General features: G+C 68.1%; 62 protein-coding genes and 1 tRNA gene (1 of these 63 cut by a window edge). 21 read left to right on the top strand and 42 right to left on the bottom strand.

Annotated features, from left to right (window positions below):
* Window positions 1-1,250: the 3' portion of a class I adenylate-forming enzyme family protein gene (locus tag AWC19_RS05420; RefSeq protein ID WP_085077048.1), read on the top strand. 283 nt of this gene lie to the left of the window's left edge; 1,250 of the gene's 1,533 nt are visible here — the last part of the coding sequence; its start codon lies off the left edge, out of view; its stop codon occupies window positions 1,248-1,250.
* 148 nt (window positions 1,251-1,398) lie between these two features.
* Here the strand turns inward: AWC19_RS05420 and AWC19_RS05415 are convergent, their stop codons facing one another.
* From AWC19_RS05415 to fabG, 6 genes are all read right to left on the bottom strand, one after another.
* On the bottom strand, window positions 1,399-1,752 hold the full coding sequence (locus AWC19_RS05415; RefSeq protein WP_085077047.1) for an Rv1352/Rv1906c domain-containing protein: 354 nt from the start codon (window positions 1,750-1,752) through the stop codon (window positions 1,399-1,401).
* 81 nt (window positions 1,753-1,833) lie between these two features.
* Window positions 1,834-2,535, bottom strand: a complete 702-nt coding sequence (locus AWC19_RS05410; protein WP_085077046.1) for a GntR family transcriptional regulator — start codon at window positions 2,533-2,535, stop codon at window positions 1,834-1,836.
* A 3-nt stretch (window positions 2,536-2,538) separates the two neighbouring features.
* Window positions 2,539-3,732 (bottom strand): acyl-CoA dehydrogenase family protein, encoded by a 1,194-nt coding sequence (locus tag AWC19_RS05405; protein ID WP_085077045.1) that lies wholly within the window; start codon window positions 3,730-3,732, stop codon window positions 2,539-2,541.
* Window positions 3,729-4,931: a CoA transferase gene (locus AWC19_RS05400; RefSeq protein WP_085077044.1), complete on the bottom strand. Its 1,203-nt coding sequence runs from the start codon at window positions 4,929-4,931 to the stop codon at window positions 3,729-3,731. Before AWC19_RS05400 ends, AWC19_RS05405 begins: the two co-directional genes overlap by 4 nt.
* The gene (locus AWC19_RS05395; protein ID WP_085077071.1) at window positions 4,928-6,154 is read right to left on the bottom strand and encodes an acetyl-CoA C-acetyltransferase; all 1,227 of its coding nucleotides are present in this window, start codon (window positions 6,152-6,154) and stop codon (window positions 4,928-4,930) included. The genes AWC19_RS05400 and AWC19_RS05395 overlap by 4 nt, the downstream gene beginning before the upstream one ends.
* Before the next feature lie 15 nt (window positions 6,155-6,169).
* Window positions 6,170-6,910, bottom strand: coding sequence for a 3-oxoacyl-ACP reductase FabG (gene fabG, locus AWC19_RS05390; RefSeq protein WP_211284854.1), 741 nt, complete (start codon window positions 6,908-6,910; stop codon window positions 6,170-6,172).
* 111 nt (window positions 6,911-7,021) lie between these two features.
* Between fabG and AWC19_RS05385 the strand changes: the two genes are divergently transcribed.
* The 3 genes from AWC19_RS05385 to AWC19_RS05375 all read left to right on the top strand — a co-directional run bounded on the left by AWC19_RS05385 (window position 7,022) and on the right by AWC19_RS05375 (window position 10,657).
* On the top strand, window positions 7,022-8,194 hold the full coding sequence (locus AWC19_RS05385) for an acyl-CoA dehydrogenase family protein (protein WP_085077070.1): 1,173 nt from the start codon (window positions 7,022-7,024) through the stop codon (window positions 8,192-8,194).
* A gap of 38 nt (window positions 8,195-8,232) precedes the next feature.
* Window positions 8,233-8,661 carry a pyridoxamine 5'-phosphate oxidase family protein gene (locus AWC19_RS05380; protein WP_085077042.1) on the top strand — a complete coding sequence of 143 codons (429 nt, stop codon included), beginning with the start codon at window positions 8,233-8,235 and terminating at the stop codon, window positions 8,659-8,661.
* A 136-nt stretch (window positions 8,662-8,797) separates the two neighbouring features.
* Window positions 8,798-10,657, top strand: a complete 1,860-nt coding sequence (locus AWC19_RS05375; RefSeq protein ID WP_085077041.1) for a fatty acyl-AMP ligase — start codon at window positions 8,798-8,800, stop codon at window positions 10,655-10,657.
* Here AWC19_RS05375 and AWC19_RS05370 read toward each other — a convergent pair.
* The 5 genes from AWC19_RS05370 to AWC19_RS31115 all read right to left on the bottom strand — a co-directional run bounded on the left by AWC19_RS05370 (window position 10,647) and on the right by AWC19_RS31115 (window position 17,069).
* Window positions 10,647-11,741: a phosphotransferase family protein gene (locus AWC19_RS05370; protein WP_085077040.1), complete on the bottom strand. Its 1,095-nt coding sequence runs from the start codon at window positions 11,739-11,741 to the stop codon at window positions 10,647-10,649. The two genes, AWC19_RS05375 and AWC19_RS05370, sit on opposite strands and share 11 nt — an antisense overlap.
* Before the next feature lie 84 nt (window positions 11,742-11,825).
* Window positions 11,826-13,565, bottom strand: coding sequence for an ABC transporter ATP-binding protein (locus AWC19_RS05365; RefSeq protein WP_085077039.1), 1,740 nt, complete (start codon window positions 13,563-13,565; stop codon window positions 11,826-11,828).
* On the bottom strand, window positions 13,562-16,132 hold the full coding sequence (locus tag AWC19_RS05360) for an ABC transporter ATP-binding protein/permease (protein ID WP_085077038.1): 2,571 nt from the start codon (window positions 16,130-16,132) through the stop codon (window positions 13,562-13,564). The genes AWC19_RS05365 and AWC19_RS05360 overlap by 4 nt, the downstream gene beginning before the upstream one ends.
* Entirely contained in the window at window positions 16,132-16,845 is a 714-nt protein-coding gene (locus AWC19_RS05355) for a TetR family transcriptional regulator (protein ID WP_085077037.1), read from the bottom strand. The genes AWC19_RS05360 and AWC19_RS05355 overlap by 1 nt, the downstream gene beginning before the upstream one ends.
* Window positions 16,846-16,940: 95 nt before the next feature.
* Window positions 16,941-17,069, bottom strand: coding sequence for a hypothetical protein (locus AWC19_RS31115; protein WP_264072567.1), 129 nt, complete (start codon window positions 17,067-17,069; stop codon window positions 16,941-16,943).
* 347 nt (window positions 17,070-17,416) lie between these two features.
* Between AWC19_RS31115 and AWC19_RS05350 the strand changes: the two genes are divergently transcribed.
* The 7 genes from AWC19_RS05350 to AWC19_RS05310 all read left to right on the top strand — a co-directional run bounded on the left by AWC19_RS05350 (window position 17,417) and on the right by AWC19_RS05310 (window position 21,928).
* A complete protein-coding gene (locus AWC19_RS05350; RefSeq protein WP_085077036.1) occupies window positions 17,417-17,743 on the top strand; it encodes a hypothetical protein in 327 nt (108 codons plus the stop codon).
* Window positions 17,740-18,315, top strand: coding sequence for a hypothetical protein (locus tag AWC19_RS05345; RefSeq protein ID WP_085077035.1), 576 nt, complete (start codon window positions 17,740-17,742; stop codon window positions 18,313-18,315). Before AWC19_RS05350 ends, AWC19_RS05345 begins: the two co-directional genes overlap by 4 nt.
* A 699-nt stretch (window positions 18,316-19,014) precedes the next feature.
* Complete coding sequence (locus tag AWC19_RS05335; protein ID WP_308207187.1) at window positions 19,015-19,908, top strand: tyrosine-type recombinase/integrase; 894 nt, start codon at window positions 19,015-19,017, stop codon at window positions 19,906-19,908.
* 19 nt (window positions 19,909-19,927) lie between these two features.
* A complete protein-coding gene (locus AWC19_RS05330) occupies window positions 19,928-20,347 on the top strand; it encodes a hypothetical protein (RefSeq protein WP_142281009.1) in 420 nt (139 codons plus the stop codon).
* Window positions 20,344-20,622 carry a hypothetical protein gene (locus tag AWC19_RS05325; RefSeq protein ID WP_085077032.1) on the top strand — a complete coding sequence of 93 codons (279 nt, stop codon included), beginning with the start codon at window positions 20,344-20,346 and terminating at the stop codon, window positions 20,620-20,622. The genes AWC19_RS05330 and AWC19_RS05325 overlap by 4 nt, the downstream gene beginning before the upstream one ends.
* A 115-nt stretch (window positions 20,623-20,737) precedes the next feature.
* Window positions 20,738-21,034 (top strand): hypothetical protein, encoded by a 297-nt coding sequence (locus AWC19_RS05320; protein WP_085077031.1) that lies wholly within the window; start codon window positions 20,738-20,740, stop codon window positions 21,032-21,034.
* A gap of 558 nt (window positions 21,035-21,592) precedes the next feature.
* A complete protein-coding gene (locus AWC19_RS05310; protein WP_158090838.1) occupies window positions 21,593-21,928 on the top strand; it encodes a DUF732 domain-containing protein in 336 nt (111 codons plus the stop codon).
* A 17-nt stretch (window positions 21,929-21,945) separates the two neighbouring features.
* Here AWC19_RS05310 and AWC19_RS05305 read toward each other — a convergent pair whose 3' ends face one another.
* A complete protein-coding gene (locus tag AWC19_RS05305) occupies window positions 21,946-25,284 on the bottom strand; it encodes a hypothetical protein (RefSeq protein WP_085077028.1) in 3,339 nt (1,112 codons plus the stop codon).
* Between the two features lie 68 nt (window positions 25,285-25,352).
* On the opposite strand from AWC19_RS05305, the gene AWC19_RS05300 reads away from it, so the two are divergent.
* Window positions 25,353-25,646 (top strand): hypothetical protein, encoded by a 294-nt coding sequence (locus AWC19_RS05300; protein ID WP_085077027.1) that lies wholly within the window; start codon window positions 25,353-25,355, stop codon window positions 25,644-25,646.
* A gap of 21 nt (window positions 25,647-25,667) precedes the next feature.
* On the opposite strand, the gene AWC19_RS05295 is transcribed toward AWC19_RS05300, so the two are convergent.
* From AWC19_RS05295 to AWC19_RS05240, 17 genes are all read right to left on the bottom strand, one after another.
* Window positions 25,668-25,967: a hypothetical protein gene (locus AWC19_RS05295; protein ID WP_085077026.1), complete on the bottom strand. Its 300-nt coding sequence runs from the start codon at window positions 25,965-25,967 to the stop codon at window positions 25,668-25,670.
* Entirely contained in the window at window positions 25,967-26,344 is a 378-nt protein-coding gene (locus AWC19_RS05290; protein WP_085077025.1) for a hypothetical protein, read from the bottom strand. The genes AWC19_RS05295 and AWC19_RS05290 overlap by 1 nt, the downstream gene beginning before the upstream one ends.
* 272 nt (window positions 26,345-26,616) lie before the next feature.
* Entirely contained in the window at window positions 26,617-27,276 is a 660-nt protein-coding gene (locus AWC19_RS05285; RefSeq protein ID WP_085077024.1) for a hypothetical protein, read from the bottom strand.
* On the bottom strand, window positions 27,273-27,611 hold the full coding sequence (locus AWC19_RS05280; RefSeq protein WP_085077023.1) for a hypothetical protein: 339 nt from the start codon (window positions 27,609-27,611) through the stop codon (window positions 27,273-27,275). Before AWC19_RS05280 ends, AWC19_RS05285 begins: the two co-directional genes overlap by 4 nt.
* A complete protein-coding gene (locus AWC19_RS05275) occupies window positions 27,608-28,057 on the bottom strand; it encodes a hypothetical protein (protein WP_142281008.1) in 450 nt (149 codons plus the stop codon). The genes AWC19_RS05280 and AWC19_RS05275 overlap by 4 nt, the downstream gene beginning before the upstream one ends.
* A 1-nt stretch (window position 28,058) precedes the next feature.
* Window positions 28,059-28,253 (bottom strand): hypothetical protein, encoded by a 195-nt coding sequence (locus AWC19_RS05270; protein ID WP_142281007.1) that lies wholly within the window; start codon window positions 28,251-28,253, stop codon window positions 28,059-28,061.
* A gap of 11 nt (window positions 28,254-28,264) precedes the next feature.
* Complete coding sequence (locus AWC19_RS05265) at window positions 28,265-28,675, bottom strand: hypothetical protein (protein ID WP_085077020.1); 411 nt, start codon at window positions 28,673-28,675, stop codon at window positions 28,265-28,267.
* 33 nt (window positions 28,676-28,708) lie between these two features.
* Entirely contained in the window at window positions 28,709-29,263 is a 555-nt protein-coding gene (locus tag AWC19_RS05260) for a hypothetical protein (RefSeq protein WP_085077019.1), read from the bottom strand.
* On the bottom strand, window positions 29,227-29,625 hold the full coding sequence (locus tag AWC19_RS28885; RefSeq protein ID WP_142281006.1) for a helix-turn-helix domain-containing protein: 399 nt from the start codon (window positions 29,623-29,625) through the stop codon (window positions 29,227-29,229). Before AWC19_RS28885 ends, AWC19_RS05260 begins: the two co-directional genes overlap by 37 nt.
* A gap of 128 nt (window positions 29,626-29,753) precedes the next feature.
* A complete protein-coding gene (locus AWC19_RS28880; RefSeq protein WP_142281005.1) occupies window positions 29,754-30,110 on the bottom strand; it encodes a hypothetical protein in 357 nt (118 codons plus the stop codon).
* Window positions 30,103-30,276, bottom strand: coding sequence for a hypothetical protein (locus AWC19_RS29575; RefSeq protein ID WP_158090836.1), 174 nt, complete (start codon window positions 30,274-30,276; stop codon window positions 30,103-30,105). The genes AWC19_RS28880 and AWC19_RS29575 overlap by 8 nt, the downstream gene beginning before the upstream one ends.
* On the bottom strand, window positions 30,273-30,563 hold the full coding sequence (locus AWC19_RS05255) for a WhiB family transcriptional regulator (protein ID WP_142281004.1): 291 nt from the start codon (window positions 30,561-30,563) through the stop codon (window positions 30,273-30,275). Before AWC19_RS05255 ends, AWC19_RS29575 begins: the two co-directional genes overlap by 4 nt.
* Window positions 30,560-30,754: a hypothetical protein gene (locus AWC19_RS28875; protein WP_142281003.1), complete on the bottom strand. Its 195-nt coding sequence runs from the start codon at window positions 30,752-30,754 to the stop codon at window positions 30,560-30,562. Before AWC19_RS28875 ends, AWC19_RS05255 begins: the two co-directional genes overlap by 4 nt.
* Window positions 30,751-31,011 (bottom strand): hypothetical protein, encoded by a 261-nt coding sequence (locus AWC19_RS28870; RefSeq protein ID WP_142281002.1) that lies wholly within the window; start codon window positions 31,009-31,011, stop codon window positions 30,751-30,753. Before AWC19_RS28870 ends, AWC19_RS28875 begins: the two co-directional genes overlap by 4 nt.
* The gene (locus AWC19_RS05250; RefSeq protein WP_085077017.1) at window positions 31,008-32,396 is read right to left on the bottom strand and encodes an AAA family ATPase; all 1,389 of its coding nucleotides are present in this window, start codon (window positions 32,394-32,396) and stop codon (window positions 31,008-31,010) included. Before AWC19_RS05250 ends, AWC19_RS28870 begins: the two co-directional genes overlap by 4 nt.
* Window positions 32,396-32,884: a hypothetical protein gene (locus tag AWC19_RS30380; protein WP_245848754.1), complete on the bottom strand. Its 489-nt coding sequence runs from the start codon at window positions 32,882-32,884 to the stop codon at window positions 32,396-32,398. Before AWC19_RS30380 ends, AWC19_RS05250 begins: the two co-directional genes overlap by 1 nt.
* Entirely contained in the window at window positions 32,884-33,102 is a 219-nt protein-coding gene (locus tag AWC19_RS05240; protein ID WP_085077068.1) for a helix-turn-helix domain-containing protein, read from the bottom strand. The genes AWC19_RS30380 and AWC19_RS05240 overlap by 1 nt, the downstream gene beginning before the upstream one ends.
* A gap of 147 nt (window positions 33,103-33,249) precedes the next feature.
* On the opposite strand from AWC19_RS05240, the gene AWC19_RS05235 reads away from it, so the two are divergent.
* Together AWC19_RS05235 and AWC19_RS05230 are read left to right on the top strand one after the other, a co-directional pair.
* Complete coding sequence (locus tag AWC19_RS05235; RefSeq protein WP_211284853.1) at window positions 33,250-33,753, top strand: helix-turn-helix domain-containing protein; 504 nt, start codon at window positions 33,250-33,252, stop codon at window positions 33,751-33,753.
* Between the two features lie 24 nt (window positions 33,754-33,777).
* Window positions 33,778-34,932 (top strand): tyrosine-type recombinase/integrase, encoded by a 1,155-nt coding sequence (locus AWC19_RS05230; RefSeq protein WP_085077015.1) that lies wholly within the window; start codon window positions 33,778-33,780, stop codon window positions 34,930-34,932.
* A 53-nt stretch (window positions 34,933-34,985) separates the two neighbouring features.
* Here the strand turns inward: AWC19_RS05230 and AWC19_RS05225 are convergent.
* A tRNA-Leu gene (locus AWC19_RS05225) sits at window positions 34,986-35,069 on the bottom strand.
* A gap of 97 nt (window positions 35,070-35,166) precedes the next feature.
* Here AWC19_RS05225 and AWC19_RS05220 point away from each other — a divergent pair.
* Together AWC19_RS05220 and AWC19_RS05215 are read left to right on the top strand one after the other, a co-directional pair.
* On the top strand, window positions 35,167-35,547 hold the full coding sequence (locus AWC19_RS05220) for a hypothetical protein (protein WP_085077066.1): 381 nt from the start codon (window positions 35,167-35,169) through the stop codon (window positions 35,545-35,547).
* Window positions 35,544-35,894 carry a DUF3817 domain-containing protein gene (locus tag AWC19_RS05215; protein WP_085077014.1) on the top strand — a complete coding sequence of 117 codons (351 nt, stop codon included), beginning with the start codon at window positions 35,544-35,546 and terminating at the stop codon, window positions 35,892-35,894. Before AWC19_RS05220 ends, AWC19_RS05215 begins: the two co-directional genes overlap by 4 nt.
* Window positions 35,895-35,931: 37 nt before the next feature.
* On the opposite strand, the gene rdgB is transcribed toward AWC19_RS05215, so the two are convergent.
* The 11 genes from rdgB to clpS form a co-directional block, all read right to left on the bottom strand.
* Entirely contained in the window at window positions 35,932-36,549 is a 618-nt protein-coding gene (gene rdgB, locus AWC19_RS05210) for an RdgB/HAM1 family non-canonical purine NTP pyrophosphatase (RefSeq protein ID WP_085077013.1), read from the bottom strand.
* A 65-nt stretch (window positions 36,550-36,614) separates the two neighbouring features.
* The gene (gene rph, locus AWC19_RS05205) at window positions 36,615-37,394 is read right to left on the bottom strand and encodes a ribonuclease PH (protein ID WP_085077012.1); all 780 of its coding nucleotides are present in this window, start codon (window positions 37,392-37,394) and stop codon (window positions 36,615-36,617) included.
* Between the two features lie 34 nt (window positions 37,395-37,428).
* A complete protein-coding gene (locus AWC19_RS05200; protein ID WP_085077065.1) occupies window positions 37,429-38,199 on the bottom strand; it encodes a cyclic nucleotide-degrading phosphodiesterase in 771 nt (256 codons plus the stop codon).
* Between the two features lie 67 nt (window positions 38,200-38,266).
* Window positions 38,267-39,082: a glutamate racemase gene (gene murI, locus AWC19_RS05195; RefSeq protein ID WP_085077011.1), complete on the bottom strand. Its 816-nt coding sequence runs from the start codon at window positions 39,080-39,082 to the stop codon at window positions 38,267-38,269.
* Window positions 39,079-39,750: a rhomboid family intramembrane serine protease gene (locus tag AWC19_RS05190; protein ID WP_372508608.1), complete on the bottom strand. Its 672-nt coding sequence runs from the start codon at window positions 39,748-39,750 to the stop codon at window positions 39,079-39,081. Before AWC19_RS05190 ends, murI begins: the two co-directional genes overlap by 4 nt.
* Window positions 39,741-40,703, bottom strand: a complete 963-nt coding sequence (locus AWC19_RS05185) for a cysteine synthase (RefSeq protein WP_085077010.1) — start codon at window positions 40,701-40,703, stop codon at window positions 39,741-39,743. Before AWC19_RS05185 ends, AWC19_RS05190 begins: the two co-directional genes overlap by 10 nt.
* A 9-nt stretch (window positions 40,704-40,712) precedes the next feature.
* Window positions 40,713-40,985 carry a MoaD/ThiS family protein gene (locus tag AWC19_RS05180; RefSeq protein ID WP_085077009.1) on the bottom strand — a complete coding sequence of 91 codons (273 nt, stop codon included), beginning with the start codon at window positions 40,983-40,985 and terminating at the stop codon, window positions 40,713-40,715.
* Between the two features lie 10 nt (window positions 40,986-40,995).
* Complete coding sequence (locus AWC19_RS05175) at window positions 40,996-41,409, bottom strand: M67 family metallopeptidase (protein WP_085077008.1); 414 nt, start codon at window positions 41,407-41,409, stop codon at window positions 40,996-40,998.
* A gap of 12 nt (window positions 41,410-41,421) precedes the next feature.
* Complete coding sequence (locus AWC19_RS05170; protein ID WP_085077007.1) at window positions 41,422-42,453, bottom strand: P1 family peptidase; 1,032 nt, start codon at window positions 42,451-42,453, stop codon at window positions 41,422-41,424.
* A gap of 19 nt (window positions 42,454-42,472) precedes the next feature.
* Window positions 42,473-43,054, bottom strand: a complete 582-nt coding sequence (gene aosR / locus AWC19_RS05165; protein WP_085077006.1) for an oxidative stress transcriptional regulator AosR — start codon at window positions 43,052-43,054, stop codon at window positions 42,473-42,475.
* Between the two features lie 25 nt (window positions 43,055-43,079).
* On the bottom strand, window positions 43,080-43,385 hold the full coding sequence (gene clpS, locus AWC19_RS05160; RefSeq protein WP_085077005.1) for an ATP-dependent Clp protease adapter ClpS: 306 nt from the start codon (window positions 43,383-43,385) through the stop codon (window positions 43,080-43,082).
* A gap of 54 nt (window positions 43,386-43,439) precedes the next feature.
* On the opposite strand from clpS, the gene AWC19_RS05155 reads away from it, so the two are divergent.
* Window positions 43,440-44,747, top strand: coding sequence for a nicotinate phosphoribosyltransferase (locus AWC19_RS05155; protein ID WP_085077004.1), 1,308 nt, complete (start codon window positions 43,440-43,442; stop codon window positions 44,745-44,747).
* A 12-nt stretch (window positions 44,748-44,759) separates the two neighbouring features.
* Window positions 44,760-46,763 carry an ATP-dependent DNA helicase gene (locus AWC19_RS05150; RefSeq protein ID WP_245848752.1) on the top strand — a complete coding sequence of 668 codons (2,004 nt, stop codon included), beginning with the start codon at window positions 44,760-44,762 and terminating at the stop codon, window positions 46,761-46,763.
* Here the strand turns inward: AWC19_RS05150 and glgP are convergent.
* Window positions 46,747-49,365 (bottom strand): alpha-glucan family phosphorylase, encoded by a 2,619-nt coding sequence (glgP, locus tag AWC19_RS05145; RefSeq protein ID WP_085077002.1) that lies wholly within the window; start codon window positions 49,363-49,365, stop codon window positions 46,747-46,749. The genes AWC19_RS05150 and glgP overlap by 17 nt on opposite strands.
* 321 nt (window positions 49,366-49,686) lie before the next feature.
* On the opposite strand from glgP, the gene AWC19_RS05140 reads away from it, so the two are divergent.
* From AWC19_RS05140 to AWC19_RS05130, 3 genes are all read left to right on the top strand, one after another.
* Entirely contained in the window at window positions 49,687-51,780 is a 2,094-nt protein-coding gene (locus tag AWC19_RS05140) for an alpha-1,4-glucan--maltose-1-phosphate maltosyltransferase (RefSeq protein ID WP_211284852.1), read from the top strand.
* Between the two features lie 5 nt (window positions 51,781-51,785).
* Window positions 51,786-53,981 (top strand): 1,4-alpha-glucan branching protein GlgB, encoded by a 2,196-nt coding sequence (gene glgB / locus AWC19_RS05135; RefSeq protein ID WP_085077000.1) that lies wholly within the window; start codon window positions 51,786-51,788, stop codon window positions 53,979-53,981.
* A gap of 144 nt (window positions 53,982-54,125) precedes the next feature.
* A partial coding sequence (locus AWC19_RS05130; RefSeq protein ID WP_142281001.1) for a PE family protein occupies window positions 54,126-54,715 on the top strand: 590 nt, incomplete at its 3' end.

Here is a 54,715-nt window from a genome sequence, read left to right as displayed (position 1 = left end):
AGCTGCGCACGGCGTCGGTCCAATTCGTGGTCGGCGTCGAGGAATTCCGCGGCCACCGCTACCTGGACGACATCGCCGCCGTGGCACCGAACGAGTTGCCCGCGCTACGCCAGGTTTTCAGCGCCGACCGCTTCGCCCGGGGCGGCGACGGGCGGATCGGCCCCATCGTCGACGCCATGGCCGAGACCGTCACCGCGGCCGACCCGCTCATCATCATCTTCACCTCGGGCAGCAGCGGGGCGCCCAAAGGGGTTGTGCACTCGCACGGCAGCGCGCTAGGTGCCGTGCGATCGGGCCTGGCGGCCCGCTGCATCGACTCCGACACCCGCCTGTACCTGCCGATGCCGTTCTTCTGGGTGGGCGGCTTCGGCAGCGGGATCCTGTCCGCGCTGCTGGCCGGCGCCACCTTGGTGACCGAGGAGACCCCGCGTCCCGAAACCACTTTGCGGCTGCTGGAGGCCGAGCGGGTCACGCTGTTTCGCGGCTGGCCCGATCAGGCCGAAGCGCTGGCGCGACACGCGGACCGAGTCGGCGCCGATCTTTCCTCGTTGCGGCCCGGCAGCCTGGACGCCCTGCTGCCCGCGGAACAACGCGCCCGGCCCGGCGCGCGGGCGACGCTCTTCGGCATGACGGAGGCGTTCGGACCGTACTGCGGCTACCCGGCCGACACCGACATGCCCCGAACGGCGTGGGGCAGCTGCGGAAAGCCCTTCGCAGGGACGGAGGTCCGCATCGTCGGCGCCGACGACACTCCGGTGCCCGCGGGCACGGTCGGGGCCATCCAGATCCGCGGGCCGCACATCCTGCGCGGCATCTGCCGGCGCAGCCGCGAGGAGCTGTTCACCCCCGACGGCTTCTACCCGACCGGCGACCTCGGCCACCTCGACGACGACGGATTCCTGTTCTACCACGGCCGATCCGACGACATGTTCAAGGTCAGCGGCGCGACCGTCTATCCCAGCGAGGTGCAGCGGGCGCTGCGCGCCATACCCGGCGTCGAGAACGCCTTCGTCACCAGCGTGCCCGGCGCCGAGGGCGAGCGGGTGGGCGCGGTGGTGGTGTGCGCCGACCCCACGCTGACGCCGGACCGGCTGCGCGAGTCGGCACGAAACCTGTTGAGCGCGTTCAAGGTCCCGACCGTGTGGCTACTGCTGGAGTCCGACGACGACGTGCCGCGCGGTGCCACCGGCAAGGCCGACGTCCGTCGGTTGCGCGACCTACTGGCGACGGACGGTCGGGTGATTGGATAGGCGCCTAGCCCGCGGCTTTGAGTGTGAACCCGCGGCTTTCAGTGTGAGCGCACGGTCGCGACACGCCGTGGAACCACGCCCTGTGTACACACCGAAAGCCGTCAGCGCACACGCGCCGTCCCGGAGACGGCCGTGCGCCGTGGCGCCCCTAGGGCACCCGCGTCCAGGGTTGACAGTTCTGCGACTCGAAGGCCTTCACCGAGGAGTTGATGTTCGCGAACATCGGACCGATTGAGGTATTCGTCTGAAGCACATGGTCCTTGCTGGCGTCCGGTGTGCTGTAGGTGAACCACGAGCACATCGAGTCCTGAGTCGGCACGTTGTTGATCCAAACGCCGAAGGCCGATCCCGAGCCGCCCGTGTGGTAGAGCCCCGGCGCGATATCGGGCCCGACGACAAAGACGCCGTTGCCCGGAATGGGGTCGAGCGGGTCGGCGATCGCCGGCGGCGCGACCGCGATCGCGACGGCAGCCGCAACGAAGACGGTGGATGCGCGAAGCATTCAAGGCACCTCTCTCCCGTTGTCACCCACCCCCATCGCAGCGTAAGCCCGAACGGCCTGGGCAACAACAGCTAAGCGCGCTCAGCGACGGGTCGGACGGCCCTCGTCGACCACCACCCCACGCGCGGTGAGGTGGTCGATCAACGGCCCCGCGCCGGCCGCGAGGTGCTCCGACATGGCCGCGCGGGCGAGCTCGGCGTCGTGCTTCTTGAGCGCGGACAAGATTCGCCGATGGTCCTTCATCGACTGGTCCGGCCAGCCCGCGATGTTGGGGAACACCGATTCCGGTGCGTAGCGGGTGATCTGCGACATCAGCTGGGCCAGCTTGGGTGAATCGGCGGCCACGTTGATGGCCCGATGGAACTCGTGGTTCAGCCGGACCGTCCGCTCGTCGTCGCCGGCCCTCCTCGAGCCATAGGCCTCTTCCAGCTGCGCCTGGATCTCCTTGAGCTCGCGCAACTGGTCGTCGGTGATATTGAGGGCGGCCCGGGCCGCCAGCTCGCCCCCGACGTAGCCCTGCACGTTCGCGACGTCGGTGACGTCGCGCCCGGTGACCGGCAGCACCATGAAACCGCGCCGCGGCCGCTGGTCGATCAAGCCCTCGGCGCGCAGGGCGAACAGCGCCTCGCGCACCGGTGTGACGCTGATGCCCAACTCCGCGGCCAGCTGGTCCAGGCGAACGTAGGAACCCGCGGCGTAGGTGCCGTCGAAAATCCGCCTGCGGATGAAGCGCGCGACGTCGTCGGAAAGCTGTGGGCGCGCGGCGAAACCGGGGACTGTCATCGGCTACACCTGGTACTCCGCGAGCAGCCGCTTGCTGATGATGGACTTCTGGATCTCGCTGGTGCCCTCCCCGATGAGCAGGAACGGGGCGTCGCGCATCAGCCGCTCGATCTCGTATTCCTTTGAGTACCCGTAGCCGCCGTGAATCCGGAAGCTTTGCTGGGTGACCTCCGAACAGAATTCGCTGGCAAGGTATTTGGCCATGCCGGCTGCGACGTCGTTGCGCTCACCGGAGTCTTTGAGCCGTGCGGCGTTGACCATCATCAGGTGCGCCGCTTCCACTTTGGTGGCCATCTCGGCCAGCTGGAACGCGATGGCCTGGTGCTCGGCGATGGGCTTGCCGAAGGTGTGGCGCTGCTGGGCGTAGCGCGCCGCGAGCTCGAAGGCGCGGATCCCGACGCCACAGGCACGCGCCGCCACGTTGACCCGGCCGACCTCGATGCCGTCCATCATCTGGAAGAAGCCCCACCCCGGGGCGCCGCCGAGAATGTCGTCGGCGCCGGCGTGGTAGCCGTCGAAGATCAGCTCGGTGGTGTCGACGCCCTTGTAGCCGAGCTTGTCGATCTTGCCGGGTATCACCAGCCCCGGCACGACTTCGCCGAAGCCCGTTGGCTTTTCGACCAGAAACGCGGTCAGGTTGCGGTGCGGCTTGTCGGCACCCTCGTCGGTGCGCACCAGGACCGCGATCAGCGTGGAACTGGCGCCGTTGGTCAGCCACATCTTCTGCCCGGTGATGGTGTAATCGCCGTCCGAATTCCGTTGGGCCCGGGTGCGGATCGCGGCGACGTCCGAACCCAGCTCCGGCTCCGACATGGAAAACGCACCACGCGACTCGCCCGTGGCCATCCGCGGCAGAAAGCGGCTCTTCTGCTCCTCGGTGCCGTGCTGGCGAAGCATGTAGGCCACGATGAAGTGGGTGTTGAGGACACCCGACACGCTCATCCAGCCCCGCGCGAGTTCCTCGACGCACAGGGCGTAGGTCAGCAGCGACTCCCCCAGCCCGCCGTACTCCTGCGGGATCATCAACCCGAACAGCCCCATCTCGCGCATCTGGTCGACGATGTGCTGCGGATAGGTGTCGCCGCGCTCGAGCTCGGGTGCGTTGGGGATGACCTCCTTGTCGACGAATCGCTTTACCGTGGCCAGGATTTCGGTCTGGAACTCGGTCAGCCCGAGGGTTTGGGCGAGTTTGGTCATGCGCTGGCCTCTCCTATCGTCTTGGCGCTCGACAGCCGCGCGATGTCGGCCGCCGAAAGCCCCAGGCACTCGGCGAGCACGGCGGCGGTGTCCTGCCCCAGCGCCGGCGCCGGCGCTGGGGCAGGATGGGTGCCGTCGAAGGCGGCCGGCAGGCCGGGGGCGAAATAATCTCCGACACCTGGCTGGTGCAGCCGCGAAAACAGCGGATTGGCCCGCACTTTGGGGCCCGCCGCGACGTCGGCGAAGCTGCGGTACCGCTCGAACAACACGGTGGTGTCCGACAGCGCGGCGGCGATCTCGTCGGCGGTGTGCTCGCTGAACCACGTGGCGAACAACCCGGACAGGGCGTCGCGGTAGCGGTAGCGGTCGCCCTCGGAGCCGAAGTCCACACCGAGCGCCTCGGCGAGCGCCGACACCGCCGCGCCGGTGCCGGTCACCTCGACGAGGTCGCGGAAGTGGCGTCGCGTCAAGGTGACAACCATGAATGCGGCCCCGTCGCGGCTGGTGAAATCCTGGCCGTACTGGCCGTAGATGGCGTTGCCCAACCGCTCGCGCTGGGTGCCGTTGACCTGGGGTTCGGTCAGCAGCCCGAGGTTTCCCGCGGTGGCCAGCGCGACGTCCTCCAGCGCCAGGCTGATCCGCGCACCCACCCCCGTCTGGTCGCGCCGGCGCACGGCGCTCACGACGGCCAGCGCGGCGTACAGGCCGCAGCACACGTCCCAGGCCGGCAGCACGTGGTTGATCGGGCCGCCGTGGTCGGCCGGGCCGGTGACGAGCGGGTACCCGACGCCGGCGTTGACGGTGTAATCGACGCCGGTGGAACCGTCGCCGCGGCCCAGCAGCTGGACGTGGATCACGTCGGAGCGCCGCGCGCGCAACGCATCAAAGCTCAGCCAGGACAACCCGGCGGCATTCGTGACGACGACGCCGTCGCCCTCGACGATGAGCCGCCGCACCAGTTCCTGACCCTCGGGTGACCGCAAGTCCACTGTGGCCGAGCGCTTTCCCTTGTTCAGGCCGGTCCAGTAGATCGACGCGCCGCTCGCGGCCAGCGGCCAGCGCTGCACGTCGGAGGCACCGCCGATCGGATCGACGCGGATGACCTGCGCGCCGAGCTGCGCGAGCGTCATGCCGCACAGCGGCGCGGCGACGAAACTGGACACCTCGACCACCGTCAGGCCGCTCAGGGGAGCGTTCATGTCGAGGCAACCCGCTCGAAGATCGCGGCAAGCCCCTGGCCGCCGCCGATGCACATGGTCTCTAACCCGTAGCGCGCCTCGCGGCGCGTCAGCTCGCGCGCCAGGGTGGCCAGCATCCTGCCGCCCGTCGCGCCGACCGGATGGCCCAGCGAGATTCCCGACCCGTGCACGTTGGTGCGGTCGTGGTCGGCTTCGCCGAAATTCCATTCGCGCATCACCGCAAGCGCCTGCGCGGCAAAGGCTTCGTTGAGCTCGATGAGGTCGATGTCGCTCAGCCGCAGGCCGGCCCTGGCGAGCGCGGCCTCGGTGGCGGGCACCGGGCCGATGCCCATGACGTTCGGCGCCACCCCCGCCAACCCCCACGACACCAGGCGGACCAGCGGGGTCAGGCCGTATTCCGCCGCCTTCTCCGGCGTGGTGACCACGCACATCGACGCCGCGTCGTTCTGCCCGCTGGCGTTGCCCGCCGTGACCGTTGCCCCCGGATCATCTTCTAACAGAACGGGTTTCAGCTTGCTCAGCGACTCCACGGACGTGTCGGCGCGGGGATGCTCGTCGGTGTCGACCAGCTCCTCGCCCTGGCGGGTCCGCACCGCCACGGGGATGATCTCCTCTGCGAACACGCCGTCCTTCTGCGCGGCCACCGCGCGCTGGTGTGAGCGGACCGCGAGCTCGTCCTGCTCGAGACGCGAAATGCCATACTGGCGGCGCAAATTCTCGGCGGTCTCCAGCATCCCGCCGGGCACCGGGTAGTGCTTGCCGCCGGCGGTGGTGCGGCCCCGCGCCAGCCCGTCGTGCACCCGGATGCCGCTCCGCGCGCCGCCCCATCGCATGTCGGTGGAGTAGAAGGCCACGTTGCTCATGCTTTCGCAGCCGCCGGCGACGACGAGGTCATGGCCGCCCGGTTCGCCGAACCCGACCTGCAGGCACGCCTGGATTACCGCCTGCAGGCCCGAGCCGCAGCGCCGGTCCACCTGCATGCCCGGAACCGTCACGGGCAGGCCGGAATCCAGCGCCACCACGCGCCCGATCGCCGGCGCCTCACTGCTCGGGTAGCAGTGGCCGAGGATGACGTCCTGCACCGCCTCGGGCGGGATTCCGGTTCGCTCGAGCAGCCCCTTGAGCGCGGTGACACCGAGGTCGACGGCGGTCAACGATTTGAACATCCCACCGTAGCGGCCGATCGGCGTGCGTACGGGCTCGCAGATGACGGTTGGGCGCATCTTCACCGCCTTCGCTCAGATGTGGCGGCCGCCGGTGACCTCCATCACCGTGCCCGTCATGTAGGAGGACAGGTCGGAGGCCAAGAACAACGCGACGCTGGCGACCTCGCTGGGCTCGCCGACTCGGCCCATCGGAATCTCGGCGACCTTCTGATCCCAAATGCGTTGCGGCATGGCCTCGGTCATGGCCGAGCGAATCAATCCCGGGGCGATGGCGTTGACGCGGACCCCGAGGTAGGCAAGCTCCTTGGCCGCGGCCTTGGTCATCCCCACGATCCCGGCCTTGGCCGCCGAATAGTTGGTCTGTCCGACCATGCCGACCTTGCCCGACACCGACGACATGTTCACGATGGCGCCGCGCTTGTTCTCCCGCATGATGGCCGCCGCCAGCCGCGTGCCGTTCCAGGTGCCCTTCAGATGCACCTCGATGACCTCATCGAACTGCTCCTCGGTCATCTTGCGCATCGTCGCGTCGCGGGTGATGCCGGCGTTATTCACCATGATGTCCAGGCCGCCGAAACGGTCGACGGCGGTGGCGATCAAGGCCTCGACGTCGGCGGCCCGCGTCACGTCGCACTGCACCGCCACCGCGACGTCGCCGCCGCCCAGCTCCTTCGCGGCGGCTTCGGTCGCGTCCAGGTTGAGGTCACCGAGGACCACGCGGGCACCCTCGGCGACGAACCGTTGGGCGATGGCAAAGCCCAAACCCTGCGCACCGCCGGTGACGACCGCCGTCTGTTTGTCCAGCAACGACACCTGAATCCCGCCTCCCTCTCGTCCGCTTCCCGGTCCGGCCCAATATCGTATTTCCTATAGGATCCGTGACGATCGCCGGGTGACCGACCGCCAGTAAGGAGCGTGCGCGTGATGTCCACCGCCGAAGCCCAGGAGGTTTCCGACGACGACTTCCGGGAGATCCTGGCCCAGACGCGGCAGTTCGTGCGCAGCGCCGTGGTCCCCCGCGAGCAGGAGATCCTGGCCGACGACCGGGTGCCCGACGACCTTCGCGAGCAGGCCAAGCAGATGGGCCTGTTCGGGTACGCGATCCCCCAGCGGTGGGGCGGCCTCGGCCTGAACCTCGTCCAAGACGTCGAGCTGGCGATGGAATTGGGCTACACCTCGCTGGCGCTGCGGTCGATGTTCGGCACCAACAACGGCATCGCCGGGCAGGTTCTGGTCGGCTTCGGTACCGACGAGCAAAAGGGCCGCTGGTTGGAGTCGATGGCGTCGGGCGACGTCGTCGCCTCCTTCGCACTGACCGAACCCGGCGCCGGGTCCAATCCGGCGGGCCTGCGCACCAAGGCCGTTCGTGACGGTGACGCTTGGGTGATCGCGGGCGAGAAGCGCTTCATCACCAACGCCCCGGTGGCGAACCTTTTCGTGGTGTTCGCGCGCAGCCGCCCGGCCGACGAAAAGGGCCCGGGCATCGCCGTCTTCCTGGTTCCCGCGGACGCGCCCGGCGTTCAGGTGAGCGCCAAGGACGCCAAGATGGGTCAAGAAGGCGCGTGGACCGCCGACGTCAACTTCGACGACGTGCGGGTCGGCGCCGACGCGCTGGTCGGCGGCAGCGAAGACATCGGCTATCGGGCCGCGCTGACGTCGCTGGCGCGCGGCCGCATCCACATCGCCGCCATCGCGGTGGGCGCCGCCCAGCGCGCGCTCGACGAATCGGTGTCGTATGCCGCCACCGCCACACAGGGCGGCACGCCGATCGGAAGCTTCCAGTTGGTGCAGGCCATGATCGCCGACCAGCAGGCCGGCGTGATGGCCGGCCGCGCTCTCGTCCGCGATGCGGCGCGGCTCTGGGTGACCAACGAGGACCGCCGGACCGCCCCGTCGGCGGCCAAGCTTTTCTGCACCGAAATGGCCGGCAAGGTGGCCGATCTCGCGGTGCAGGTCCATGGCGGCAGCGGCTACATGCGCGGCGTTCCCGTCGAACGCATCTACCGCGATGTTCGCCTGCTGCGCCTCTACGAGGGCACCAGCGAGATCCAGCGCCTGATCATCGGGTCGAATCTGGTGAAGACGGCGCAGCGCTAGCCGGGAATAGCGCACCGGCGCCGACGTTTTTAAGCGCCATGAGAAGCCTCAGCGAAACCGAACGCCAGGAATTCCTCGCCGACAAGCACGTCGCCGTGCTGTCCGTCGCCGCCACCGACGGGCGCCCACCCGCCAGCGTCCCGATCTGGTACGACTACACCCCGGGCGGCGACATCCGGATCGCGACGGGAACGTCCACCCGAAAGGCCCGGCTCATCGAGCGCGCCGGTGCCGTCACGCTCGTGGTCCAGCGTGAGGAGCCGCCTTACCAGTACGTGATTGTCGAGGGCACGCTCGTCGACAGGACCCACCCCGTTCCGCCCGGTGTGATGGAGGCCGTCGCCATTCGTTACCTCGGCGAGGAAGGTGGGCGCGCATTCGCCCAAAGCATGGAAGGCGTCGACGAGGTCCTCTACACCATCCGCCCGGACCGCTGGCTGAGCGCCGACTTCTCCGACGAGCTCTAGGCGGCCCGCAGACAGCTGCGCGCGGCCGCTGCGGTACCAACCGTGTGAGACGTGCGTCACAGCCGTTTCTTTGCGGTGACGGCCGACACGCAGCCCGGTAGCGCATGGAAGTTAGCTTTACTTCTATCCTCTGTGCATGGGTCGGGACCCCGTGATGAACAGTGCTGCTCAGCCTGCCTTGCCAGACATCAACGATTTTGTCACCGCCGACGGCAAAATCGTCGTGCCTGACGACGCGACGCTGACCTCGTATTTCGACCAAAACCGCGCGGCATATGGCGATTCACCGTCGTACCGGTTCATCGACTACACCAAGGACCTGGAGGGTCGCATAGTCGAACTGAGCTGGAATGGGCTGTGGTCGCGGGTCCGCGCGATCGGGGCCCGCCTCCAGCAAGTCACCGAGCCGGGCGATCGAGTGGCCATCCTCGCGCCCCAGGGTCTGGATTACGTCGCCGCGTTCTTCGGCACCGTGCACGCGGGTCGCATCGCCGTCCCGCTGTTTGCGCCGACGCTGGCCGGGCACGCCGAGCGGTTGACGGCGGTATTGGCCGACGCCCGGCCCACGGTGGTGCTGACCACCACGGCGGCCGCCGAGTCGGTCCGGGAATCGCTGGGCAGACACTCGGTGGGCGGCAGGGCGCGGCTGATCGCGGTCGACGCCGTCCCCGATACGCTCGCTGCGATGTTCGCCGATCCGGCGATCCGCGCCGACGACGTGGCCTATCTGCAGTACACGTCGGGTTCGACGCGTGTCCCGGCCGGCGTGGAGATCACCCATCGCGCCGCCTGCACCAACGTTTTGCAGATGATCCTGGCCGGCAACCTGGACCGGGGCATCCGCAGCGTCAGCTGGTTGCCGCTGTATCACGACATGGGCCTGATCATGATCTTGTTCCCGGCCTTGGGCGGCGGCGGGTACCTCACGCTGCTCGACCCGATGGCCTTCGTTCGTCGCCCCTTCCGATGGATCAAGGAGTTGAGCGCCGAGGCGGCCATGGGCCGCACCTTCGCGGCCGCCCCGAACTTCGCGTTCGACTTGACCGCCGAACGCGGTCTGCCCCCGGAGGGCTACACCATCGACCTGACCAACGTCGTCGGCCTGCTGAACGGGTCGGAACCGGTGACGATGTCGGCGATTGAGAAATTCATCAGCGCGTTCGCCGCCTACGGGCTGCCCGCGACGGCGGTCAAGCCGTCCTACGGCATGGCGGAGGCCACGCTGGCGGTCGCCACCATCGCCTTCGACGAGGCGGCCAGCGCCCTGTTCCTCGACCGCGCCCAACTGGGCGCCGGCCGCGCGGTGGTCGTCGCTCCGGACACCGAGGGCGCGGTCGCCTACGTCTCGTGCGGCCGGCCCATCCGCGACCTCTGGGCGGTGATCACCAGCCCCGACGGGGCCGAGGTGTCCGACGGGACCGTCGGGGAGATCTGGCTGCACGGCAACAACGTGGGTCGGGGTTACTTCGGCCGCGAGGAAGAAACGCAGCGCACGTTCGGCAACAAGCTGCAGTCCCGGCTCGACGAGGGCAGCCACGCCGAGGGCGCCCCGGACAACTGCTGCTGGCTGGCCACCGGCGACCTCGGCGTGTACATCAACGGCGAGCTGTACCTGACGGGCCGGATCAAAGACGTCATCATCATCGACGGTCGCAATCACTACCCGCACGACATCGAGACCACCGTCAGCCTGTCTTCGCCCGCCATCCGGAGCGGCTATGTGGCCGCCTTCTCGGTTCCGGCCGGCACCGTCGAGACACCGGGAGGCCATTCCGGCGAGCAACTCGTCGTCGTCGCCGAACGCGCCGCCGGCGTCGGCCGCGCGGACCCGGAGCCGATCGTGGCGACGGTGCGGGCGGCGGTATCCCGCGACCATCAGATCCGGGTCGCCGACGTCAAGCTCGTTGCCGCCGGGGCCATTCCCCGCACCACCAGCGGCAAGCTGGCCCGCAGTGCGTGCCGGGCCGATTACCTGGCGGGGCGCTTCAACCGATAGCCGATCCTCGGCCGAGCAGGTCCAGCGTCCCCAGGTCGCGGACGGCCCTGCACCCGCGGCGCAGCATGGTCAGCACCATGTCGTCACCGCGCTCGGTGGCGGTGGCGAACGCGAAGCCGAGCGCCGAGATCAGCAGCGCCTGGATCACTCCGAGGCGGTAGTCGCCCCAACACGTTTCGCGGTCATAGCCGGTGACGCCGTGGTTTAGGAGCGCGCGGTGATAGTCGTCAACCAGGGCGTTCTCGATGTTCAAGCGCAGCTCGGAGTCCAGGCTGGTCGCGGTGAAATACGCGAGATCTCTTGCGGGAAGGCCAACCCCGAGCGTCTGCCAGTCGACCACGCTCACCCAACGCTGGTCCGGATCGAACAGCAGGTTGTCAAGCCGATAGTCGCCGTGCAGCAGGGCGAACCGGTCGCGTTCGGCGAACAGCCACGGCGCCACCAAACCCATTGCGGCGACCAATGTCTCGCGGTCCTCGGGGCTCATCCGGTCACCCAGCTTGTCCAGGGTGATTTCGGCGCTCATCTTCGCCACCTCGCCCAGGCCCTGCGCGGCGGCCTCGTCGGGCCGCGGAAACGCCAGGCCCGGCAAGTCCAGCCAGTGGGGGTCGCACCAGCTGGGTCCGTGCAGTCCGGCCAACGCCACCACCGCGAGCCGCGCCTGCCGCTCGCCGCAGCCGGCGATCTGGTCGCCCTGCACCGCGGGCGCCTGGTCGGCGAGCAACAAAGCGTAATCCGCGGCGTCCTCGGTGATTTCGCAATAGAAGCACCGCGGAGTGGGCACCCGGACCCGGTCGGCGACCGTGGCGTAGAACGCGCACTCGCTGCGATAGCCGATGGTGACCCGGTCGCGCACGGTGTCGTCCTGCGCGGGCAGTTTGATCACGAAGGTCGCCGGCAGATCCCCGGGGTCGGTCGCGTACCGGGCGGTCACGCGGAACGTCGCCCCGGTCTGGCCGGTGCCGATGGCCGCGACGTCGACGTCGGAGACCTCGACCGGCGCGCGGCGGTCGCTGAGCGCGGCCGACAACCATGCGGCGGTCACGTCGGCGGGATACCGCGGAATCGACACCACAGCGCTCATGCGCGGCACGCCTCCAGCACATCGACGGGTGACTGACCGCTCAACTGTAAGGCATACCGCAAGGGCCGCGGGCCGGTCGCCGGTTCACTCGGCAAGGATCCGCCATTCGGCGGCCTCGCGCTGCTGGCGCCAGAATTCCTCGAAACGCCCTCCGGCGGCGAGCAGTTGGTCGACGGTGCCGTCCTCGACGATTCGGCCCCCGTCGACAAACAGGACGCGGTCGGCGTGGCGGATGCTGGCCAGCCGGTGGGCGACGATCACCCGGGTGCGCGGGCGCGGATCGGCGGTGAGCGCGTCGACCACCGCCGCCTCGTTCTCGGTGTCCAAGGCGCTGGTCGCCTCGTCGACGAGCAGGATCGGCGCCGCCTTGAGCAATGCGCGCGCGATGCTGACCCGTTGCCGTTCGCCGCCCGATAAAGTGGCGCCCGCCTCGCCGACGACCGTGTCGGCGCCCTCGGGCAGCCGGCCGGTGAGTTCGTCGACGCGCGCCAGCTCGACCGCCCGGGCGTAATGCGCCTCGCCGGCGGATGGGTCTGCGGCCAAGACGTTTTCGCGGATGGTCCCGTGGAACAGGTAGGGGTGCTGGAACACGACGCTGCTGGCCGCGCGGCGGGCGTCGGCGTCCAGCGTCGCGGCGTCGACGCCCTCGATGAGCACCCGCCCCCGGTTCGGTTGGTGCAGGCCGGCGATCAGCGCCAGGATGGTGCTCTTGCCGGAGCCCGAGGGGCCGACGATCGCGGTGGTGCTCCCCGGCCGCAACGAGAAGCTGACGCCGTCGAGCACCGGCGCGCTCGCGCCTGCGTAGCCGAAGGTGACGTCGTCGAAGTCGATGCGGGGGGCCGTGATGCCGCCGGGCAGCGCGGCCGCCCCGGCGTTCATGACCGGCGCGGTGAGCACCGCGCGGATGCGGTCCAGCGTGGCGCGGGTGCTTTCCAGCGCCGGCGCCAGCTCGCTGATGGTGGTGAACGGCTCGAGATACCGGGCGATCACGACGATCAACGCGATAGCCTGCGGCACGGTCAGCGTGCCGTGCACCGTCAGCGCCGCGGTGGCCCCCGCCAACAGAATCAGGGCCAGCTGGCTGGCGAGGCTGAACAGCAGCTGTCCGGGCACCTGCATGGACAGCAGCCGCATCGTCGCGCCCCGCTGCGCGGCCAGCGCGTCGCCGACCAGGCTGCGGGCCGGCTCCACCCGCCGCGCGGCCCGCAACGCCTGCTGGGTCCGGGCGAACTCGATGATCCGTTCGGTGAGCGCGGTGTTGGCCTCGGCGGCCGCGGCGTCGGCACGGCGCGCCAGCCGCGCCGAGGCCCACAGCGCGCCCAGCAACGGCGGCACGCCGCAGAGCGCGGCCACTGCGAGCTGCCAGGAGACGGGCAGCAGGGCCACTGCGATGGCCGCCGGCAGCAGGATCGCGCTGAGCAGCGGGGTCAACAGGTTGACCACGAGACCGACGAGTTCCGGTCCGGTTGAGGCGATCGCCTGGCGCGCCGTCGCGGTGTTTTCGGCGGTGAACCACTCCAGCCGGACGTCGGGGAGCCGGTCCGCCACGTCGTGTTGGGCGTGGTCGAGCACGGCGAAGCCCAGGTCGAAGCCGATCCGCGCGGTCGCGGTGTCGATGATCCACCCGGCGACGGTCGCGGCGGTGAGCCAGCCCAGCCACACCAGCGCCCGGCGCGGGGAGTCGCCGAACAACGCACCCACCAGGGGCACCAGCAACACGGTGCCCACCGCCCGCACCACCACGGAGGCCAGCGCCAGCGCGGCGTATGCGACGACCTTGGCGCGCCGGTCTCGTGGAACGAGCCCGAGCCAGGTGCGAATCATCGCGCTCCCTCCCGGGCCGCGGCCACCGTGTGGCCGGTGTCCCACAGCCGGCGGTAGCGGCCGTCCGCGGCGAGCAGCTCCTCGTGGGTGCCGCGCTCGACGACGCGGCCGTGATCGAGCACGACGATCTGGTCGGCGCGGGTGATGGTGTGCAGCCGATGCGCGATCACCAACACGGTGCGCTCCCGGGTCAGCCGGTTGAGCGCTTGCTGCACAAGGTATTCCGATTCGGGGTCGGCGAACGCCGTGGCCTCGTCAAGGATCAGCACCGGGGTGTCGGCGAGGATGGCGCGGGCGATGGTGAGCCGTTGGCGCTCCCCGCCCGAGAGCCCGGAGCCGGCGCCCAGCACGGTGTCGTAACCGTCGGGCAATCGCATGATGCGGTCGTGGATCTGGGCTTCACGGGCCGCGGCCTGGATCTGTGCGGCGGTGGCGTCCGGCACGGCCAGCGCGATGTTCTGGGCGACGGTGCCGTGCACCAGCTGCGTTTCCTGCAGCACGAAGCCGACGCGGGCGTACAGCTCGTCGGCCGTGAGTGACCGGATGTCTTGTCCACCAAGCCGTATCGCGCCCCCGTCGACGTCGTGGAAGCGGGCCAGCAGCGCGGCCAGCGTCGACTTGCCGGAGCCCGACGGCCCGACCAGCGCGGTGACGGTGCCCGGCCGCAGCGTCAGCGACACGTCCCGGATCACCGGCACGCCGGGGCGATAGCCGAAGGTGACGCGGTCGAACTGCACCGTCGCCGGCGCGTCGCCTCGGGGCGCGTCCGCGTCTCGCACGGCCAGTTCGGGTTCGTCGAGGGCGTTCTGCAGCCGGCGCGCGGCCAGCGTCCCGGCGCGGATGCCGCCGAGCCCGTAGGCGATGCCGAGCAGGCGGGCGCCGAACGTGGTGCCCAGCAACAGGAACGGCAGCAGGTCGACCGGAGCCATCCGGTGGGTGACCGCCAACAGGGTGCCGGTGACCGCGATGAGCCACAAAAACGTCGAGGGGCGCGTGGCCAGATCCATCGCCGTCTTCTTGCCGGCCAGCGGCCGCTGCCAGGCCACCAAAAAGCCGATGTACTCGTCGAGGCGGCGCCGAAAGCTGGACGCCGCGGCGCCGCCGAAGACGCGGATCACCGGCTGGCCCTCGAGGTAGGCGCCGGCTTCGGTGCTCATCTTCTCGGCCCAGCGCTGCGATTGCGGGATCCGCGGGCCGGACTGAATGGTGATCGACGACGTCAGCACCAAGTAGACCAAAACGGGCAGGAACAAGACGAGCGCCACCCGCCAGTCGACGACGAACAGGTAGACCAGCACCGCCACCGGCGCCACCACCGCGGCGACGGCGTCGGGGATGGCGTGGGTGACCAGGTAGTGCAGCGACAGCGTGTCGTCCTGGACCAACTGCTTGATCGACCCCGAGCCGCGGGCGGTGAACCAGCCCAACGGCAATCGAGCCAGCTTGGTCAGCAGCCGAGAGCGCAGGTCGGCGGCGAATCGCGCGTCGACCACGTGCAGCCACAGCGTCAGGGCGGCGCCGAGCAGGGTGCCGACGCCCAGCAGCGTGACGGCCGCGATGCCCACGGTCCACAGCCGGGGCGCCTCGGCGCCTGAGGCCAGCCGCCGGGCCAGCTCGACGAGCAGCACGAACGGCGCCAGCTGCACCAGCGTGATCAGGGCCTGCAGTGCCGCGGATGCGATCAGCGCCGACCGCAGCGGCGCGAGCAACCGGCCGGCGGCCTGGGCGCGCCAACTGCCTCTCGGCGGCGGCACCTGACCGGACGCCGTCGGATCCTGTTGAGCCACCGTGCTTTCGGCGGCAGCGTCGGGATGCTCGTCACCGCGCCGGGTGCCCATCGCACGGCCGGCGCTCCAGTAGGCCTGGGCGTGGATCTCCGACTTGGGAAACCCGAACTCGTCGCGCAGCCGCGCGCGGACGTGTTTGAGCGCCGTGGCCTCGGGCGTCGCCCACGCGTACCAGTCCGACCAATCCCGGCTCTCGAGGGCCGCGGACAGCGACCTCTCGTCGCGACGCGCGACCCAATGCACTTGGAGCCGAGGATGATTCGCAATCGGGATCAGCGCGTCGTTGTCGTCGTGCTGCTCGAGGTACATCTCGATCGGGACGTCGTCGGGAACCGTGCCGATGATCCCGTTCATCCCGGGGATCGACGCGGAGTCGCCGATCAGCAGGTAGCCGGCGGGCTGCTCGTCGGGGACGTCGAACCGCGACGAACCCATCAGCGACATGACCGCGATCGTCGCGCCGGGTTCGACCGAGCGCGCCCACGACGAGGCCGGACCGGCCGGGTCGTGCAGCACGACGTCCACGGCGAAGCGGCCGGTTTCGACGTCGGCCTCCGAGATCGTGTAGGCGCGTTGGAATTCGGTGCTGGAGCCCTCGGGATCGGGGAACCAGAACCGCAGCCACGCGGCGGGTTCGGCGTCCACGTCCTCGAACAGCGTCGGCGACACCATCCGGACCCGTACGAAATGCGGTGCGATGCGGACGGTTTCGATGACCGTGGCTATGTGGTCGCGGGCGCCGAAGCTTCGCAGCATCACGCCCTGAAGCCCGCGCGCCATCAGAGGCCCCCCGCCCCGACGCCGAGCCGCGCCACGGCCTCGCCGATCGGGCGACCCGGTGGGATGACCGCGACCAGGCCGCGAATGGATGCGGCCAAAAGCAGCCGCATGAAATCCGAATCCGACACCTGGGGCAACGCGACGTGGGCGGCGCCGAGCCGCGCGTCGCCGGCCAACCGTTCGGCGGCGGCGTCGCGCTCGACGGCGAAGCCGCTGGCCTGGTCGCCGCCGGTGGCGCTGGCATTGTTCTCTTCGCGCGCGGCCAGGCTGATCGCGAGCGTGGCGACCGCGCTGCTCAACACCATTGCGGCGTCGGCGGCGTAACCGCGGCGGCTCAACGCCTCGACCTCGGTGGCCAGCAACCGGGCGCCGGCGTCACCGCGGGGGAACAGCACCTGCAGGTAGGCCGCCAGCCCCGGGTGCCCGGCGGTAAAGTCCCGCAGCTGCAGGGCGAACGACAGCAGGTGCGTTTGCGTATCGGCCGCCGGGTCGTCGCGCAGCTCGAGTTCGGCGAGGAGGCTCTCGCCGACCAGGCGCTCGAGCTCCCAGCGGCTCGCCACGTGCCGGTAGAGGGCGGTGGCCGACACGCCCAGCCGCTGCGCGACCGCGTTGAGGCTCAGCCTTTGCATGCCGAGTTCGCGGCCGACGCGGACGACGTCGTCCACCGCGATCAGCGGGGGTCGCCCGCCCTGACGAGACGCAATGGCGTGCACCCGATCACCTCCGACGAGTAAGTTACCCCCACAAACTAAGGGTTGCCTAACCATCGGTCAACATCGGGTGGTCCGACGCGGGATTCGGCCGTTCGCTAGTGATCGTCGCCCGACGTGAGGTCGGCGTCCGACTCGGTCCGCTTCTGCTCGGCCAACTGACGATCCTCGGCCGCGGCATTGCGGTGCCGGATCATCGACCGCTGATGGACCTCCGTCTCGGACACGCCTTGCTCGACGGCCGCCTCCTGGACCTTGGCGACGCGCTCGTGGAGGCAACTACCCGGGGAGCGGGCGACTAACCAGTGCGGGCGGAGGGACTCGAACTCTATTCAGCTACCTGGTCAGGGGGCTGAAACGCCGTTCACCTGGCGAAAGACATAACGGTACTTCACTCCAGTTAACTGTAACTGCGGCCAAATTGCGGCCACGATGCGGCCACAACGCCTGCAAGGCCTTCCCAAATCGGGCCTACCGATTTTCTGAAACAGGCAAATGTCGGTCGCCCCCGCATGGAAGATGACGCCCGCCAGAACTCAACCAACCAACCGACCAGGAGAGAGAAGAATTCACCATGACAACCACAACCACCCCGAAGTTCCAGCTGCCCGCCGGTGCCGTCGATGTCGACGCATGGGAGATAGCCTCGACCGCACCTGACGGTCTGCCGATCGTCTATCGGGGGTTCGATGGTTCGGAGCGGGTTGTCGACCGACCCGATTACAAGCACGATATTGCGATCGGGATCGGTGGACGGCAATACCTGGATGGCGATGTCACGCGCAATGTGTTCGTCGTGACACCCATCGATGGCCCGGCCGAGGCCCGCCAGTTCGCCGGCGCGTTGATTGCGGCGGCCGACGAGTGCGAGCGGTACGACGCGATCGAGGCCGGGCGATGACTGCCACACCGGAGAACGCGACCGCCGGTTGGCGCGACCTGACTGACCAGCTCACGGGCGAGCAGATAGCCGAACTCGAAGCAAACGCAGTCAGCGGCACGCGGATCCACGAGCTCCGACTAACCGACGCCGGCATGAAGTGGGTCGACACCGGCCCCCAATGGGACGACAACCAGCTGCTGATACAGGCACGTGCCTACGCGCGTGACAATCTCGTCGCCGCCATGGTCGGGGAAGTCAGCGCCCCAGCCGGCGCCTCCCCGGACCGCCTGTGGGAGGAGCACGACCCGCAGCCGTACCGGCTGCTATTCGGTGCACACCGAATGGTGACCGCCCCACCACCGCGCGGCTCTCGCGACTCGGGAAGTGCGGTGATCACGACGGATGCGGTCCAATTCGCAGACGGGTCAATTGATGACGGCCGCGATCTCGTAGCGCCGAGCATCACCGTCCTCAATGACTGCACCGACACCGGCATCCGACTCAGCTCTGACCAGGCCCGCGAGCTAGCGGCCCTCCTGCTTGAGGCCGCCGACGAGATCGACGGTTGGGGAAGCCATGACGCCCATTGATGCCGCAGTCTTTGACGAGATCGTGGCCGCCTTCGACGATCAGCCGCGTTGCGGGATAACCACTCTCCAGGGCCGTCAGTGCCAGCGCTCCGCCGGCTGGCTCGTTAACGTCCACGGCTGCGAGGGACGCCTGATGTGCGGGCAGCACCTGAGCGCGTGGCGATCCAGAGCGCTGGGAACTCTCCCGGGCGGGCGCTGCACGCTGTGCGGGCAATTATTCGCGCGTCTCGATGACGCCTGCACGATCACGCGGCTATGAACAGCTGGCGAGATCTGGCTGATCAGCTGACGCGTGAGGAGATCGAACTCTTCGAGCAGCTCGATCGTGAGCCTCAAGGCCGGGTACGGGCTAAGCTGCTCGACTTTGCTCGCGTGATGACCATGCACGACGATGCGGCGACCGGCGGTCGTGATCCCGGATCGCCCAGCGCGCCGGCTGGGCCGTTGCGCCCGTGTGGCCATGAACGGTCGGAGGAGAACACACGGCGCCGCGGCGGAAAGCGTGCGGGGCAGCGGGATTGCTTGGCCTGCTACCGCAAGGGACAGGCGGCTGCAAAGCGGAAGCGGCGCGCGTCAAATCCTGAGTCTGCGGAGGCTGCTAATCGCGCCCGGATCGCGCGCAAGCGTGCCGAGAAGCTGGGTCTGCGGCTGGTTCAGCGCGGCATAGTGTTCAGCCTGCTCGACGAGAATAATGTGACATTGTCGGTCGGGATGCTGGGAGTCGTCGACGCCTATCTCGTGGCGCGGCTTGCGCCTCGCCGCCCCGGTCCGCCGCGCAGCACGCGGCCACCTGAATCGTGGCGCCGTGATGTGGACGATTACCTACTGACTTTGAGCGCGGCTGGCCAGCGGGAAAGCACCATTCGGCACCGGTACAAATGCCTGTGCATGGCCGCGCGGGGCCTGGGGTGTCCACCCGCCGAGGTCACGGCCGAGCAGCTGCTGAATTGGCTTGGACGCCAACAGTATTTATCACCGGAAGGGCGCAAGAATTACCGTGCCGTGTTGAGTGGATTCTTCACGTGGATGTACAGGTACGGCCGGATGCCGGACTATATCGGCGACGCGCTGCCTCGCGTGCGCGTCCCCAAAGTGCCTCCACGTCCCGCAGGCGATGAAGCGTGGGAGGCCGCCCTGGCGCAGGCTGATCAGCGGACCGAGCTGATGCTGCGGCTCGCGGGCGAGGCGGGTTTGCGCCGAGCCGAGATCGCCCAGGTGCATTCGAGCCATCTCGACAGTGTGGGCGGTAATCCGCAGCTCCTCGTCCACGGCAAAGGGGGAAAGCAGCGGATCGTGCCCATCAGCGATTATCTGGCCGCGCTGATCCGCGAGAGCGGCAAAGGCTGGGTGTTCCCCAACGGTTTGGGTGGACATCTCGGCCCCGATCGCGTGGGCCGCTTGATCGCGGGCGCGCTCCCCGGCGACTGGACGGCGCACACACTGCGCCACCGGTTCGCCACCCGTGCCTACCGCGGCAGCCGTAACCTGCGGGCTGTGCAGAAGCTGCTCGGCCACGAGTCAATTCTGTCGACCGAGCGCTACACGGCCGTGTACGACGACGAGATCCGCGCGGCCGCGACATATGCCTGGTGAAAAGGAGCTCGAACGGAAAATGAAGCAGTCTTGCCCGCGGTGCGGGTTCGAGTCGAGCCGTTCCCACGGCCGTTGGGTCGACCGGCACCCGGCCGCCGCGGTGTGCGCTGGCGTGTTCGTCGGCCTGCCCGGCCTGTATACGCTGGTGGCGATCATGCTGGTCTATCCGTGGTTCACGATCCCGGCGACGATCATTGTGTGCGCGGTGCTGCTGAATCGGGCGGCGCGGAAGCGGGCGGCGATCGCGGCCCGGGCCGACCACGAGTACCGGGAGATGATGGTGCGCGCCATGCAGCAGCCCGGCCGCCCGGCCCTGGACGCCGAGGGGCTGCGCCGCGCGGCGTGGCAGCCCGACGTCGCGGTGCGCCCGTCCAGGCCGGCGCCGTGGCATGTCGTCACTCAGTGGCCGACCGAGCAGTTCAGGAGGATGACCCGATGAAGCAACTTCTCGCCGCCGCCGTGCTGGCGGCCGCCGGGCTCGGCGCCGCGGTGTTCGCGGCGCAGCCGGCCCACGCTGACCCGACATGCACCTTCCTCGGCCAAAACTACGATGTGACCTACGACTGCCTGCAGTATCAGCCGTGGCTGCCGTACGGCACCGGGAACAACCCTCCGTTGGGCGGCTCCGCGGTCACACCTGGCGGTAACGGGCCGACCGTCAACGGCCGCGAGCCGGGCTGGTCAGGCCCGAACTGCCCCGCATGCTCGTCATGACTCAGGAGGCCGGCCTTCCCTCAATTCCCGGAGTGTGTCCTGGGCCGAGGATCCGCTTCGGTCAGGCTGATCACTGGTCGACGACAGAACCTATTCGGACAGGAAGGAACTGACGATGGAAGCCCAGCCGGCCCCGGACGCGGCCGTAGAAGCGGCACGCGCTTTGTCACGTTCGGCCATATTCGCCAACGGTTTCAATTCCGTTGCGGTATCTGAGGCGGTAACTGCTAACGCCGGCGCGTTAGACCGCGATCAGCTGCTGAAAGTGGTGCGTCTGCTGACTGCCCGGCTCGCGATGTTTTCACGGACGCTCGGCGAGTTCATAGAGCAGATCCCCAACCGGCAGGTGGAACGAATGACCGCACTGAATCAAATGAACGGCTTTTGGGAACAAAGCGACTACGACTGGTAGCGCGCCGAGAAGCCTGTTGCGCTCGAGGTCCCCGGTGTTTTCCGGACACCTGGACTGACACCTACGTGCGCGGGCGCAGTCCCCAAGCTTGCTCGATGCGGTCGACTTCCCGCGTGAACAAGTCCCTAATGCCGCGGCCGGAGTCAGCGGGGACGAAAACAGTTCTAGGCGCTTCCAATCTGCGACGCGTGTTCTCCCACATGTACGGCCGCAGTGTTTCGTACCAACCGCTGGCTATGTACTTGCTGTGGTCGTGGCCCTCCATGCCCGCGATCCCGTCGCGCCAAGACTTCAGCAAGTCGTAGCGCCGCTGCCGCTCGAGCCGGCGTTTCTCGATACTCCAATTCGCCCAAGGTGCGATTAGCGAGCCAACCGCGCCCGACGTGAGTCCAGCCAGACCGCCAATGACAGCTGTCCAAATCTCCGAAGCCATGCCGGCAAATTTAGACCCGCCGGGACTATTTCCGAATTGCCGGCCGGGCAATGTTCCGCGCCGCCAACCAGGCTAAGGGCCCCATCGCACAACGTTCGCAAGTCAGGCGACTACCATTCCGACCCATGAGGAGCGGTTTTGGCCTGCTGTTAGGCGCCTTAATCGTGACTGCCGCGCCGGCAGTAATCGCACGTGCGGACGTCACGGACGATGCGTTCGTTGTGGCGCTTGAAAGAAGCGGGATGACAGTTACCAACCGTGACGCCGCTATAGCGGCGGGCCACATGGTGTGTGTCGCGTTCGACCAGGGCAGCACTCCCAGCGCCGTGGTGACAAGCCTGATGGGGCAGGGATTTTCACCACACGACGCCGGAAGCATTATGGGCATATCGGTTGCCGCCTATTGCCCGAAATACAGAAGCGCGGTCGAATCGAACTCGTGGGTGGCCGGGCTGACATAGCGACTTCGCTTCGACGCTCACAGCGCGAGCACGCTAAGCCGGCGATTGGCAAACGTCACGCTTGACCCATTCGATGAGCGATGCTTCGCCTTGAACAACGTCAGGCCAGGATTGAGCCCGCTCAGCGGTATCGTGTTCGACGCCTGCACGCCGCTGGCGCTAGTGGCAAACGCATTCGCATCCGTCGCGGCAAGAATGTTCGCTCCTGACATCGAGAACGAAATAAAGCCCTCTGCGCCGCCAGTCGTCGTGATCAGCGCGCCTACATTAACCCATGCCAGGCCGCTCGCTCCGATTGTGACCGCAACCTCGTCACTGGTTGTGGCGAGGTCGGTGTAAGTGGTGGAAGAGGTGGCCTCGCTGTTGGGGACCAAGACTTCGGGCTTGCTGGCCATTGTGTCGCGGGCTTTAAATTTGGTGATAGAAATGCTGCTACCCGACCCGCAGTACAGCCCGCACGTGCGGTAACCGCCGCCAATCGATGTGACGGAGTTGCTATCGGTATAGGTCGCAGTTCCGCTGCCGCTTCCATTGGACACGGATGAAACAGTAAGTGGCACACCATCTTTGAGGAGTTGAAAATTGAGCGGCAGGCCATCGGCCGAATCGCCGCAAATGAGTGCGTATTCCGCACCCGGCGTAAACGTGTCGCTGAATTCACACAGTTGCGTGTTGCTGGGACCGAGAAACGTCCAAACGCCGGGGTTGGATGTGTCGTACTGGACATACATCGCAACATCGCCGGTCGATCCGGTGGAGCGGGCAATCAGGCCGCCATGCCCGCTGAGTGCAGTGATTACTGCGCTCACTTCCTGATAGTCCGTGAGAAGTGACGCCCCTGTATAGAGGTCGATAGCCCCCAGAAGGCTGTCACCTACTAGCACCCCGCTGGTAACGGTCCAACCCACCGTCGTTGTCCAGGGCGGGTTAGGGAGTGCACCGTTGGTGTAATCCGAGAAGTCGACATCGACTTGCTCCTCGGCGCCGTTGCCGATGGTCGCGAGCCGTTGCTGAATCGTCCCCGCCGCCAGCACCGCATCCGATGCGGACGCTGCGGGAGGGGATGAGACATCGCCGCCGGTGAACGCCGCGTTGAGGCCGCTGAAGAATGAAATCAGTTGTGTCTTAGCGTCGTTCACGGCCTGGTTGACGAGGCCGGCGTCGTTTTGGGCGGCCTGGACGATCGCGTCGATCACGCCCTGGGAGTTGGTTTGCGATGTGCCGATCGCCGTGCCTGTTGCGGCCGGGCTGGGCTGCCCGGAGTGGGTGACGAGGTCGCTCAACCCAGAGACCGCACCGGATAGGGCTGTGCCGACTGCGGCGGCGTCGGCCTGCAGGGAGTTGGTGATGATGTCGGACACCTGCCCGATCGCGTTCGCGGCGTTCGTGAGGGCCCCAGCGAGCGCCGTGCCGACCGCGTTCGCATCCGCCTGCCCCGAACTCGTGACGATCGCGCCGAGCTGCGACAGGGCCGACGTGACGCCGCTGATCGCCGACGACAACGCAGTCCCCAACGCGGCCGCATCCGCCTGCCCGGAGTTCGTGATGATGCTGCCCAACTCCGCCAACGCGCCGCCGGCGTTGTCCGCAGCGGTTTTCACCAGCGTCCCGAGGGCGGCGTAGTCGGCGGCTTCGGAGTTGTTGAGGATCGACTGCAGGTTCGTGCCCGCCGCTTCCGCGTTGTCCTGCGCGGACTTCACAAGGGCCCCGAGTTCGGCGGGGGTGGAGACGACGGCGTTGGTGAGCATGTCGCCGATCTTGGTGAGCGCCGACCCCGCCTGGGACAGGGCGGATGAGATGTCGCCCCCGAGTGCCACCACATCGCCGGCGCCGGCAGCGGTCAGCAGGTCCTGGAAGAACCCGAACAGCTGCGCGAGGTTGTCCTCGAGGTCCTGGATTAGGCCTTGGTGGATGAGGTTGGTGCGGCGAATGTTGACGTCGTCGAACCACACCTGCCCCGCCGACGCGCCGGACCCGACGTACAGGCGCAGACGAATCGAGGTCACATCAGCGGGGACGGTGTAGGAGCCGGACAGGTGCGTCCACGAGCCCGTCGCGCCCGGGGACGTGACGGATGCGATGGGGACGTTGGTGCCGTCGTTGGTCTGAATATGCAACGCGAGCGCGCCGGTGGCGGCGGTGAGTTCGTCCCATTGGACGTAGGCGTCGAAGTCGAACGTGTGCCCCTCATCGACATACACGACGTTGCCGAGCAGGCCGTGATCAACCCCGTTCGCGTGGACGGTCGCCGAACCGGCCGCCGTCTGCCCGATCAGGTCCCAAACCCAGTCGCCGTCGGTGACGGGCGGGTCGAGGTTTTCGCGGGTCCAGTTCTTCCCGTCGTCAGCGTCGCCGAGGTCGGTGGAGTCGTCGAAGCCCGGGTTGAGTTGCAGGTTGGGTTGGACGATGCTGAGGTTGCCGAGCGGCAGGAGCAGCTGGCCCAGCCAGGTTTGCACCGCCGAAATGGGGTTGAACGATTCGATCCCGAATTGCACGTTGCCCAAAAACCGGATGAGGTTTTTGAACGGCACAATCAGTTGCGGTAGAGGGTCATTGACCACATCGCCGGGGAACGCCAGGACTGCGAGGACTTCGTTGAGGAAGTTGATGATCGCGGTGAGCTGGACGATCCACGGGTCGATCGCGGCGGTGATGAACTCGACTGCGCTGCCGAAGTTCTTGAGGTCGACGCTGGCGAACAGTTTGACGATCGCCCCCAACGCTTTCCCGAGCGGCCCCATCGCCGTGCCCGCGTTCCCACCGCCCGCCGCACCATCCAGGGCCGTGAAGAACGTGTTCACCGACGGCAACAGGTTGCCGACCTCGCCGAACAACTCCCCCGTCGCCGTAATCAGCGCCTTCGTGTCCTTCACGAACTTCGGGTCGATCCCGAACACGTCCATCCAGGCGCCGATCATGTTGTTGATCAGATCGGTGAACTGCTTCGTCGGCACCACATACCCGAGGAACAACTTTTCTGCGGCCGCAAAAAGGTCGAGCGGGAACGGGCCGTCACCGAACCCGAACAGGGCGCCAAGGGCGGGGAGAATGTATTTCAGGTCACCGAAATCCAGCGCCCCGTCAGCAAGTTCGCCGCCACCGAGTAGGACGACGATGTCGGCGATGAACTGCTGGATCTGCTGAATCGGGTTCTGCGTCGCGTCGTTAACGCCCTTCTGCAGCTGCTTCACCTGCCCCGCAAGAGTTTTCAGCTGATAGCCCTGAGTTTGGATGATCGCCGCGGTCTTCTCCGGGCTGGCAAGCTCCTCGGCGTCCGGGTTCGGTGTCTCGGTGATCGCCGACAGGACACGCGTCGACGGCTGCACATAGCCCTGGCCGCCGAACCCGGACGTCACGGCTGTATCACCGCGTCAGTGGGCGGGATTAGCCTCGACGGGTCCCCACCAAGCGAAGGAGACACATCATGGCCGCTGACGACGGCAGCCCCGGAATCCGGGCTCTGATCAACCAAATCCCGCACACGATGCTGGCCAGCCATGTAATCCTCAATCAGCTGGCGTCCACGAGCGGTGTCGCCGGCGAGGATCAGCAGCTCACCCTTGAGAACCTGAACGCTGTCGTCGTGAACCTGAAGGCACTGCTCGCGGATTGCGTCATCACATTGGATGACAAGATCGAGAAGCTTGCCGGCCGCCCCGGCATCCCGGACGGGCTGATAGCCGCCGTCCTGTCGGAGTTTCACCAGCAGGGGCGCTGACTCGTCTTCGGAAATAAGCATTCAGCGCCCATCCATGAATGCTTCAAGCTCGCGATCGAGATCGGCGAGCTGGTCGTGCTCATCGAGGATGAACGTCGACTTGAAATAGCGGCCACCGAACACGTAGTCCTTATGTGGCAGCCCGGCGTGCATCAGCGCACACATCAGCTGGGCCGATGAGACCACGACGGGCACACGAGCCCCCAGGTCTTCCAGCCACCCATCGGGCTCACTCGTCGCCCAGCGCTTCAGCCCCCGCTGCCGATCGGCGATCAGCAACTTACGCAAGCCGCTGGCGGCCTTGTTCACCTGGCGCGCCATCAGGCACCGCCCCAGCGTCGCATCGCCGCCTGCCGATGCCGGTTGACACCCGAGGTCGGAATCACAGAGTGCTGCTCGGCCGGCGGATCAAGCTTCAACCGGCCGAGCAGCTGCGCCTGCAACTGGACGCACTGGCGCAACTCCGGCAGCAGCGGATCGACGACCAGCTGCCCCATCGACCCTTTGACCCGGGGCGGCGCGTCAGCCAACGCGAACTCCAGCTGCGCGATGCGGTCGGCCAATTTGGCCGCGCTACGCAGCCAGTCCCGCTCGCGTGCATCCAGTTCCAGGCCTTGATCGGCCGCATCCGCGACGATCACACGCCACAATCGGCGGCCTTCAGCGCCCAGCCCGGGCGGCGCCTTCGGTTTGCTCATGCGTCACATTCCCCCTGGTCAAACCCGAAATCCGGGATGCCGCGATCCGCGGACGAAAATCGGGCTCTCGCCGAAATGCGTGGCTCGCACGGCTGCTATGGAGCGTCGGCTGGGGCGTGCTCGGCAGGGGCTACCCCCTACCCGGTTGACCTGCGGCGATGGGTGCGGGATGGTCGGTGCACGCCATCCTCGGCGATTCTCCGCGGGGTGGTCGAGCCGGCGCGAAGTACCAGCAGACTTCGACACCGACCCGACCACGCTCATGGCAGGCCTTACTTCCATCCGCCTGCGGCCAGCCCGCGTTCGAGAGCCTCCCCGATCTCTAGCGGCACCGGGAGATGGATCAGTTTGACCTGGCGCTGGGTCGACCCGAGCCGCGGCCCCCGCAGCGGCTCGGGGACCGCCTCGGCTTCGGCCGACCGCAGCTCTGCCAACTCATCGGGCGGGAAATGGTCGACGGCGGCGCCTAGGCGGGCGTGAAGCGACTTGCGGGCGGCCATAAGCGGGACGAACTCGGCCACGACGTCTTCTAGCTGCCGCAGCAGCACCGACTCGCGCTCGTCGGCCGAGTTCCAGCGCTTGATCTCTGCGAGGTACTCGTCACGGACGCACGCCCGGTTTGCCGCGTGCTCGAGCTCCTCGGCGCGCTGGTAGGCGGCCTGGGCGGCCTGGCTTTTGAGCGCTGCCCACTCGACGTCGCTCTTTGCTTGCTCGGCTTGGGCGCGGGCTTTGCCGATGCTGGTCATGTCGACGCCGGGGGCGCCAAGTGACGCCTGAACCAGCAGTTCTTGAACTTTGGCTTCGGCCGCGGCGAGGGCTTGTTGAGCGGTGGGGACAGCGGCGTTGGCTGCGGCGAGCGCGTCGGCGGCGGTGGCGGTGACTTCTTGTGCCTCTTGCAATGCCTGCTTGGTGGTGGGGGCCTTGGTGCTCATCGGCGTGGCCTTTCGGTGCGATCGGTTGACGGGTTCAAGCTGGGTACTGGCTGGCCGTGCCCGTCGAATGCACGGCTGACGTCGGAACTGGTTGGGCTGACTGGATATCCGTTCGCGTCGACCGGGGGCAGCGTTTGACGCTTGGCGGCGAGGGAGGCCATTACCTGCTGATGGGCTTGCGCCGGGTCGGCGGGTTGCTGTGCAAGTGGCTGGGTCTCGCCGGGCGGTCGGACGCGCATGGTGAACGCCCGGAATTCGTCGGTGGTCATGTTGGCGGCGTGCTCTTCGAGTGCGGCACGGAACAGCGCGGCGGGGTCGTCATCAGGTGTGGTCATCGAATTCCCCTTGCGTGCGCGTAGTTTTCGACGATGCTGCGTCGGAATAGCCAGCGGCCGTCGACGATCTGGCCTTCGAGGTCTGGGCCCAGGCGCTGGGCTTGCCGTTTCGTGATCCTCAAGATGGTCGCCGCCTGCCGTGCTGTGATCAGTTCGTCTGGTTCGTCTTGCTGTGCTGATTGTGCTGCAGCGGCCCCGTTTTCATGTCCGGAGTCGGACATGCGGGTGATTGCGGCGTGCGCCTGGGCGTAGTGCCGGCGCAGCTCATCTGGGATGGGCCGGCCGCCGAGCTGCCGCAACCGAATCACCTCGGCCGCACAGTAGTAGGCCGTCTGCAGGAAGCGTTCATCGAAGTTCACGGCAATTCGGCTTGCCGCTGTCAGCAGGCGGCCGGTGTCCCTATCCCCGCAATCTGTCGAGGCCAAAAAGCTGTGGGGATTGGGCATTTCAGCGCGCATCCATGAGCGCATCAAGCTCGCGATCGATGTCCGCAGCGATATCGGCGCAGAGCCGATTTAGATCTTCCTCCGGGATCAGGGTCACTCCGCGGCGCCTGCAGTCATTGGTAAACAACACGATCGTTTTGCGCAGCTCTTGCTTTGACATCAGGACCATGCCGTAGTGGCCGGCCAACGCGGCCAACGTTTTGATGATTACCCGCCGCATGCCTGCTGGCCTGTCCCGGACAGCAGCGCCTTGCGGGCCCGGACCGCCGCCGCGATGGTGTCATTGCCGAACTTATAGCCGGCGCCCCTAAGCGCTTCGCGGGCCTTCGGTGCGCCAACGTCAGCCGGAAGATCGACGATCCCTGCGAGCGCTTCGACGCATTCAGCGAGGCGCTCTTCGGCCGCGTGCGCCACAGCCATAGCCGATCCCTCTTCGGCCGTTGTGATCTCGATCGCCTCGACCATCCCCAGGGCCAGCAGATGCTCTGCCTCCTCATCGGACAGCCACTTGATAACGCCAGGCCCACACCCCGAGCTGTGGTGATAGTGGTGGTGGGTGCTCCCGTTCTGGTCTTTGGCGAGCACGCAATGCGCGATCACCTTGTATGCGGTTGCCATTAGGGTTTACATCTCCTCGGGCTGCAACAGCTCCTAGAAATCTGCCGTCGGGGTTTCCCAGTGCGCGGTGCCGTCGCCGTGCTCGACGAGTCGATGTTTCGGCTTTCCCACGGCGGGTTGTGTGACGAAGACTTCGGGCGGACGGTTGATTCCGTCGCGGATGCCGAGCTTCCAGGCAACACGTTGAAGTTCGGGGTCGGCATTGATCTGGGCGTTCATCTCGTCGACTGGGGTCACCTGAATCCCATCAGGTGTCCCCGGCGCAAAATCCACACCGGTGATCCTGGCGTGCACGTTCGCCATGTCGGCGTCGACCGGCGGCGTCGGCGCAGCTCGCGCCACTCGCTTCGGGCTGAGTGAAGCCAACACCTCACTGGTGCTGTGCCAGTTCGCCCTGAAGGCATCCAGCCAGTAATCGCGGTGTGCGGCGAGGATCTTGCCGCCCGCGATTGCCGCAGCAACATGAGCTTCGGCAGCTTTGTCGATCCGCGCATCGAGCTCAGCGTCGATCGCCGCGTCGTCACTGTCCGCCGGAAGGCCCAGCTTCTCGATCAGCTTCTCCCTGAGCCGTGCTTCGTCGATGGCCATGGATTACCCCTTCTGTCGTGCATCGCGATTGACGCTGGTTCGATCCACCAGCGGCCGCTGATCTTCGATGCGGCCAGGCGACCGCGCTTGCAAAGCCATCTCACTCCGTCCTCTGTGATTCCGAGCCTTGCGGCGGCCGCCTTGACGTCGACCAGGCCGCGCGGGTCCAACGCTAAAACCTCATCAGCCCCAACCACTTCGGCACTCGCGTCAAACCGAGCAGTTACACGAGTGGAGCAGCATCCGATCAGGTCATTGCGCAACGCCACCACACGCGCCGAAAGCACCTGCGGCGCACAACGCACAGCCAACGCGTCAATGACGCCGACCAAATCGGCCGCCGCGGCAAAGCTGATCGTCACGCCACTCGTCACCTGCACCTCGGCCGCGGACAGGTGGCGCACTCCCCCATCAGCCGAAGAAACCGGCCGCCCGCCGCGAGCCAGGCGCTCATGCGCCCGAACAGTCTTCGGTGCGCCATCAAAATTAGCTACCATGCCCAATCCGGCCCCCCAAATCGGGCATCTATCAGCATATCAAATAGCGCGAAATCGCCTATTTCGCAACGCAATTCGCGCCAATCGAGACTCCCAAAACCGTTGACGCACAACAAATTTGCTAGCCGCGAAAATTTCCCCGCAGGAGAAAAAAACTCGTGACGCACCCGCCAAACAAATCCGCCGTGTGTGTAAAAGTCGCGACGTTCGTCGCGGGAGTGGTTGGGGGGGTGGCTGGATATTTTTGGCGGGGTGGTGTTGTGTTGCAGCACAACGGTTTTCGCGTATGCTCTGTGCTCGAATGTTGTTGTGTTGCAACGCATTACGGTGGTTGGAACGCTGTCAGCCATGGCCGGGCTGCTCTCGTTCGCGGTTTATGGAGTCGACGGCCTCGAGGAGTTCGAGCGCTTCGTCGGTGGTGGCGGTGAAGCGGTGCACGCCGATGCGGATCTGTACGCGGTTGTTGCCGCGTGGGAATGCCGCGGCTGTGATGTCGTTCGCGGCGTTGACCCTCATGGTGTGGGTCCTTCGATGGTGGTTGGCTTGCGGATCAGGCTCGGGTGGCTGACCCAGACGCGGCGTTGTCCGGCGAGCACGCCGCTGGCTTCGTTGTGGGCGAGTGTCGAGGCCCAGGCGGCACAGGGTTCACGGGCTGGGCAGCGGCCGCAGAGCTCGGCGGCCTGGCGTGCGGTCTCGTCGTCGGCGGCGTCGAACAGTTCGGGTAGGTCTCGGCATAGGGCGCCGGCCAGTCGTGGAACGCCGCGGCAGATCGCCGCTATCGCATCTGCCCACGGTGCCGTCATGCGATCACTTCCCCGAGTCCGTCGAATAGCAGTGGACGGTTCTCGGCGCATGGTGCGTAGGCCAGCGTGCAGTGGGGGTCGGTGATCACCCAGTGATCGGCTCCGCAGTACGGGCAGTGCGTGATCTCGATCATTTGGCGGCCGTCGCGCAGCCGGCGTCTCTGTACGGCGGTTACGGTCAGACGCTTCACGCTTGAGTCCTTTCGCTGCCGTGGCGGCCTTCCCAGGGCATCTGAGCTTGGATAACGGAGAGCTGGGCACGCAGGGCACGTTTGCCGGGTATGACTGGATGGCGCGCGCGCGTAGGGCGAACCTGCAACTGCGTGCCCTGCGTGCCCGGTGCGCGTTCCTCGTCGGCTTCGTGCCGGTGGCGGCAGAGCGCGCCGGGCAGGCTCGGGACGCCGGCCAGGATCGCGCCGATCGCGTCGGCCCACGGCGCGCTGCTCATGGCTTGGTCTCCTGCTTCGCGCAGGCCGCGTTCCTGGTATCCGAAACCCCACCCCTAAAGGGGTGGTGGGTTTCGTGATTACCTGCGCCGTGATTGACGTGACTGGAAGCGTGAATGATCTGACCTGCGGTTTTACCCTCAGGCGTGAATGACGTGTTTGATTCGTGATTGATTTCAGTCTCGGACGGCGCGTGAATGATCTGACCTGCGGTTTTACCCTTAGCCGTGAATGAAGCGTGATTGATCGGCGGTGCCAGAAACCAGGCCGTCGGCGTGCTGCCTTTAGACGCACCGGAGTAGCCGCCGCGGGTGCCGTCCACGCGGACGAGAACGCCCTCGGTGACTTTCGAATTGAGCCGGCGCCGCGCCTTTTCGACGTCGGCGGCCGACGGCGCGTCCTTCCCCGTAATGGCGGCGGCGGCATCTTTGGCGGTGAGTCCGTCGACACCGGTCGCCTTGACCAGTTCGACCAGATCGACCTGGAAGTCGATGCTCAGAAGTCCGGCCACCTGGTCATGGATGAGCTGGTATGGCCCGACTTCGTCACTGGGTTGCTTCACATGCCGAAACGCAACGATGGGGTCGCCGGGTTCGCCGGTCAGCAAGATGATGCTTCCGCACCCTGAAGTGAGCCAGGTGCTGCCGTACACGTCGGCTACGCCTGTGATGGAAGCGCCACCGGGGCCGCGTTTGGTGGAGTGGTGAAGCTCGAGCAGCTCGCATCCCTGGGCCAGCAGGTGCTGCCGGGCGCGGTTCCATTGCGCGCCCACAGCATCTTCCGACAGCCGTACAGCGGCATCTTTGAGTGAGTCGACGATCACGATTCCCGCTTGGTAGTAGCTGGACATTCGCGCCAACAGGGTTGGGTTGGCGGCTAGGTCGCGTGGCGGCGGCCCTTCCCAAACGGTCAGGCGCTCGCTGAGTACGTCGCGATCGGCGTGGGTGAACTGCCGTTGGAATGAGCGCGCGATCTGCCGCGGCCTATCCATCGCCAAATACAAAATGTTGCAACCTAAGTCGGTCACGGGTAGGCCAAGCACGCAACGGTCACCGAGCCCGAGCAGTCCCGCCGTCAACTGTCCGGCGAGGGTGGTTTTCCCGAGTCCTTGGCCGCCGGCGATCATCAGCGCTTCGCCACGGGCCCACAGGACTTGACCGCCTCTGCCCCAGATTGCGGGGACGCCGACGGGTTGGTCGAGGATGAAACGTGCGCCGTCAACGGCATTGTCGGGATCTGTTGCGGGTGCTGGCGTGACGGCGCCGCGGGGGGCGCCACGATCGTCAGACAGTTCCGCCGCCGGTGCCTCGAATGCGTGGATATCCGTTTGCGCGCGTTGGCGTTCGACGGCAGCCTTCGCGCGCGCTTCAACCGCTGGATCGATCATCAGGCAACGAGGCCGCCTGTCTGCGTCCAGACGCGTTCGGCGAGCTCGCGATCAGATCCGCCATTGCGCCAGAGACGCTGAAGCACCTCAAGATCAACAACAGGAGGTCCGATCGGCAGCGTGCGCTCGATAGCGGCACGCCACGCGTCGACCTGGTGCTCACTGAGCGGGGGCTGCGGCTCCCAACAGCGGCAGCTGATCGGATCTCGCGCGCCGCAACGATTGCAGTGCTGCGGCATGCGCCGCGAAGCTGCCCGCCGTGCCCGTAGTTGCCCCGCGACGTCGGTTGGGCAGATCCGCGGCAGAGGTTTCGGCGTGGCCGGGCGAACGAAGACGCGGCGGCCGTTCGTCGAGGCCGCAGTGGGCAGGCTAGAATCGGCGTCGTTGGGTATGGGTTGTGGTGGCCCTTCAACTTCGACGGCCGGGTCCTGATGCGGGGCCCGGCCGCCGTTTACGTCGGGTGGACCATTCCGGTTCTTCTCGATCATTACGCCGCGCCTCTCGGGTCGTCGGTGCGCCGGCAGCGGTTCCGCTCGATGTACGCCAAGACGTCGCTCTTGGCGTAGAGGACCGTGCGGCCATGCTTTACGAAAGGCACACCGCGGCCGAGGTAGCGGTCTTGGGCGAGACTGTTCGTTGTGGTTCGCATGAGTTCGGCCAGCTCAGGTGCGGTGATGAGTGTTGGGAGCTCATCGAGCGTTAACATCTGCCCCTCCATCTTTGATCGCTTCAGCGATCGATATGATCGCTTGAATTACATCTCTATCATTTGCGGTGTGTGCGGTCAATAGATGAGCTGGGCGAATCAATCAAGCTATTGAGTCTTCATCTTTGATGCCATACAGTGGCGTAGGTGGCAGGCAAGAAGTCAGACCTCGGGCCGACTGGCAGGAGCCTCACCGAGAACGTGAAACGCCTTCGTGAGGAGCGCGGCCTTCCGTACGCGGAGCTGAGTCGGCGCCTGGCTGACATCGGTCGCGAGATCCCGCCGTTAGGTCTGCGGCGAATCGAATCCGGCGAACGCCGTGTCGACGCTGACGATCTGATGGCTTTGGCTGTGGCCCTGGGTGTTTCGCCGATTTCACTGCTGATGCCCGCTAGCGAGACCGGCGAACGCATCGTGGAGGTCACGGGCGTGGACGGCGGTGTTGAATGCCGCCGGCTTTGGCGGTGGCTACAGGCAGAGACCCCGTTGCTCGACGAGAAGACGGCCAGTGCCCGTGACGGTGCTCGCGGTGCGTTCATCGCGTTTGTTGTGCGGGCGCTCCCATCGTGGCGATTGGACGAAATCACCCTTGTCGAGTCTGGTGTCGAGCCGCATGTGAGGCAGTTTGTGCGCGATCGAGATGAAGACTAGCCGGGCGAGGATGGGACGCGACTGATGGCGACGATTAGCAAGTATCAAACCTCAAGCGGTGCAACGCTTTACCGCGTTCGCTACCGCACGCCCGGCCGCGGCGAGACATCGAAACGTGGCTTTCGGACGAAAAGGGACGCCGAGGCGTTCGCCAACACGGTCGAGGTCGACAAGATGACCGGGACGTACATCAAGCCGTCCCTTGGCCGAGTCACGGTCGCCGAACTGGCAACCGACTGGCTCGCGCATAAGAAGCCCCCGGCCACCGCGCCATCGCACTACCGGATGCTGGAAAGCGCGTGGCGGGTGCACGTGGAGCCTGAGTGGGGCTCGGTCAGTGTGGCCGACGTTGACGCGCTCGGCATCGAGTCGTGGATTGCACGGATGGGCGCCAAGGGCGCGGGCGCGACCACCGTGCTGCGGGCCCACGGCGTGTTGGCGGGCATCCTCGCAGCCGCGGTGAAGGGCAAGCGGCTGGCGGCCAACCCGGCCAGGGGCGTGGAGGGTCTGCCTCGCAAGGCGGCCCGGCGCCACGTCTACCTGTCCGCTGACGATGTGCGCCGGCTGGCCGATGAATCCGGCGAGCATCGGGCGCTGGTGTTGGTGTTGGCCTACTGCGGTTTGCGGTGGGGCGAGGCGATCGGGTTGCGGGTATCCGATGTGGAGTTCTTGCGTCGCCGGCTGACGGTTTCGGAGAACGCCGTGCAGCTCGGCGTCAGGCATGCCGTCGGCCCGACGAAGGGCCGCCAGGCGCGGTCGGTGCCGGTGCCCGAGTTCGTGCTGAACGAGTTGTCCCGGCAGTGCAAGGGAAAGGCGCCCGGCGACCTGGTCTTCGCGGGCCGGGAAGGCGGCTATCTTCAGCGGCCGAAGTCTTCGACGGGCTGGTTTCAGGCGGCGGTCAAGCGGGCGAAGGTCCAGAAGGTCACTCCGCACGATCTGCGGCATACGTGCGCGTCGCTGTCGGTGTCGGCCGGGGTGAACGTGCTTGCGCTGCAACGCATGCTCGGCCACAAGTCGGCCAAGATCACGCTCGACACCTACGCCGATCTGTTCGACGACGACCTCGATGCCGTCGCGGTCACACTGCACGCCCGGTACGCCACAGGAGATAACTGTGACTCGCCAAAGTTACTCGCAAGTTGTGGCCAAAATGCGGCCACGGGGCGGCCAGAGAGTTAGCTAGCAAACATGGAAACCCGTGTCTACCAGCGCGAATGCCTGTACCGCACCGGTGCGGGCGGAGGGACTCGAACCCTCACGCTCTTTCGAGCACCGGCACCTAAAACCGGCGCGTATACCGATTTCGCCACGCCCGCAGCGTGCCGATCGTACCGCCCGGCAAGCCCCGCGAGGCCGTCTACCGTGCCCGAGACGAATTCGTCGGGCCACAATCGTGAGCGGTACGGTCAAGTGGTGTCCACCGCCCGTCGTCGCCGGCCCGCGCTGATCGCTTTGGTGATCGTCGCGGCCTGCGGCTGCCTGGCCCTGGGGTGGTGGCAGTGGACCAGGTTTCAGTCCGTCTCGGGCACCTTTCAGAACCTCGGCTATGCCCTGCAGTGGCCCCTGTTCGCCTGGTTCTGCGTCTACGCGTACCGCAAATACGTGCGCTACGAAGAGGACCCGCCCGAACCACGCAGGAGCGGGGAGATGACCGAGATACCGCCCGGGCTGCTGCCGGAGCGGCCCAAGCCGGTGCACCCCCCGCCCGACGATCCCGCGCTGCGGGAGTACAACGCGTATCTGGCCGAGCTCGCCAAGAAGGACGCCGAGAAGGAGAACAGGACCACCGCATGACCACACCCGAGACGCCCGGCACGCCCGCGCCCGCAGCCCCCGCAGACAAGATTCGCACCGCCTTGCTCGGGTACCGGATCATGGCGTGGACGACGGGGCTTTGGCTGATCGCCCTGTGCTACGAGATCGTCTCGCATCTCGCCTTCCACCACGAGATCCGGTGGATCGAAATTGTGCACGGCTGGGTGTATTTCGTCTACGTGCTGGCCGCCTTCAATCTCGCGATCAAGGTCAGGTGGCCGATCGGCAAGACGATCGGAGTGCTGCTGTCGGGCACCATCCCGCTGCTGGGCGTCGTCGTCGAACACTTCCAGACCAAGGACGTCAAGGAGCGCTTCGGGCTTTAACACTCGATCGTCGCCGGAAGGCCTGCGGCGCAAGCGATTACGCGTCCGTCTCGGCAAGCGCCCGCAGCGCCGGAAGCAGCAGCCGCAGCGCGCGGCCCCGGTGCGACACCGCGTCCTTCTCCGCCGGGCTCAGCTCCGCGGCCGTGCGCTCGCCGCCTTCCGGAATGAACACCGGGTCGTAGCCGAACCCGCCGTCACCGCGCGCCTCCCGCGCGATGCTGCCCGGCCACGAGCCGCGCACGACGACCTCCCCGGCCGCCGACACCAGGGCGCACGCGGACACAAACGCCGCCCGCCGCCGCGAGTCGGGAACCTCGCGCAGCTGCGCCAGCAGCAGCGCGGTGTTGGCGGCGTCGTCGCCGTGGTTACCCGACCAACGCGCCGACAGCACGCCGGGCATGCCGTTGAGGGCGGCCACCTCGAGCCCCGAGTCGTCGGCCACCGAGGCCAGGCCCGTCGCGGCGAACGCATCGCGCGCCTTGGCCAGCGCGTTGTCCTCGAAGGTCGCGCCGGTTTCGGGCGCTTCGTAGAACGGCGGCACATCGTTGAGCGACACGAGCGTCAGCCCCGAGAGCCCGGCGCCATCGAGCACCCGGCGCAGTTCGGCCAGCTTCTTGGGGTTGCGGCTGGCAACCAAGAGGCGTGATGATCGCAAGCCCGGCGAAGCCGGGCGCTGGGGACCCCGCGGAGCTGGGGACGGGTCATCACCGTCTGGCACGGTCAGCTGCCGAACGCCTTCGGCGGCGGGGGCCCGTCGGGCAACACGCCCGGGTACGGCAGCGCCAGCGCCTCGCGCTGGGCGGCGAACAACTGATCGAGGGCGGCCAGCGCGACGTCGAGCAATTTGTCCAGCGTCGACCGCGGGAACGTCGCGCCCTCGCCGGTGCCCTGGACCTCCACCAGCGTCCCGGTGTCGGTGGCGACGACGTTCATGTCCACCTCGGCGCGGGCGTCTTCTTCATACGGCAGGTCCACCCGAATCCTGCCGTCGACGACGCCCACGCTGACCGCGGCGATGGCACACGACAGCGGCCGCGGATCGGAAAGCTTGCCCGCCGCCGACAGGTAGGTCACCGCGTCGGCGAGTGCGACATAGGCCCCCGTGATGGCCGCGGTGCGGGTACCGCCGTCGGCCTGCAACACGTCGCAGTCGACGGCAATCGTGTTCTCCCCCAACGCCCTTAGGTCGATGCAGGCCCGCAGCGACCGGCCGATCAGCCGGCTGATCTCCTGCGTGCGCCCGCTTAGCCGGCCCTTGACGGATTCGCGGTCGGAGCGGGTGTGGGTGGCCGACGGCAACATCGCGTATTCGGCCGTGAGCCAACCGAGCCCGGATCCCTTGCGCCAGCGGGGAACCCCCTCGGTGACGCTCGCCGTGCACATGACCTTGGTGTGGCCGAATTCGATCAGGACCGAACCCGCCGGGTGGTCGGTGAATCCGCGGGTGATGACCACCGGGCGAAGCTCGTCGTCGAGGCGGCCGTCTTCTCGTTTGGACACGCGCCAACCCTAACGCGAGCGCTCAGACCCTTTCCTAGCGGCGGACGTCGAACGTTTCGCCGCACACCACCGCGTGCACGGGACCGTCGAACTCGGCCTTGGCCTCGCTGATGACGTCCTCCCGCGAGGTCCACGGCGGAATGTGGGTGAGCAACAACTCGCGCACGCCGGCCTGTTTGGCGACCCGGCCCGCCTCGGTGCCGGACATGTGCAGGGCCGGCGGCCGGTCGGCGGCATGGGTCCAAGAGGCCTCACACAGAAAGACGTCGGCGTCGCGGGCCAGCTCGACGAGTTGATCGCACATGCCGGTGTCGCCGCTGTAGACGAACGACGCGCCGCTGGAATCGGTGATGCGCAAGCCGTAGGACTCGGTGGGGTGGGCGACCACCCGCGGCACCACCTTGAGCGGGCCGAACGTCACCGCCTCGCCGTCGACCCAGTGGTGGACGTCGAAAATGTCCGAGCAGTCGTCGATTTCGCCGCCGTAGGGCGACGACGCGGCCCCCAACCGAGACCAGGTGTCGCTCGGCCCGTACAGCAATTGCTTTCCGGCCGGCTTTTTCGGGTGGTAGCGACGCCACACGAACAGGCCGGGCATGTCCAGGCAGTGATCGGCGTGCAGATGGGACAGCAGCACGTTCACCGAACCCGGGTCGGCGTAGCGCTGCAGCGCGCCGAGAACACCGCCGCCGAAGTCGAGCACCAACGGCGGGGTATCCGGCGCCCGGAGCAGATAACCCGATGCAGGCGAATCCGGACCCACAACGCTGCCGGAGCAGCCGAGCACCGTAATTCGCACGCACACCACTGTGCCATGCCCGACAGCGCGATGGAGAAAACATCGCCGCTTTGGTGTGACGAATCTCTCCGGGCTAACGCACGCCGGAGCGGTGGACGGGCTGCACACCCGTCACCGCGGGCCCCAGGAAACGCGCCGCGAGTTTGGTGAACGCTTCGGGGTCCCCGGTCGCCTCGAACACGCGGGTGGCCGGCGGCGCCTCATGGGGACGCAGCAGGTCCTCCTCGGTCAGCACCCGGACCAATTCCTTGGCGGTTTCCTCGGCGCTGGACACCAGCGTGACGTTGTCGCCCATCGCCAGCTGGATCAGCCCCGACAGCAGCGGATAGTGCGTGCAACCGAGCACCAGGGTGTCGACCTGCGCACGCTGCAGCGGCTCCAGGTAGCCCTCCGCCAGCCCGAGCACCTGCCGCCCGCTCGTCACGCCGCGCTCGACGAAGTCGACGAAACGCGGGCACGCCACCGCGGTGACCTCGGTGTCGCGGGCGGCGGCGAACGCGTCCTGGTAGGCGTGCGAGGCGATCGTCGCCTTGGTGCCGATGACGCCGATGCGCCCGTTGCGGGTGGTGGCGACCGCCCGGCGCACCGCCGGCAGGATCACCTCGACGACGGGAACGTCGTAGCGTTCGCGGGCGTCGCGCAGGCACGCCGCCGACGCCGTGTTGCAGGCGATCACCAGCGCCTTGACGCCGCGGTCGACCAAATCGTCGCCGATGGCCAGCGCGTGCGCGCGGACCTCGGGGATGCGCAACGGACCGTAGGGGCCGTTGGCGGTGTCACCGACGTAGACGATGTCCTCGTCGGGCAGCTGGTCGATGATCGCCCGCGCGACGGTCAGCCCCCCGACGCCGGAGTCGAAGACCCCGACGGGAGCCAATGGCGAGCTCATGTCCTGGTGCGCCGCGCGCCGGTCCTCCTCGGGGCGCGGGCCTTGCGCTCGGGACCGGACAGGACGTAGGCGGCCAGCACGCCGGCGAGCGCGCCGCACAGGTGGCCCTGCCAGGAGACACCGCCGCACTTGTCGAGCACCGGGACGGCGCTGACCAGGATGCCGCCGTAGGCGAACAACACCACCAGGCCGGTGACGATGTCCCAGAACCGGCGCACGAAGATGCCGAACACCAGCAGAAACGTCAGCCAGCCGAAGATCAGGCCCGACGCCCCGATGTGGTCGGACTCGAAGCGGCAGCCGCCCCAGTTGCCGATCAGCCAGGTGCCGAAGCCGCCCACGATCCACACGATCGCCGTCGCCCAGACGAACCGCGACATCCCGGCCAGCGTCATCAGGAAACCCAGCACCAACGCCGGGACGGTGTTGGCCAGCAGGTGCGTCCAGCTCGCGTGCAGGAAGGGCGCCCAGATGATCCCCCACAGGCCGTCGGCCTCCAGCGGCCGGATGCCGTTGCGGTCCAGCGAATGGCCCATCAGCTGATCGATTAGCTCGATGAGGTACAGCAAAGCCACGAAGGTGAGGATCGTGGCCCCGCCGACCATCCAGTGCGGTCGGTTCTTCGTCTGTCTCGCGGGCGCCCTCGGATGTCCGCGCGTCATGCCCATAGCTGCCCTTCTAGAGCGTTTTCGGCGTCGTCCAGGCTACCGCCATAGGCGCCGGTCGAGAGGTACTTCCAGCCGGCGTCGGCGACGACGAAGGCGATGTCGGCGCGCTCCCCGGCCGTCAGCGCGTTGGCACCGATTGCCAGCGCGGCGTGCAGCACGGCACCGGTCGAGATGCCGGCGAAGATGCCCTCCGAGTCCACCAGCTCGCGGGTGCGGCGCACCGCGTCGGCCGCCCCGACGGAGTACCGGGTGGTCAGCACGTCGGGGTCGTAGAGCTCGGGCACGAAGCCCTCGTCGAGGTTGCGCAGCGCGTACACGCCTTCGCCGTAGCGCGGCTCGGCGGCCACGATCTTGACGCCCGGCACCCGCTCGCGCAGGAATCGACCGGTGCCCATCAGCGTGCCGGTGGTGCCCAGGCCGGCGACGAAATGGGTGATCTCGGGCAGGTCGGCAAGCAGCTCGGGGCCGGTGCCGCGGTAGTGCGACTCCGTGTTGGCCGGGTTGCCGTACTGGTAGAGCATCACCCACGACGGGTTGGCCGCGGCGAGTTCCTTGGCGGTGGCCACGGCGGTGTTGGAGCCCCCCGCGGCCGGCGAGAAGATGATCTGCGCGCCGTAGAGCTCGAGCAGCTGGCGCCGTTCCACCGAGGTGTTCTCCGGCATCACGCAGACCAGGCGGTAGCCCTTCAGCCGGGCGGCCATGGCCAGCGAGATGCCGGTGTTCCCGCTTGTCGGCTCGAGGATGGTGGCGCCGGGCGCCAGCAAGCCGTCGGCCTCGGCTTGTTCGATCATGCGCAGCGCCGGCCGGTCCTTGATCGACCCGGTCGGGTTGCGGTCCTCGAGCTTGGCCCACAGCCGCACGTGCGGCTCGCCCGCCCACCGGGGCGACAGCCGCTGCAGCCCGACCAGCGGCGTGTTGCCAAGGGCCGCCAGCAGCGAGTCGTAGCGCGTCATGCGCCCCGCTTACCCACCCGCCACCGCGGGCAGGATGGTGACCGAGTCGCCGTCGGCGATCGAGGTGTCCAGGCCGCCGGAGAACCGCACGTCCTCGTCGTTGACGTAGATGTTGACGAAGCGATGCAGCTTGCCGTTATCGATCAGGCGCTCGGAGATCCCCGAGTAGTTGGCCTCCAGGTCGCTGATCACCGCGCCCAGCGTGTCGCCGCTCGCCGAGACGCGCTTCTCGCCGCCGGTGTGGGGCCGCAGGATGGTCGGGATCGAGACGGTGACGCTCATGTGAGCCTTTCTAGTAGTCCTCGACGATGGTGACAGGTTCCTCGCTGACCGCGCCGTCGACGATGCGGTAGCTGCGCAGCTCGTGGCGGTCCGGGTCGCGGGTGGACACCAGCACGTAGTGCGCGTCGGGCTCGGAGGCGAGGTTGACGTCGGTCCGGCTCGGATACGCCTCGGTCGCGGTGTGCGAGTGATAGATGACGATCGGAGCCTCCCCCGAATCCTCCATCGACCGCCACACCTTGAGCTGCTCGCCCGAGTCGAACCGGTAGAACGTCGGCGAGCGCTCGGCGTTAAGCATCGGGATGTGACGCTCCGGGCGGTCCGAGCCTTCCGGGCCGGCTAGGACGCCGCAGGCCTCGTCGGGGTGGTCGCGGCGCGCGTGGTCGACGATCGCCTCGACCAGGTCGGCGCGGATCACCAGCACGTCTTCCTCCCCTTAGGGCCGTCGGGAGCCGAACGCTCCGGGCAACATGTCGCGGTAGGTGGGTATTCCGGCGACCGATTCGGCGGCCAGCACCCCGACCAGCACGGCGCGGGCCAGGCAGTCGGCGGCGGCCGCGCCCACCTCGGTGACCAGCGCCGCCTCGGGGGAGAACGCGGCGGGCGGGTCGGCCGGCGGCGGCACCTCGACCGCCCCGGTGGCCAGCGCGAACACCGTGTCGCCGTCCAGCGGGGTGTGCGCCGGGCGGATGGTGCGCGCCAGCCCGTCGTGGGCGGCGATCGCGACGCGCCGGCACCCGGCCGGGCTGAGGGCGGCGTCGGTGGCCACCACCGCGACCGTGGTGTTCAGCCGCCTCGATTTCGGCGGCAACTGCGCGAACGCCTCGATCTGCTCGGCTGGCGGCGCGCTCAGCGCGAATTCTTCGATCAGGTCCGCCATCCACGGCAGGCCGGTCGCGCGGTCGACGACGTCGCCGGCGGCGTTGACGGCGACCAGCGCCCCGACGGTCGCACCGGACGGCAGCGTCGTCGACGCCGTCCCGACGCCGCCCTTGAGCACCCCGGCCCGCGCCCCGACCCCGGCACCCACCGTCCCGACGGACACGGCACCGGCGGCCGCCTCGCACGCCGCGTAGCCGAACTCGGCCGTCGGGCGCCGGTCCCAGCCGCCGACCGGCAGGTCGAAGATGGCCGCCGCCGGCACGATCGGCACCACGCCGCCCTCCATCGCCACGCCGCGGTCGCGTTCCTCCAGCCAGCGCATGACGCCGTCGGCGGCGGCCAGCCCGTAGGCGCTGCCGCCCGCGAGCAGCACCGCGTCGACGAACCGCACGGTGTTGACGGGGTCCAGCGCGTCGGTTTCCCGCGTCGCGGGGGCGCCGCCGCGGCAATCGACGCCGCCGACCGTCCCCGGCGGGGCGAGCACCACCGTCACCCCGCGGGCCCACCCGGCGCCCAGCGACGCGTCGGGGTCGAGGAGGTGATGGTGGCCGACCCGGATACCGCCGACGTCGGTGATGGAGTTCATCGCACCGCCGCCGTCGGGGTCATCGGGACCCCATCAGCACCAGGACGAGGTATTCCTGCAGCACGGTCAGCCACTGGTAGACGTCGAAGTGCACGGCCAGCGGGTGGTCGGCCGGCAGGCGCTCCGGCCCTTCCGGCCCGATGTCGAGCATCACCCCCAGCGTCAACCTGATGTCGTTGACCGCGGCGATCCAGGCGTTCGCCTGGCCCTCGGTCAGCTCGAACCGCCCGCCGTTGTCCGGGACGGTGTCCAACAGCTGCTGCGCCGCAACGCGTTTGGCGTCGATGATCTCCGGCTCGTGCAGGCTGCGCAGGGCGGCGTTGAGGCTTTCGGGGCTCTCGCCGGTCAACGGGTCGTCGGCGTCCGGCCGGAAGAAGTCCGGCAGCAGCCGCCGCAGCGTCGGGTCTCGGGGCGGTTCGGAGTTGCCCGTTTTGATCCCGGTGATCTGCTCGAGTTCGTCTGCGGGCGCTGACGATTCACGCTCGTCGAGCAGGCCGATCATCGCGGTGACGAGGTTCTTGAGCAGCGCCGCCTCGTGGGACGCCAAGGCGGACCGAAAACGTGGACCGTTGGCGGTCTCGACGCGCTTCCATTTGCGCACAGAAAGTCCCGGACGACCTCGGAACTCACCGGTCCTGCTGCATCGTCGCCCACAAACCGGCGGCGTGCAGCTTGGACACGTCGACTTCCATGGATTCTCGGCTACCGGCCGACACCACCGCCTTGCCTTCGTTGTGCACCTGCAGCATCAGCTTGGTGGCGTGCGGCTCGCTGTAGCCGAACAACTTCTGGAACACATAGGTCACGTAACTCATCAGGTTGACCGGGTCGTCCCACACGATCGTGACCCACGGAGTCGCCGTGGCGTCTACGGGAGCCGACTCGCGTTGTCCTGTAGTGCCCGGTTTGGTGGGCGCTGACATAACAACCATGGCCCCCACGATACCGAGACGCAGCCCGCCGCCGTCAGCCGTTACCGTTGCGGCATGAATGAGCCGGTCCTGACGGGGCTGCTAACCGACAAATACGAGTTGACGATGCTGGCCGCGGCGCTGCGCGACGGGACCGCCCATCGCCGCACCACGTTCGAACTGTTCGCCCGCCGGCTGCCCGAAGGCCGCCGCTACGGCGTGGTCGCCGGGACGGGCCGGCTGCTGGAAGCGTTGCCGCAGTTCACCTTCGATGACGCCGCGTGCGAGCTGCTTGCGCAGTTCCTCGACTCGGACACGGTGGCGTACCTGCGCGGTTTCCGGTTCGGCGGCGACATCGACGGCTACGCCGAAGGGGAGCTGTATTTCCCGAATTCGCCGGTGCTGTCGGTGACGGGCAGCTTCGCCGAATGCGTGGTGCTCGAAACGCTGGCGCTGTCGATCTTCAACCACGACTCCGCGATCGCGTCCGCGGCGGCGCGCATGGTCAGCGCCGCCGACGGGCGCCCGCTGATCGAGATGGGGTCGCGGCGAACCCACGAACGCGCGGCGGTCGCGGCCGCGCGCGCCGCGTATGTCGCCGGCTTCGCCGCGACCTCCAACCTGGAGGCCCAGCGCCGCTACGGCATTCCCGCCGAGGGCACCTCGGCGCACGCGTTCACGATGCTGCACACCCGCGAGGACGGGCCCGACGAGCTGGCGGCGTTTCGGGCCCAGGTCGACGCGCTGGGCGCCGACACCACGCTGCTGGTGGACACCTACGACGTCACGACCGGCGTGGCCAACGCCGTGGCCGCGGCGGGCGACAAGCTCGGTGCGGTGCGCATCGACTCCGGCGAGCTGGGCGTGCTGGCCCGCCAGGTCCGCGAGCAGCTCGACGGGCTGGGCGCCACGCAAACCAGGATCGTGGTTTCCGGCGATCTCGACGAGTTCAGCATCGCCGCGCTGCGCGCCGAGCCCGTCGACAGCTACGGCGTCGGCACCTCGTTGGTGACCGGTTCCGGCGCGCCGACCGCGAGCATGGTCTACAAGCTGGTCGAGGTCGACGGCATGCCGGTGCAAAAGCGCAGCAGCCACAAGCAATCCACCGGGGGCCGCAAGGAGGCGCTGCGGCTGTCGCGCCCCACCGGGACCATCACCGAAGAGGTGATACACCCCGCCGGCCGGCCGCCGGAGATTACCGACCCGTGCCGGGTGCTGACGACGCCGCTGGTCCGCTCGGGCGAGGTGGTGTCGCCCCCGGACCTCAAGGCGGCGCGCGAGCTGGTGGCGTCCGGCCTGCGCAGCCTGCCGTGGGAGGGGTTGCACCTGTCGCGCGGCGACCCGGCGATCCCGACGACGCAGATCCAGCCCGTACCGAGTTAGCTTGGTCCCGACGTGAGCAGGTCCGTGCCCGAATTGCTCGCCGTCGCGGTGGCCGCGCTGGGCGGCAGCGAGCGGCGCGGCCAGGTGGAGATGGCCCAGGCGGTCGAGCGGGCCTTCGAAACCGGTGAGCACCTGGTCGTGCAGGCCGGCACCGGCACCGGCAAGTCGCTGGCCTACCTGGTGCCCGCGATCGCGCGCGCCGTCGGCGACGACGCCACGGTCGTGGTGTCGACGGCGACGATCGCGCTGCAGCGTCAGCTCGTCGACCGCGACCTGCCGCGGCTGGCCGATTCGCTCGCCGACGCCCTGCCCCGAAGGCCGCGGTTCGCGCTGCTGAAGGGCCGCCGAAACTACCTGTGCCTGAACAAGATTCATAACGGTGGGGCCGACGAGCCGGACGCGGACGAACAACGCCCGCAGGAAGAGCTGTTCGATGCCGTCGCCGCGACCGCGCTGGGCCGCGACGTGCAGCGGCTCACCGCCTGGGCGTCGACGACGGGCACCGGTGACCGCGACGACCTCAAGCCCGGGGTCCCGGACCGGTCCTGGTCCCAGGTGAGCGTTTCGGCGCGCGAATGCCTCGGGCTGGCCCGCTGCCCGTTCGGCACCGAGTGCTTCTCCGAGCGGGCACGCGGGCGGGCCGGCGACGCCGACATCGTCGTCACCAACCACGCGCTGCTGGCCATCGATGCCGTCTCCGAATCGGGGGTGCTGCCCGAGCACTCCCTGCTGGTGGTCGACGAGGCGCACGAGCTGGTCGACCGCGTGACGTCGGTGGCCACCGCGGAGCTGACGCCGGCGACCCTGGGCGTCGCGTCCCGGCGGATCACCCGCTTGGTGGACCCCGAACTGACCCAGCGGCTGGAGGCCACGGCGGCCAACCTGGCCGCCGCGCTGCACAACGCCAGGCCGGGCCGCATCGATCGCCTCGACGACGAGATGGCGACGTACCTGACCGCGCTGCGCGACGTCGCGACCGCGGCGCGCTCGGCGATCGACACCACAGCTGACGCGAAGGCGGCGTCGGCGCGCGCCGAAGCCGTTGCGGCACTGAGCGAAATCTCCGACACCGCGTCGCGGATCCTGACGTCGTTCGGCCCGCCAATCCCGGACCGCACCGACGTCGTTTGGCTCGATCAGGAGGACAACCGGGGCACGCCGCGGCCCGTGCTGCGAGTGGCGCCGCTGTCGGTCGCCGGCTTGCTGCGCAACGAGGTGTTCGCGCGGTCGACCGCGGTGCTCACATCGGCGACGCTGGCGCTCGGCGGGTCCTTCGACGCGATGGCCGGCGCCTGGGGCCTGACCGGCGGGGACGAGCCGGCGAAGTGGCGGGGCCTGGACGTCGGGTCGCCGTTCGAGCACGCCAAGGCCGGGATCCTGTACGTGGCGGCCCATCTGCCGCCCCCGGGCCGCGACGGCACCGGCTCGGCCGAGCAGCTGACCGAGATCGCCGAGCTCGTCGCCGCCGCCGGCGGGCGCACCCTGGGGCTGTTCTCGTCGATGCGGGCCGCCCGCGCCGCCGCCGAGGTTATGCGCGAGCGGCTATCGACGCCGGTGCTGTGCCAGGGCGACGACAGCACCTCCGCGCTGGTCGAGCAGTTCAGCGCCGACCCCGAGACCTCGCTGTTCGGCACGCTGTCGCTGTGGCAGGGCGTCGACGTGCCCGGGCCGTCGCTGTCGCTGGTGCTGATCGACCGGATCCCGTTTCCGCGCCCGGACGACCCGCTGCTGGGCGCGCGGCAGCGCGCGGTGGCCGCGCGCGGCGGCAACGGCTTCATGGCCGTCGCCGCCACCCATGCCGCGCTGCTGCTGGCGCAGGGGTCGGGCCGGCTGCTGCGCCGCGTCAGCGACCGCGGCGTGGTCGCGGTGCTCGACTCCCGAATGGTGACCGCGAGCTACGGCGGCTACCTGTGCGCCTCGCTGCCGCCGTTCTGGCAGACCACCGACCCGGCACAGGTCCGCGCGGCGCTACGGCGCCTGCGCACCTCTAGCGCGGCTGTTAGCGAGCCAACGTGACCAGGCCGAGTTCGTTGCTGGCGTCCAGCAGCGGGTGGTGCGGCAGCACGCGCACGGTGTAGCCGACCGCGCCGGCCAGCGGCAGCGACGTGGTGGTGGAGAAGACCTGGTTGCCGGCCTCGGCGGTGCCGGTGTACGACATCTCCACGGTCACCGGGTTCAGCAGGGCGTCGCTGGCGTCGACCCGGCCCACCACCGCCTGCACCGTGACCTCGTCGGGCCGCAGGCCGGCCAGGTGCACGGTCGCGGTCAGGGTCAACTTCGAGCCGAGCACCGGGATGTCCGGCAGACCGGTGCTGTCGACGTCGGTGATGGTGATCTTGGGCCACGCCTCGCGGACCCGCGCGCGGTAGGCCGCCAGCTCCCGCGCGGCGCCGAACTCCCCGTCGTGTTCGTCGCCCGGCGCGACGGTCTTGCGCAGCGACCGTGCCGCCGGGGTGTAGTACTGCTCGACGTAGTCGCGCACCATGCGCGAGGCCAGCACCTTCGGGCCGAGGGTTTGCAAGGTATGGCGGACCATTTCGATCCACCGGGGCGGCACGCCCTGCTCGTCGCGCTCGTAGAACTTCGGCGCCACGGCCTGCTCCAAAAGGTTGTAGAGCCCCGCGGATTCCAGGTCGTCGCGACGTGACTCGTCGGCGACGCCGTCGGCAGACGGTATCTCCCAACCGTTTTCGCCGTCGTAGCACTCGTCCCACCAGCCGTCGCGGATGGACAGGTTCAGCCCGCCGTTGAGCGCGCTCTTCATCCCCGAGGTGCCGCAGGCCTCCAGGGGGCGCAGCGGGTTGTTCAGCCACACGTCGCAGCCCCAATACAGCAGCCGGGCCATCGACATGTCGTAGTCGGGCAAAAACGCGATACGGTGGCGCACCTCGGGGCGGTCGGCGAACCGCACCACCTGCTGGATCAGCGCCTTGCCGCCGTCGTCGGCCGGGTGCGACTTGCCCGCGACGATCAGCTGAATCGGCCGTTCCTCGTTGAGCAGCAGCCGCTCCAGCCGCTCGGGATCGCGCAGCATCAGCGTCAGCCGCTTGTAGGTCGGCACCCGCCGCGCGAACCCGACGGTTAGCACGTTCGGATCGAAAGCCGTTGCTATCCAACCCAATTCGGCGTCCGAGGCACCCCGCTCCAGCCAGGAGCTGCGCAACCTCCGCCGGACGTCCTCCACGAGCTGCGAACGCAGCTGCGAGCGGATCCACCACAAGTGGCCCGCGTCGACCTGCTGCAGGCGCAGCCACACGCCCGGGTCGCCGAACGAATCCGAGCCCGCCAGCTCGCGGCCCAGCTGCAGCCACTGCGGGGCCGCCCAGGTGCGCGCGTGCACGCCGTTGGTGATCGACCCGATCGGCACCTCGCCCGGGTCGAACCCCGGCCACAGCTCGTTGAACATGGCCCGGCTCACCCGGCCGTGCAGCAGCGAGACGCCGTTGGCGCGCTGGGCCAGCCGCAGGCCCATGTGCGCCATGTTGAACTTGGTCGGATCGTCCTCGGCGCCCAGGGCGAGGATCCGAGCGGTCGGCACGCCGGGCAGCAGCGCGGGCGCATCGGTCTCGTCGGGCGTGCCGTCGAGGTGGTCGTCGAAGTACAGCCGCACCATGTCGAGGGGGAACCGGTCGATGCCGGCGGGCACCGGGGTGTGCGTGGTGAACACGGTGCTGGAGCGCACCACCGTCAGCGCCGTCTCGAAGTCCAATCCCGAATCAGTCATCAGCTCGCGGATGCGTTCCGCCCCCAGAAAGCCGGCGTGCCCCTCGTTCATGTGGAACACCTCGGGTGCGGGCAGCCCTTCGATGGCCGTGAACGCGCGGATCGCGCGCACCCCGCCGATGCCGGCCAGGATCTCCTGGCGCATCCGGTGCTCCTGGTCGCCGCCGTAGAGGCGGTCGGTGACGCTGCGCAGTTCGTGTTCGTTCTCCGGGACGTCGGAGTCCAGCAGCAACAGCGGGACGCGACCCACCTGCGCGACCCAGATCCGCGCCCGAAGTTGCGCGGAATCGGGGAGCGTGAGCTCCACCAGCGCGGGATCACCCGTGGCGTCGGTCAGCAACCGCAGCGGCAGCCCCTGCGGGTCGAGCGAAGGGTAGGTCTCGTTCTGCCAGCCGTCGGCGGTCAGCGACTGCCGGAAGTAGCCGGAACGGTAGTACAGGCCGACCGCGATCAGCGGGACCCCCAGATCGGACGCCGACTTCAGGTGGTCACCGGCCAGAATCCCCAGCCCGCCGGAGTAGTTGGGCAGCACCTCGGCGACGCCGAACTCCATCGAGAAGTACGCGATCGCGGCCGGCATCGTGGCGTCGTGGTGCTGGCGCTGCTGGTACCACAGCGGACGGCTCAGGTAATCGTCCAGGTCGGCCGCCAGGGCGTCGAGCCGGCCCAGGAAGCCTTCGTCGAGCGCCAGCTCGTCGAGCCGCGCCGGGTTCACCGCCCCGAGCAACGCGACCGGGTCGCAGCCGCACCGCGCCCACAGCGCGGGATCGATGGTCTCGAACAGGGCCTGTGTCGGCCTATCCCACGACCACCTCAGGTTCATCGACAAGTGATCCAGCGCGGCCAGACGCTCGGGCAGATGAGCGCGGACGGTAAAGCGGCGAAGGGCTTTCACACGTCACTACCTTACTGAGCATCGCGAGGCCCGCAGGACGACCGCCCGACGAGTGTGACCGAACACTAGGGTGGGTATCGGGTAGTTATTGGGGCCGCAACGGTGCTTCCTCAACTCCCACGAAGTCCCCACGACAGGAAGTTTCTAGACGCGAGCATTCCGCGACGAAGCACCGCGGTGACCGCCCACAATCGGACATCCCGGTGACGATGCGGCCCGCGCGGCGGGGCGAGGAGGAACCGGAAAGATCGAACGCCGACGGTGACGATGCGGCCCGCGTGGCGGGGCGAGGAGGAACCGGAGAGATCGAACGGAGTGGTTGTGCCCGGTCGTGTCGAGATCGATAACGTCGCGCCCGTCGTGTCGTGTGGCGCCTACCCAGCCAAGGCCGTGGTCGGTGAGATCGTCCCGGTCAGCGCCGCGGTATGGCGCGAGGGCCACGAGGCGGTCGCGGCGACCCTGGTCGTGCGCTACCTCGGGCCCCGCTACCCACAGGTTGCCGAAACGCGGCGCATCAAGGCGGTCCAGGCACCGGAGCGGCCCGCGGCCACGCTGGACGGCAAGGCCGCCGAGCAACGGGTCAAGCCGTTGCTGCTTCCCATGACCGAGGGCCTCGAGCCCTACGTGTTCCACGGCCAGTTCACCCCGGATCGGGTAGGGCTGTGGACCTTCCGCGTCGACGGGTGGGGCGACCCCATCCGCACCTGGCGGCACGGGCTGGTCGCCAAGCTGGAGGCCGGCCAGGGCGAGACGGAACTGTCCAACGACCTGCTGGTCGGGGCCGCGTTGTTCGAGCGGGCGGCGACCGGGGTGCCGCGGGCCCGCCGCGATCCGCTGATCAGCGCCGCCAAGGCGCTGCGCACCCCCGGGGATCCGGTGACGCGCACCGCGCTGGCGCTGTCGGCCGAGATCGAAGAGCTGTTGGCGGCTTTCCCGTTGCGCGATCTGGTGACGCGAGGCGAACAGTACGGTGTGTGGGTCGATCGGCCGCTGGCCCGGTTCGGCTCGTGGTACGAGATGTTCCCGCGGTCCACCGGCGGGTGGGACGCCGACGGCAGGCCCGTGCACGGCACGTTCGCCACCGCGGCCGCCCAGCTTCCGCGGATCGCCGACATGGGGTTCGACGTCGTCTACCTGCCGCCGATCCACCCGATCGGCAAGGTGCACCGCAAGGGCCGCAACAACTCCCCCACCGCCGCGCCCGGCGATGTGGGGTCGCCGTGGGCGATCGGCAGCGACGAGGGCGGCCACGACGCCGTTCACCCGCAGCTCGGCACGATCGACGACTTCGACGACTTCGTCGCCGCCGCCCGCGATCTCGGCATGGAGGTAGCCCTGGACTTGGCGCTGCAGTGCGCGCCCGATCACCCCTGGGCCCGCGAACACCGGCAGTGGTTCACCGAGTTGCCGGACGGCACCATCGCCTACGCGGAGAACCCGCCGAAGAAATACCAGGACATCTATCCGCTCAACTTCGACAACGACCCGGCGGGCCTTTACGACGAGGTGCTGCGCGTCGTCTTGCACTGGGTCGACCACGGCGTCAAGTTCTTCCGCGTCGACAACCCCCACACCAAGCCACCCGACTTCTGGGCCTGGCTGATCGCTCAGGTCAAGGACCGAGATCCCGACGTGCTGTTCCTGTCCGAGGCCTTCACGCCGCCGGCCCGCCAGTACGGCCTGGCCAAACTGGGTTTTACGCAGTCCTACACGTACTTCACCTGGCGCACCGCCAAGTGGGAGCTCACCGAGTTCGGCAACGACATCGCCGCGCTGGCCGACTTCCGCCGGCCGAACCTGTTCGTCAACACCCCCGACATCCTGCACGCGGTGCTGCAGCACAACGGCCCGGGCATGTTCGCCATCCGCGCGGTGCTGGCGGCGACCATGGGTCCGGCCTGGGGCGTGTACTCGGGCTACGAGCTGTTCGAGCACCGCGCAGTGCGCGAGGGCAGCGAGGAGTACCTGGATTCGGAGAAATACGAGTTGCGTCCGCGCGACTTTGCGGGCGCTCTCGCCGCCGGTAGATCGCTGGAGCCATTCATCAAGCAGCTCAACATGATTCGCCGCGTGCATCCCGCGCTGCAGCAGCTGCGCACCCTCCACTTCCACAGCGTGGACAACGACGCGCTGCTGGCCTACAGCAAGTTCGATCCGGCCACCGGCGACTGCGTCCTGGTGGTGGTGACGCTTAACGCGTTCGGCCCCGAGGAAGCGACGCTGTGGTTAGACATGGCGGCATTGGGTATGGAGCCCTATGAGCGGTTCTGGGTGCGCGACGAGATCACCGGCCAGGAATACCAGTGGGGGGCGGCCAATTACGTGCGATTGGATCCCGGGCGGGCGGTCGCCCACATCATCAACATGCCCCTGGTGCCGCAGGAATCCCGAATGACATTGCTGCGCAGGAGGTGACGCGCATGAGTCGAACCGAACAACTCGCCAGTCCGCACCTGGCACCCGACCCGTCGGACCTGGCGCGCCTGGTGGCCGGTGCGCATCACAACCCGCACGGCGTCCTCGGCGCCCACGAGTACGACGACCACACCGTGGTCCGGGCGTACCGCCCGCACGCGCGCCGAGTGGTCGCCCTGGTCGGCGACGACCGGTTCGAATTGCAGCACATCGAAGCGGGGCTGTTCGCCGTGGCGCTGCCGTTCGTGAACCTGATCGACTACCGACTCGAGATCACCTACGAGGGCGCCGACCCCTACGTCGTCGCCGACGCCTACCGCTTCCTGCCCACCCTCGGCGAGATGGACCTGCATCTGTTCAACGAGGGCCGCCACGAGCGGCTCTGGGACGTCCTTGGGGCGCACCCGCGCTCGTTCACCACCGCCGACGGTGTCGTCACCGGGGTGTCGTTCGCGGTGTGGGCGCCCAACGCGAAGGGCGTCAGCCTGATCGGCGAGTTCAACGGCTGGACCGGCAGCGACGCCCCGATGCGGGTGCTCGGTTCGTCGGGGGTCTGGGAGCTGTTCTGGCCCGGCTTCCCGATGGGTGGGCTCTACAAGTTCCGCGTGCACGGGGCCGACGGCGCCGTCACCGAGCGGGCCGACCCCTTCGCCTTCGCCACCGAGGTGCCGCCGCACACCGCCTCACGGGTGACGCTCAGCGAGTACACCTGGCACGACGCCGACTGGATGGCGCAGCGCGCGCAGCGCAACCCGGTGTTCGAGCCGATGAGCACCTACGAAGTCCACCTGGGCTCGTGGCGGCCCGGGCTGAGCTATCGCGACCTCGCCCACCAGCTGACGGCCTACGTCGTCGAGCACGGGTTTACCCATGTCGAGCTGCTGCCGGTCGCCGAGCACCCGTTCGCCGGGTCGTGGGGCTACCAGGTCACGTCCTACTACGCGCCCACGTCACGATTCGGCACGCCCGACGATTTCCGGGCCCTGGTCGACGCCCTGCACCAGGCTGGCATCGGCGTCATCGTCGACTGGGTGCCAGCCCACTTCCCGAAGGACGCCTGGGCGCTGGGGCGGTTCGACGGCACCCCGCTCTACGAGCACTCCGACCCCAAGCGCGGCGAGCAACTCGACTGGGGCACTTACGTTTTCGACTTCGGCCGCCCGGAGGTGCGCAACTTTTTGGTGGCCAACGCGCTGTACTGGCTAGAAGAGTACCACATCGACGGGCTGCGGGTCGACGCGGTCGCGTCGATGCTGTATTTGGACTACTCGCGTCCCGAGGGCGGCTGGACGCCGAACGCCTACGGTGGACGGGAAAATTTGGAGGCGGTCCAGTTCCTGCAGGAGATGAACGCGACCGCGCACAAGGCGGCACCGGGCATCGTCACCGTGGCCGAGGAGTCGACGTCGTGGCCCGGCGTGACGCGGCCGACAAACCTTGGCGGCCTTGGATTTTCGATGAAGTGGAACATGGGCTGGATGCACGACACGCTGGACTACATCAGCCGTGACCCGATCTACCGCAGCTACCACCACCACGAGATGACGTTCTCGATGCTGTATGCATTCAGCGAGAACTACGTGCTGCCGATCAGCCACGACGAGGTGGTGCACGGCAAGGGCACGCTGTGGGGCCGGATGCCGGGCAACAACCACGTCAAGGCCGCCGGCCTGCGCAGTTTGCTCGCGTATCAATGGGCCCACCCGGGCAAGCAGCTCCTTTTCATGGGCCAGGAATTCGGCCAGCGGGCCGAATGGTCGGAGCAAAACGGCTTGGATTGGTGGCAGCTCGACGAGCAAGGCTTTTCCAATGGCATTTTGCGCCTGGTACGCGATATCAACGCCATCTATCGCAGCCGCCCGGCGCTGTGGAGTCAAGACACCATTCCCGAGGGCTATTCCTGGATCGACGCCAACGACTCGGCCAACAACGTGCTGAGTTTTCTGCGTTACGGCAGTGACGGTTCGGTAATGGCCTGCGTGTTCAATTTCGCGGGGGCCGAGCACAGCGGCTACCGGCTGGGCCTACCGTCTGCCGGGCGCTGGCGCGAGGTGCTTAACACCGACGCGACGGCCTACAACGGCTCCGGAATCGGCAACATGGGCGGCGTCGACGCCACCGAGGACCCGTGGCACGGCCGCCCGGCGTCCGCGGTGCTGGTGCTGCCGCCGACCTCGGCGTTGTGGCTGGAGCCCGAATAAGTCACGCGGCGGTAGATAACAATTTCATTTGTCAGCTATTTACACGTGCGCGTATCGCGATATGATTCGCTGCCTATTCGCTATTGATGATGACCGCAGCTCGGTCATCATCGGCGGCTGGTTTGACCCGCTGGGAGGCGACGGATGTCATTTGTGTTCGCGGTACCTGAAACGGTTTCGGCGGCGGCTTCGAATTTGGCAACTATTGGGTCGACAATCAGCACGGCCGCCGCAAACGCCGCGGCTCCGACGACCGGCCTGGTGCCCGCGGCCGCCGATGAGGTGTCCGCCGGCGTCGCCGCGCTGTTTTCCTCGCACGCCCGCGAGTACCAAGCAATCATCGCGCAGGTGGAGGCCTTCCATTCGCAGTTCGTGACGACGCTGAACGCGGGCGGGGCGTCCTACGCCGCCACCGAGGCGGCCAACGCGTCGCCGCTGCAGCAGCTGCTCAACGTGATCAACACGCCCACCGAGTTGATCGCGGGCCGCCCGCTGATCGGCAACGGCGCCAACGCGGCACCCGGTAGCGGGGCTGCCGGCCAGGCCGGCGGAATCCTGATCGGCAATGGCGGCGCCGGCGGGTCCGGCGCTCCCGGCCAGCCCGGCGGTCAGGGCGGGCCCGCGGGGCTGTTCGGCACCGGCGGGGCCGGCGGCGCCGGTGGCGCTGCGGCTACCCCCACGGGCAACGGCGCGGCCGGCGGGGCCGGCGGCCGCGGCGGCCTGCTGTGGGGGGC

Source organism: Mycobacterium palustre (assembly GCF_002101785.1).
Lineage (GTDB): Bacteria > Actinomycetota > Actinomycetes > Mycobacteriales > Mycobacteriaceae > Mycobacterium > Mycobacterium palustre.
The sequence above is the reverse complement of the archived record's forward strand: the minus strand, read 5'-3'. Positions and strand labels throughout refer to the sequence as shown.

Excerpts from the sequence above, each read along its gene's own strand:
- AWC19_RS05415 (WP_085077047.1), bottom strand. The coding sequence starts at position 1,752 with ATGCTTCGCGCATCCACCGTCTTCGTTGCGGCTGCCGTCGCGATCGCG.
- AWC19_RS05410 (WP_085077046.1), bottom strand. The coding sequence starts at position 2,535 with ATGACAGTCCCCGGTTTCGCCGCGCGCCCACAGCTTTCCGACGACGTC.
- AWC19_RS05405 (WP_085077045.1), bottom strand. The coding sequence starts at position 3,732 with ATGACCAAACTCGCCCAAACCCTCGGGCTGACCGAGTTCCAGACCGAA.
- AWC19_RS05400 (WP_085077044.1), bottom strand. The coding sequence starts at position 4,931 with ATGAACGCTCCCCTGAGCGGCCTGACGGTGGTCGAGGTGTCCAGTTTC.
- AWC19_RS05395 (WP_085077071.1), bottom strand. The coding sequence starts at position 6,154 with ATGCGCCCAACCGTCATCTGCGAGCCCGTACGCACGCCGATCGGCCGC.
- AWC19_RS05385 (WP_085077070.1), top strand. The coding sequence starts at position 7,022 with ATGTCCACCGCCGAAGCCCAGGAGGTTTCCGACGACGACTTCCGGGAG.
- AWC19_RS05380 (WP_085077042.1), top strand. The coding sequence starts at position 8,233 with ATGAGAAGCCTCAGCGAAACCGAACGCCAGGAATTCCTCGCCGACAAG.
- AWC19_RS05375 (WP_085077041.1), top strand. The coding sequence starts at position 8,798 with ATGGGTCGGGACCCCGTGATGAACAGTGCTGCTCAGCCTGCCTTGCCA.
- AWC19_RS05370 (WP_085077040.1), bottom strand. The coding sequence starts at position 11,741 with ATGAGCGCTGTGGTGTCGATTCCGCGGTATCCCGCCGACGTGACCGCC.
- AWC19_RS05365 (WP_085077039.1), bottom strand. The coding sequence starts at position 13,565 with ATGATTCGCACCTGGCTCGGGCTCGTTCCACGAGACCGGCGCGCCAAG.
- AWC19_RS05360 (WP_085077038.1), bottom strand. The coding sequence starts at position 16,132 with ATGGCGCGCGGGCTTCAGGGCGTGATGCTGCGAAGCTTCGGCGCCCGC.
- AWC19_RS05350 (WP_085077036.1), top strand. The coding sequence starts at position 17,417 with ATGACAACCACAACCACCCCGAAGTTCCAGCTGCCCGCCGGTGCCGTC.
- AWC19_RS05345 (WP_085077035.1), top strand. The coding sequence starts at position 17,740 with ATGACTGCCACACCGGAGAACGCGACCGCCGGTTGGCGCGACCTGACT.
- AWC19_RS05330 (WP_142281009.1), top strand. The coding sequence starts at position 19,928 with ATGAAGCAGTCTTGCCCGCGGTGCGGGTTCGAGTCGAGCCGTTCCCAC.
- AWC19_RS05325 (WP_085077032.1), top strand. The coding sequence starts at position 20,344 with ATGAAGCAACTTCTCGCCGCCGCCGTGCTGGCGGCCGCCGGGCTCGGC.
- AWC19_RS05320 (WP_085077031.1), top strand. The coding sequence starts at position 20,738 with ATGGAAGCCCAGCCGGCCCCGGACGCGGCCGTAGAAGCGGCACGCGCT.
- AWC19_RS05310 (WP_158090838.1), top strand. The coding sequence starts at position 21,593 with ATGAGGAGCGGTTTTGGCCTGCTGTTAGGCGCCTTAATCGTGACTGCC.
- AWC19_RS05300 (WP_085077027.1), top strand. The coding sequence starts at position 25,353 with ATGGCCGCTGACGACGGCAGCCCCGGAATCCGGGCTCTGATCAACCAA.
- AWC19_RS05295 (WP_085077026.1), bottom strand. The coding sequence starts at position 25,967 with ATGGCGCGCCAGGTGAACAAGGCCGCCAGCGGCTTGCGTAAGTTGCTG.
- AWC19_RS05290 (WP_085077025.1), bottom strand. The coding sequence starts at position 26,344 with ATGAGCAAACCGAAGGCGCCGCCCGGGCTGGGCGCTGAAGGCCGCCGA.
- AWC19_RS05285 (WP_085077024.1), bottom strand. The coding sequence starts at position 27,276 with ATGAGCACCAAGGCCCCCACCACCAAGCAGGCATTGCAAGAGGCACAA.
- AWC19_RS05280 (WP_085077023.1), bottom strand. The coding sequence starts at position 27,611 with ATGACCACACCTGATGACGACCCCGCCGCGCTGTTCCGTGCCGCACTC.
- AWC19_RS05275 (WP_142281008.1), bottom strand. The coding sequence starts at position 28,057 with ATGCCCAATCCCCACAGCTTTTTGGCCTCGACAGATTGCGGGGATAGG.
- AWC19_RS05265 (WP_085077020.1), bottom strand. The coding sequence starts at position 28,675 with ATGGCAACCGCATACAAGGTGATCGCGCATTGCGTGCTCGCCAAAGAC.
- AWC19_RS05260 (WP_085077019.1), bottom strand. The coding sequence starts at position 29,263 with ATGGCCATCGACGAAGCACGGCTCAGGGAGAAGCTGATCGAGAAGCTG.
- AWC19_RS28880 (WP_142281005.1), bottom strand. The coding sequence starts at position 30,110 with ATGGCTGACAGCGTTCCAACCACCGTAATGCGTTGCAACACAACAACA.
- AWC19_RS29575 (WP_158090836.1), bottom strand. The coding sequence starts at position 30,276 with ATGAGGGTCAACGCCGCGAACGACATCACAGCCGCGGCATTCCCACGC.
- AWC19_RS05255 (WP_142281004.1), bottom strand. The coding sequence starts at position 30,563 with ATGACGGCACCGTGGGCAGATGCGATAGCGGCGATCTGCCGCGGCGTT.
- AWC19_RS28870 (WP_142281002.1), bottom strand. The coding sequence starts at position 31,011 with ATGAGCAGCGCGCCGTGGGCCGACGCGATCGGCGCGATCCTGGCCGGC.
- AWC19_RS05250 (WP_085077017.1), bottom strand. The coding sequence starts at position 32,396 with ATGATCGATCCAGCGGTTGAAGCGCGCGCGAAGGCTGCCGTCGAACGC.
- AWC19_RS30380 (WP_245848754.1), bottom strand. The coding sequence starts at position 32,884 with ATGATCGAGAAGAACCGGAATGGTCCACCCGACGTAAACGGCGGCCGG.
- AWC19_RS05240 (WP_085077068.1), bottom strand. The coding sequence starts at position 33,102 with ATGTTAACGCTCGATGAGCTCCCAACACTCATCACCGCACCTGAGCTG.
- AWC19_RS05230 (WP_085077015.1), top strand. The coding sequence starts at position 33,778 with ATGGCGACGATTAGCAAGTATCAAACCTCAAGCGGTGCAACGCTTTAC.
- AWC19_RS05215 (WP_085077014.1), top strand. The coding sequence starts at position 35,544 with ATGACCACACCCGAGACGCCCGGCACGCCCGCGCCCGCAGCCCCCGCA.
- murI (WP_085077011.1), bottom strand. The coding sequence starts at position 39,082 with ATGAGCTCGCCATTGGCTCCCGTCGGGGTCTTCGACTCCGGCGTCGGG.
- AWC19_RS05190 (WP_372508608.1), bottom strand. The coding sequence starts at position 39,750 with ATGGGCATGACGCGCGGACATCCGAGGGCGCCCGCGAGACAGACGAAG.
- AWC19_RS05185 (WP_085077010.1), bottom strand. The coding sequence starts at position 40,703 with ATGACGCGCTACGACTCGCTGCTGGCGGCCCTTGGCAACACGCCGCTG.
- AWC19_RS05180 (WP_085077009.1), bottom strand. The coding sequence starts at position 40,985 with ATGAGCGTCACCGTCTCGATCCCGACCATCCTGCGGCCCCACACCGGC.
- AWC19_RS05170 (WP_085077007.1), bottom strand. The coding sequence starts at position 42,453 with ATGAACTCCATCACCGACGTCGGCGGTATCCGGGTCGGCCACCATCAC.
- clpS (WP_085077005.1), bottom strand. The coding sequence starts at position 43,385 with ATGGTTGTTATGTCAGCGCCCACCAAACCGGGCACTACAGGACAACGC.
- AWC19_RS05155 (WP_085077004.1), top strand. The coding sequence starts at position 43,440 with ATGAATGAGCCGGTCCTGACGGGGCTGCTAACCGACAAATACGAGTTG.
- glgB (WP_085077000.1), top strand. The coding sequence starts at position 51,786 with ATGAGTCGAACCGAACAACTCGCCAGTCCGCACCTGGCACCCGACCCG.